General features: G+C 62.7%; 26 protein-coding genes and 2 rRNA genes (1 of these 28 running past the window's edge). 16 read left to right on the top strand and 12 right to left on the bottom strand.

Features of this window, described 5'->3' with window-relative positions; genetic code table 11:
• The 5 genes from pvdM to Q7F16_RS12230 form a co-directional block, all read left to right on the top strand.
• A protein-coding gene (gene pvdM, locus Q7F16_RS12250) for a pyoverdine-tailoring dipeptidase-like protein PvdM (RefSeq protein ID WP_409556186.1) crosses the window boundary here: on the top strand, nt 1–398 show its 3' portion. It extends 973 nt beyond the left edge of the window; the window shows 398 of its 1,371 coding nt (coding positions 974–1,371); its start codon lies beyond the left edge, outside the window; the stop codon is at nt 396–398.
• On the top strand, nt 395–1,675 hold the full coding sequence (pvdN, locus tag Q7F16_RS12245) for a pyoverdine-tailoring periplasmic protein PvdN (protein ID WP_409556185.1): 1,281 nt from the start codon (nt 395–397) through the stop codon (nt 1,673–1,675). The genes pvdM and pvdN overlap by 4 nt, the downstream gene beginning before the upstream one ends.
• Before the next feature lie 24 nt (nt 1,676–1,699).
• On the top strand, nt 1,700–2,575 hold the full coding sequence (gene pvdO, locus Q7F16_RS12240) for a dihydropyoverdine dehydrogenase (RefSeq protein ID WP_409556184.1): 876 nt from the start codon (nt 1,700–1,702) through the stop codon (nt 2,573–2,575).
• A gap of 276 nt (nt 2,576–2,851) precedes the next feature.
• Nucleotides 2,852–4,510, top strand: a complete 1,659-nt coding sequence (locus Q7F16_RS12235; protein ID WP_014337401.1) for a cyclic peptide export ABC transporter — start codon at nt 2,852–2,854, stop codon at nt 4,508–4,510.
• Nucleotides 4,511–4,545: 35 nt separating this feature from the next.
• Nucleotides 4,546–8,676: an amino acid adenylation domain-containing protein gene (locus Q7F16_RS12230; protein ID WP_409556183.1), complete on the top strand. Its 4,131-nt coding sequence runs from the start codon at nt 4,546–4,548 to the stop codon at nt 8,674–8,676.
• A gap of 285 nt (nt 8,677–8,961) precedes the next feature.
• Here the strand turns inward: Q7F16_RS12230 and Q7F16_RS12225 are convergent, their stop codons facing one another.
• The 5 genes from Q7F16_RS12225 to Q7F16_RS12205 all read right to left on the bottom strand — a co-directional run bounded on the left by Q7F16_RS12225 (nt 8,962) and on the right by Q7F16_RS12205 (nt 42,267).
• A complete protein-coding gene (locus Q7F16_RS12225; RefSeq protein WP_046063437.1) occupies nt 8,962–11,439 on the bottom strand; it encodes a TonB-dependent siderophore receptor in 2,478 nt (825 codons plus the stop codon).
• Between the two features lie 331 nt (nt 11,440–11,770).
• Nucleotides 11,771–15,001 (bottom strand): non-ribosomal peptide synthetase, encoded by a 3,231-nt coding sequence (locus Q7F16_RS12220; protein ID WP_409556182.1) that lies wholly within the window; start codon nt 14,999–15,001, stop codon nt 11,771–11,773.
• A complete protein-coding gene (locus Q7F16_RS12215; protein WP_409556181.1) occupies nt 14,998–28,695 on the bottom strand; it encodes a non-ribosomal peptide synthase/polyketide synthase in 13,698 nt (4,565 codons plus the stop codon). The genes Q7F16_RS12220 and Q7F16_RS12215 overlap by 4 nt, the downstream gene beginning before the upstream one ends.
• The gene (locus Q7F16_RS12210; RefSeq protein WP_409556180.1) at nt 28,695–41,246 is read right to left on the bottom strand and encodes a non-ribosomal peptide synthetase; all 12,552 of its coding nucleotides are present in this window, start codon (nt 41,244–41,246) and stop codon (nt 28,695–28,697) included. Before Q7F16_RS12210 ends, Q7F16_RS12215 begins: the two co-directional genes overlap by 1 nt.
• A gap of 286 nt (nt 41,247–41,532) precedes the next feature.
• Nucleotides 41,533–42,267: a thioesterase II family protein gene (locus Q7F16_RS12205; protein ID WP_014337394.1), complete on the bottom strand. Its 735-nt coding sequence runs from the start codon at nt 42,265–42,267 to the stop codon at nt 41,533–41,535.
• Nucleotides 42,268–42,454: 187 nt separating this feature from the next.
• Here Q7F16_RS12205 and tam point away from each other — a divergent pair, with 187 nt between their 5' ends.
• The 4 genes from tam (at nt 42,455) to Q7F16_RS12185 (ending at nt 47,309) form a co-directional block, all read left to right on the top strand.
• Nucleotides 42,455–43,225 carry a trans-aconitate 2-methyltransferase gene (gene tam, locus Q7F16_RS12200; RefSeq protein WP_409556179.1) on the top strand — a complete coding sequence of 257 codons (771 nt, stop codon included), beginning with the start codon at nt 42,455–42,457 and terminating at the stop codon, nt 43,223–43,225.
• 91 nt (nt 43,226–43,316) lie between these two features.
• Nucleotides 43,317–44,450, top strand: coding sequence for a cupin-like domain-containing protein (locus Q7F16_RS12195; RefSeq protein ID WP_409556178.1), 1,134 nt, complete (start codon nt 43,317–43,319; stop codon nt 44,448–44,450).
• A gap of 242 nt (nt 44,451–44,692) precedes the next feature.
• The gene (locus Q7F16_RS12190) at nt 44,693–45,493 is read left to right on the top strand and encodes an SDR family oxidoreductase (protein WP_409556177.1); all 801 of its coding nucleotides are present in this window, start codon (nt 44,693–44,695) and stop codon (nt 45,491–45,493) included.
• Complete coding sequence (locus Q7F16_RS12185) at nt 45,486–47,309, top strand: glycoside hydrolase family 15 protein (protein ID WP_409556176.1); 1,824 nt, start codon at nt 45,486–45,488, stop codon at nt 47,307–47,309. The genes Q7F16_RS12190 and Q7F16_RS12185 overlap by 8 nt, the downstream gene beginning before the upstream one ends.
• Before the next feature lie 146 nt (nt 47,310–47,455).
• On the opposite strand, the gene Q7F16_RS12180 is transcribed toward Q7F16_RS12185, so the two are convergent.
• Entirely contained in the window at nt 47,456–47,821 is a 366-nt protein-coding gene (locus tag Q7F16_RS12180) for a DUF6124 family protein (RefSeq protein ID WP_409556175.1), read from the bottom strand.
• A 550-nt stretch (nt 47,822–48,371) separates the two neighbouring features.
• On the opposite strand from Q7F16_RS12180, the gene Q7F16_RS12175 reads away from it, so the two are divergent.
• Both Q7F16_RS12175 and Q7F16_RS12170 read left to right on the top strand, forming a co-directional pair.
• On the top strand, nt 48,372–48,749 hold the full coding sequence (locus tag Q7F16_RS12175) for a hypothetical protein (protein WP_046065895.1): 378 nt from the start codon (nt 48,372–48,374) through the stop codon (nt 48,747–48,749).
• Nucleotides 48,750–48,777: 28 nt separating this feature from the next.
• Nucleotides 48,778–49,680 (top strand): alpha/beta fold hydrolase, encoded by a 903-nt coding sequence (locus tag Q7F16_RS12170; RefSeq protein ID WP_409556174.1) that lies wholly within the window; start codon nt 48,778–48,780, stop codon nt 49,678–49,680.
• On the opposite strand, the gene Q7F16_RS12165 is transcribed toward Q7F16_RS12170, so the two are convergent.
• Nucleotides 49,649–50,641 carry a GlxA family transcriptional regulator gene (locus tag Q7F16_RS12165; protein WP_186652521.1) on the bottom strand — a complete coding sequence of 331 codons (993 nt, stop codon included), beginning with the start codon at nt 50,639–50,641 and terminating at the stop codon, nt 49,649–49,651. The genes Q7F16_RS12170 and Q7F16_RS12165 overlap by 32 nt on opposite strands.
• 99 nt (nt 50,642–50,740) lie before the next feature.
• Here Q7F16_RS12165 and inhA point away from each other — a divergent pair, with 99 nt between their 5' ends.
• Nucleotides 50,741–51,427 carry an isonitrile hydratase gene (gene inhA, locus Q7F16_RS12160; protein WP_409556173.1) on the top strand — a complete coding sequence of 229 codons (687 nt, stop codon included), beginning with the start codon at nt 50,741–50,743 and terminating at the stop codon, nt 51,425–51,427.
• Nucleotides 51,428–51,576: 149 nt separating this feature from the next.
• Here the strand turns inward: inhA and Q7F16_RS12155 are convergent, their stop codons facing one another.
• Both Q7F16_RS12155 and Q7F16_RS12150 read right to left on the bottom strand, forming a co-directional pair.
• Nucleotides 51,577–51,834 (bottom strand): Atu4866 domain-containing protein, encoded by a 258-nt coding sequence (locus tag Q7F16_RS12155; RefSeq protein WP_014337384.1) that lies wholly within the window; start codon nt 51,832–51,834, stop codon nt 51,577–51,579.
• Nucleotides 51,835–51,863: 29 nt separating this feature from the next.
• Entirely contained in the window at nt 51,864–52,601 is a 738-nt protein-coding gene (locus tag Q7F16_RS12150) for an SDR family oxidoreductase (RefSeq protein ID WP_409556172.1), read from the bottom strand.
• A gap of 201 nt (nt 52,602–52,802) precedes the next feature.
• On the opposite strand from Q7F16_RS12150, the gene Q7F16_RS12145 reads away from it, so the two are divergent.
• Both Q7F16_RS12145 and Q7F16_RS12140 read left to right on the top strand, forming a co-directional pair.
• Entirely contained in the window at nt 52,803–53,750 is a 948-nt protein-coding gene (locus tag Q7F16_RS12145) for an AraC family transcriptional regulator (protein ID WP_046065892.1), read from the top strand.
• Between the two features lie 178 nt (nt 53,751–53,928).
• On the top strand, nt 53,929–54,348 hold the full coding sequence (locus Q7F16_RS12140) for a hypothetical protein (RefSeq protein WP_046065891.1): 420 nt from the start codon (nt 53,929–53,931) through the stop codon (nt 54,346–54,348).
• A gap of 460 nt (nt 54,349–54,808) precedes the next feature.
• Here Q7F16_RS12140 and Q7F16_RS12135 read toward each other — a convergent pair whose 3' ends face one another.
• Nucleotides 54,809–55,267: an SRPBCC family protein gene (locus Q7F16_RS12135; RefSeq protein ID WP_046065890.1), complete on the bottom strand. Its 459-nt coding sequence runs from the start codon at nt 55,265–55,267 to the stop codon at nt 54,809–54,811.
• 173 nt (nt 55,268–55,440) lie between these two features.
• Here Q7F16_RS12135 and Q7F16_RS12130 point away from each other — a divergent pair, with 173 nt between their 5' ends.
• Both Q7F16_RS12130 and Q7F16_RS12125 read left to right on the top strand, forming a co-directional pair.
• On the top strand, nt 55,441–56,691 hold the full coding sequence (locus Q7F16_RS12130) for an IS256 family transposase (protein WP_014335942.1): 1,251 nt from the start codon (nt 55,441–55,443) through the stop codon (nt 56,689–56,691).
• 90 nt (nt 56,692–56,781) lie between these two features.
• Nucleotides 56,782–57,183 carry a lysozyme inhibitor LprI family protein gene (locus Q7F16_RS12125; protein ID WP_046065889.1) on the top strand — a complete coding sequence of 134 codons (402 nt, stop codon included), beginning with the start codon at nt 56,782–56,784 and terminating at the stop codon, nt 57,181–57,183.
• A gap of 118 nt (nt 57,184–57,301) precedes the next feature.
• Here the strand turns inward: Q7F16_RS12125 and rrf are convergent.
• Together rrf and Q7F16_RS12115 are read right to left on the bottom strand one after the other, a co-directional pair.
• Nucleotides 57,302–57,417, bottom strand: a 5S ribosomal RNA gene (gene rrf / locus Q7F16_RS12120).
• A gap of 155 nt (nt 57,418–57,572) precedes the next feature.
• Nucleotides 57,573–57,671, bottom strand: a 23S ribosomal RNA gene (locus Q7F16_RS12115); the annotation flags it as partial.

The following is a 57,671-nucleotide window of genomic DNA, read 5'->3' as shown; positions in this document are numbered from 1 at the left end:
CGCTGCCCAACCTGGCGATGGCGCTGATGCCCGGCGACCCGATCATCGCGGCGTGGCCGGAACAGAAATTCGGTGAATACGCCGGCCAGCTCTACGGCATCCTCGAAGAGGAACCCAAGGCCAGCCTCAAGGACCTGGGGGACGCCATCGAATATACCGTGCGCAAGATTGGCATCGACCACGTCGGCATCAGTTCGGACTTCAACGAAGGCGGCGGTGTGAAAGGCTGGGAGAACGTCGGCGACATCCGCAACGTCACCGCCGAACTGCTGACCCGCGGCTACTCCGAAGCCGACATCGCCAAGCTGTGGGGCGGCAATTTCCTGCGGGTCTGGGACCAGGTCCAGAAAGCCGCCCGCCCCGCCCTCGCCTCGACCCAGAAGACCGTCCAGCCATGAATGAACGTCGCACCTTCCTGAAGCAGGCCGGGATCCTCGCCGCCGGCCTGCCTCTCGCCGCCAGCCTGCCCGCCACGGCCAGCGCCGATCCTCTGCCGCCACTGCCGAAAAATAAATGGGCACAACTGCGCTCGCTGTTCGATCAGGACCCGGACTACCTGCACTTCTCCAATTTCCTGGTCACCACTCACCCGCGCCCGGTGCGCGAGGCCATCGAAAAGCACCGCGCCGCCCTGGATAAAAACCCGGGGCTGTTGATGGACTGGGACCTGGGCGTCACCGAAGAACGCGAGGAAAACGTCCGCACCTGGGCCGGCCGCTACCTGCAAGCGAGCCCGAAGCAGATCGCCCTCACCGGCAGCACCACCGAAGGCCTGTCGATCATCTACGGCGGAGTCCATGTGGCGGCCGATCAGGAAATCCTCACCACCGCCCACGAACACTACGCCACCCACACCATTCTCGAGCTGCGCACCCAAAGGACTGGCACACGGGTGCGCAAGATCAAGCTGTTCGACAACGCCCACGACGCCAGCCATGAACAGATCCTCACGGCCATCGACCGCAACATCCGCCCCGAAACCCGGGTGTTGGGCATGACCTGGGTGCATTCGGGCAGTGGCGTGAAGCTGCCGATCGACAAGATCGGCGCCCTGGTGGACAAGCACAACCGGGGCCGCAGCGATGAACAGCGGATCATTTATGTGGTGGACGGCGTGCACGGTTTCGGCGTCGAGGACCTGAGTTTCCCCGCCATGAATTGCGATTTTTTCATCGCCGGCACCCACAAGTGGATGTTCGGCCCACGCGGCACCGGCCTGGTGTGCAGCCGCAGCGAAGAGCTCAAGTACGTCACGCCAATCATCCCGACCTTCTCCGAAGCCACGGCGTTTTCCACCACCATGACACCAGGCGGTTATCACGCTTTCGAGCATCGCTGGGCGGCGGATGAAGCGTTCAAGTTGCACCTGCAACTGGGCAAGGCCGAAGTGCAGGCGCGCATCCATGCCCTCAACAGTTACTTGAAAAAACAGCTGCTGACACAGCCGCAGATCGAACTGGTCACCCCGCTGAACCCAGACCTGTCCGCCGGTTTCACCTTCTTCCGGGTCAAGGGCCGCGACAGCGACGAGGTCGCCGCCTACCTGATGAAGAACCGCGTGATCGCCGACGCCGTGCATCGCGACGCCGGGCCGGTAATCCGCACCGCGCCGGGGTTGCTCAACACCGAAGCCGAGATCGATCGCTTCATGGGCTTGCTGGCCAAGACACTCTGAACCTGACTTTAACGAGAGAAATGGATGAACAGTTTTTCCTTGAAGCTACTCCCGGCACTGGTCCTCGCTGCCCTGCTGCCCTCCGGCGCCCAGGCGTCTCAAGCGGGCCAGGTCTTTCGCGACTGCAAGGACTGCCCGGAAATGGTCGTGCTGCCCACCGGCACCTTCCAGATGGGCACCCCGGAAGACGAAGTGGGACGCGAGCCCGACGAGGGGCCGATGCACCCGGTGACGTTCGCCAAGCCACTGGCGATCAGTCGATTCCAAGTGCTCAAGGGCGAATGGTTCGCCTACCTGCGCGACACCGGCTACACGATGCCCGACGGCGATGAGCGCCCCGGCCGGGCCTGTAAGACCGGCATCCCCGACTATCAGGGCAGCGACCCGCGCAAGCAATACACCGACCGGCACCCGGCGGTGTGCATGGATTTCGCCGAGGCCAATGCCTACGTGGCGTGGTTGTCGAAAAAAACCGGCAAGCAATACCGACTGGTCAGCGAGTCCCTGCGCGAGTACGCGGCACGGGGCGGCAGCACCGGCCCGTTCCCTTTCCCGTTCGACGAGGGCAAGGAATACAGCATCGCCCAGCACGCCAACACCTACGGCGCGGCCGACGGCTACAACTTCACCGCCCCGGCCGGCAGCTTCGCGCCCAACGCCTTCGGCGTGTACGACATGCACGGCAACGTCTACGAGTGGACCGCCGATTGCTACAACGAAAACTATGTGGGCGCCCCAAACGACGGTAGCGCCTGGCTGACCGGCAAGTGCGAATTCAAACGCATCCGTGGCAATGATTGGGGCGAGGCACCGGTGTTCTCCCGCTCCGGCAACCGCAACGCACTGGTGCCAAGCGACCGCGGCGACTGGATCGGCTTTCGGGTGGCGCGGGATATGTAAACCAACCTGCCGGACACAGACAAGCTTTTGTGGCGAGGGAGCTTGCTCCCGCTGGGCTGCGCAGCGGCCCCAATATTTTGCGGTCGCTGCGCAACCGAGCGGGAGCAAGCTCCCTCGCCACAATAATGTGTGTCAGGCGGCTCCTCGCTAAATCCACTTCCCCTCCAATCGTTCTACAGGTGGGCGCGTCCCAACCCGGCGTGCCTGCGTCCTCCAGCCCATGCGGTGAACGCCCGCGATGGCCTTCGCCCTTTTTTATCAAGCAGGGAAACCTCCATGAGCCAACCAAAACGCGGGGTGATCACTGAATTGTTCACCCTGCTCAAACCCTTCCGGCTGATTGTCGTGGGCTCCATTCTCTTGGGCATGTTGGGCGGCCTGAGCATCACTGCCCTGCTGGCAACCATCAACGACGCCCTGAACGCTGCCACAACGCCCACGCCCCAGGTGCTGGCGACGTTCGCGGGGCTTTGTGCGGCGGCGCTGCTGACCTCGATTCTTTCAGACATCGGCACCAACCATGTCGGCCAGAACATCATCGCCGAGCTGCGTAAATCCCTGGGCAAGAAAGTCCTGCTGGCTCCCATCGAACAGATTGAACGCTACCGCAGCCATCGGCTCATTCCGGTATTGACCCACGACGTCAACACCGTCAGCGATTTCGCGTTTTCTTTCGCGCCACTGGCCATCGCCTTCACGGTAACCCTCGGCTGCCTGGGTTACCTGGCCTACCTGTCGGTGCCGATGTTTTTGCTGCTGCTGGTGGCTCTAGTGATCGGCACGGTCGTGCAATACCTGGCTCGCGCCCGCGGCATCAGGGGTTTCGAAGACGCCCGGGAGGCCGAAGACGCGCTGCAGAAACACTACGGCGCTATCGCCGCCGGGGCCAAGGAACTGCGCATTCATCGCCCACGCCGCCAGCGCATGTTCAGCCAGCGCATCGAAGCGACCGCCGACTACATCTGCGACACCAATATCCGTTCGGTCAACACCTTCGTGGTGGCCAAGACTTTTGGCTCGATGCTGTTTTTTGTGGTCATTGGCCTGGTCCTGGCCCTGCAATCGCTGTGGCTGGGCACGGACAGGGTGGTGCTCAGCGGTTTCGTGCTGGTGCTGTTGTACATGAAGGGCCCGCTGGAATACCTGGTGATGACGTTGCCAGTGATCAGCCGGGCGAACGTTGCATTCAAGCGCATCGCCGAACTGGCCGAGCAGTTTTCCTCGCCGGAGCCGCATCTGCTGCTCAACGACAAGAAACGCCACAAACCCACGATCCAGCACCTTGAGTTGCGCGATGTGCACTACGCCTTCCCGGTGGTCGAAGGCAGCCAACCCTTCGCCCTGGGACCGGTCAACCTGTCTATCGCCCAGGGTGACATCGTGTTCATCGTCGGTGAAAACGGAGGCGGCAAGACCACGCTGATCAAACTCCTGCTGGGGCTCTACTTCCCCCAGGGCGGCGAAATCCTCCTAGATGGTGCGCCGGTAGGGGCCGCTCAACGGGACGATTATCGCCAGTTGTTCACCACGATTTTTGCCGACTACTACCTGTTCGATGAGCTGGTCCAGGGCGATCAACAAGTGCCCAAAGACGCCAATCGCTACCTGGAGCGCCTGGAAATCGCTCATAAGGTCAGTATTCAGGACGGCGCCTTCAGCACCACCGACCTCTCCACCGGCCAACGCAAACGCCTGGCCTTGCTCAACGCCTGGCTTGAGGAGCGTCCAGTACTGGTGTTCGACGAATGGGCCGCCGACCAGGATCCGGTGTTCCGGCGCGTGTTCTATACCGAACTGCTGCCGGAACTGAAAGCACTGGGCAAAACCATCATCGTCATCTCCCACGACGACCGCTATTTCGACATCGCCGATCAACTGGTCCGCATGCAGGCCGGTCAAGTGGTCAGTGAAAAATCTGCGGCGGCCTTTGCCTGACCCCGTCCGACGCAATGCTGTTTATCGAGAACACCATGAACGAACTGCTAGATGATGATCTGCTGATGCTGCTGCTCGAGGATGTCGCTGGCGACATGCACGCCAGCGACAGCCGCCGACTGGACCGCGCGCCGTTGTCTTTCGCCCAGCAACGCTTGTGGCTGGAGCACCAGCGAGACCCGGCCCGTTCGGCCTACAACCTGCCACGGGCCCTGCGCCTGACCGGTGAACTCGATGCCGATGCCCTGGAACAGGCGTTGAATCGGGTCATCGACCGACACGACATCCTGCGCACCGCGTTCAATGACCTCGACGGTGCGGCGGTCCAGGTGGTCGAGCGCAACGCCCGTCTCACCCTGCACCGGGAGGACCTCCGCGCCCTCGACCACCCGGCGCGTGCCATGGCGCTCTCACAGCGCATCGAGTCGCACGCCCGGCAACCGTTCGATCTCAGCCACGCGCCGCTGATGCGGGCAACGCTGCTCAGGCTGGACAGTGACGAACATGTGCTGCTGCTCAACATGCATCACATCGTCTCCGATGCCTGGTCCAACACGATCCTCATGCAGGACATGACCCAGGCCTACGCTCAGGCCTTGCTCGGTGATCCGTCACCGCTGCCGCCGCTGTCCCTGCAATACGCCGACTACGCCACCCACCAGCGAGGCGAGTATTTGCAGGGCATAGCCTGCCAGCGCAGCGGTGAATACTGGAGCCACTACCTGGGCCGCGACCTGCCCACGCTGGAACTGCCCCTGGATTTCCCCCGCACCGTCGGCCAGCAGCATAGGGCCGGACGTGTGCACGTAACACTTGCCCCCGCAGTGACCCGGGCCCTGGACGCGTTCTGCCAACACCAGGGCCTTTCGCCTTTCGTGGTGGCACTGGCTGCCTGGCAGCTGTTGCTGGGCCGCTACAGCAACCAGGACGACTTCACCGTCGGCGTGCCCAACGCCAACCGCAACAGCCATGAAAGCCAGGACCTGGTGGGGTTCTTTGTCAGCAGCCAGGTGTATCGGGCGCGGATCGACTCGAGCCACGGAGCGTTGGATTTCCTGCGCAGCTTGCGCGCCCAGTCCCTCGCCGCGCTGGAACATGCCGACTACCCACTGGAGCTGATCCTCGATCAACTGCAACCCGGCGCACAGGGCTTGTTCCAGGTCTTGTTCAACTGGCGCACCGGCTCACCGCCCCTGACGATCTCGCCCAAAGGCGAACTGGCCCTGGAGTTTCTTGACACAGGCGACAGCCAGGCCAAGTTCGACTTGTCGCTGGATGTCGATTATTCACAGCAGCAGATTCTGGCGACGTTCGAATACAGCCGTGATCTCTACCGCACTGAAACCATCGAGCGCATGGCCGGCCACTGGCAGAACCTGTTGCAGGGCCTGATCGAAACACCTGAACGCGCCCTCGGCGAATTGCAATTGCTGAGCGCTGAGGAAGGGCAGCACACCCTGCACGACTGGAACCGCCAGCCAACCCGGCTGCCCCGCGAACACTGCCTGCACTCGTTGATCGAAGCCCATGCCGCCGCCACGGGTGACGCCACGGCACTGACCTTTGAAGGGCAGCACATGAGCTATGCCGAGCTCAATCGACAGGCCAATCAACTGGCCCATCGGCTGATCGAGCAAGGCGTCGGGCCCGACGTGCTGGTCGGCATCGCCGCCGAGCGTACGCCGCAAATGATCATTGGCCTGCTGGCGATTCTCAAGGCCGGTGGCGCCTACGTGCCGCTGGACCCGGCCTACCCGGCCGATCGCCTGGCCTACATGATCCAGGACAGTGGCGTGACGCAGATCCTGACCCAGGCTCATCTGCGTGAATCGTTGGCGTTGCCAGCCGACATGAACTGTTTGTCGCTCGACCCCGTCGAGGTCGAGGGCGACTATCCCGAACACAATCCGAAGGTGCCGATGCACCCGGATAACCTGGCGTATGTGATTTACACCTCAGGCTCGACCGGCCAGCCCAAAGGCGCATTGCTGACGCACCACAACGTCAGCCGATTGTTCCGGGCCACTGACCGCTGGTTCAGCTTCGATCACCAGGATGTGTGGTGCCTGTTTCATTCCTATGCCTTCGACTTTTCCGTGTGGGAGATTTTTGGCGCGCTGCTGCACGGCGGCCGACTGGTCATCGTGCCCCACGCGGTGAGCCGTTCGCCGCAAGAGTTCTACGCCCTGGTTTGCCAGGAACACATTACCGTGCTCAACCAGACGCCCTCAGCGTTCAGGTCGTTGCTGCAAGTCGCCTGCGAGCCTCATCAGCCGCTTGGCCACCGGCTGCGCCAGGTCATTTTTGGCGGCGAAGCCATTGATGTGCAGAGCTTGCGCCCCTGGTTCGAACGTTTCGGCGACCAGTCGCCGCAATTGATCAACATGTATGGCATCACGGAAACGACCGTCCATGTCACCTGGCGACCGCTGTCGATCGACGACTTGAACAGCGAGACCGCGAGCCCAATCGGCCAGCCCATCGTCGACCTGTCCTGGTATGTGCTCGACGCGCATCTGAACCCGGTCCCCAAGGGGTGCGTCGGTGAGCTGCATGTCGGTCGGGCCGGGCTGGCCCGTGGTTATCACCAGCGCGCCGACCTGACCGCCAGCCGCTTTATCCCCGACCCGTTCGATCCGCTGCCGGGTGGCCGCCTGTATCGCACCGGCGACCTGGCACGTTATGGCAGCGACGGCAGCATCGAATACATCGGGCGCCTGGATCACCAGGTCAAGATCCGCGGATTCCGCATTGAATTGGGCGAAATCCAGGCACGTTTGCAAGCGCTGCCGGCGGTCCGGGATTGTGTCGTGTTGACCCATAAAGGCCCGGCCGGCCTGCAACTGGTCGCTTACGTGATTGCCACGCACCCCATGGACGGGTTACGCGAAAGTCTGTTGGCCGCTCTCAAAGCGCAGTTGCCGGACTACATGGTGCCCAGTCACCTGGTGTTCATCGATCACTTGCCGCTCAATGCCAATGGCAAGCTCGACCGCAAGGCCTTGCCGGAACCGGACGCGCGTCTTCGGCAGACCGATTACGTGGCGCCGCGTACTCAATTGGAACAGGCGCTGGCGCAGCTCTGGCAAGAATCCCTCAGGGTTGAGCGCGTGGGGATCAACGACAGTTTCTTTGAACTGGGCGGGCATTCGATCCTGGCGATTGAGCTGATCGCCAACCTCAAGGCACGCCTGAACATCACCGTGCGCCTGCAGGCGTTGCTGGCCAACCCGAGCATCGCGGAGCTGGCGCTGTTCATTTCGCAGGAGCATCGGCAGCAGACTCAGTGCCTTGTTCCCTTGAACACCGCTCCCACCAATGCGCCGCAGTTGTTTTGCCTGCATCCCAGCGGTGGCATCGTGTTCTGTTACCAGCCACTGGCGCGCAAACTCCAACATCGGGCGCGCACTTTTGGCGTCATGCACCGCGGCTTCAGCGAACCCCACGCAGGGCCTGAAACCTGGCACGAGATGATTGCCGATTACAGCCGGGAAATCGTCGCCGCCCAGCCCCAAGGCCCGTATTACCTGATGGGCTGGTCGTTGGGCGGGACCATTGCGCTGGACATCGCGGCGACGCTGGAAAGCCAGGGCCACACCGTCAGCTTCCTAGGCCTGGTGGACACCACGATTCCTGAACATTTGTACCCGGCAACATTGTCGCGTCATCGACATTTGCCAGGCGCTGAGCAAGCCGACCCGGCCTCCCAGGATCTGCTCGAGGCCATCGAATACTTCGATCTGCTGTTTCCAACCCTCACCGAACGCACGGCGGCTTACCGGCAAGCGCACCCCGACAGTACGGTCCAGGCATTCCATGAATGGGCCACCCGCCAGATCGAACCGGCGCGAGGCGACTTGCTGTCAATCGTGCAGAGCGTCAAGGATGAAGTCATGAACGCCCAGGCGTTTTCGGTGCATGACCGGTTGCTCGAAGCCTTTGACGGATTCACCTTCAAACCGGTACGGGTACGTCCCAGTTGCTGGTGGACCCAGGCGGAAAAAACGCCGGACGAATTGGCGTTCTGCGAGGGCTTGATCAAGGGGTACAGCCTGACCGGGGAGCTGCGATGCTCGGTGCGCTCGCCGTTGCGTCACCGCGGTATGATCTTTGATGATGGGTTGCTTGATTCGCTGGTTGAGGCTTTTCTGGGCAGCACGGCATAGGAGCAATAGCACCGACAGCCGGTTTTGTGTTCCCCGAACGTTGGTGTGTATATCCGTTTCTTCGGTAACGGCCACTGGCGGTTCCGCTCTTACAGCGGGTCACTTTTGGAAGAGCGCGAAAGTGAGCCGCCGTAAGGGCGGAACCATAAGCAGCCGTTACCGCAGCAACGGATATGCACCCAATCCAACCCAAAAGAAAACGGCGCTTTCCCATCCGGAAAAAGCGCCGTCTCCTTAAGCAAACAACCTCACGCACAAGGCGGGTCTATCTCACTCCCCCAAGAATCAGAACTCCGGAGTGTACTTCACGCTGAACATCAGGTTACGCGGATCCCCGAAGTTGTTGTTGCCATCAAGCTGGTTGTAAGCGGGGGTTATGTACGTCTTGTCGAACAGGTTGTTGGCGTTGACCGCCAAAGCGATTTCCGGCGTCAGCTGGTAACCGATACGGGCATTCCACACGGTATAACCCGGGACGTCCATCTTCTGTTCATAAACCAGTGTGTGACTTTGGGTGGTAAAGCCCAGACCGGTGCTGACACGGCTCCAATCACCGGTCAGTTGATAATTGCCCCACACCCGTAGCATGTGTTTCGGCGTCCAGCTACTGAAGACAACACCGTCTTTCCCCGGCTCCTCCAGGTACTTGGTGGTGTTGTAGGTGTAGCCCGCGAACAGCTGCAGGTTGTCCATAACTTCACCACTGATTTCGGCATCGATACCCTGGCTGCGCACTTTCCCCGAGGCTGCCGAGCAGTACCCGCCCTGACATACCATCCCTCCAGCGGTGTCTTCGATGGCACGGTTCTCGTGATCGTAACGGAAGACAGCCAGGGAGGTATTGACCCGACCGTCCATCAGCTCACCCTTGAGACCAACTTCGTAGTTGGTGCCGACGATGGGCTTGAGCACCGAACCGCTGGTATCGACCTCGGTCTGGGGCTGGAACACATCGGTGTAGCTGGCGTATACCGCCCATTCGCGGCTCAGGTCATAGATGATACCGCCGTAGGGCGTGACCACTCCGGTTTCAGTTCCGGTGCTTGCCGTGTATGGGGTAATACCGGCGGAGTCTTCGGTTCTCGACTTGTAGCTGAAGTCATACCAACTGACCCGGGAACCCAGCACCAGCGTCAGATCATCGACAGGCTTCACGCGCCAGGTGCCATACACACCCTTCTGGCGAATATCGTACTTACTGAGGACGCCCCGTCCGCCCGGGCTGTTGATCAGACTCTCATAGCTGATGTCCGGCCGGTCATTGTTCAAGTCAAAGATGCTATCGCTGGTATTGTTGAATGTACGGGCGTATTTATCATCCGTCTCCAACTGCGAGAAGTTGCCGCCGAGCATGACTTCCTGCTCCATCGACAAGGCTTCGAACTTGCCGGTCAGGTTCATGTCCAGACCAGACTTCGTGGACTGGAAATCAGTCACGAAGTCGGCATATTGCACGCCACTGCCATCAGGGTTTAGACCGCCAAGCCTTTGCACTCGCTGGTTTTTCGCCTGGTTGTCTTCGGTCATGTACACGGCACCCACCTTGAACGCCCAGTCCTCGTTGAAGCGATGCTCCAGGTCGGTGTAGTAGGTGGTGACATCGATTTCAGAACGGTTCCAACGCGCCCCCGTGTAGGTCGAACGCGACACGTCCGGCATCGAACCGTTGGCGTAGCGTGGCAGGCCACGGATGTTGCCGCGCGATTCGCCATTGGATTGGCTGACCGCGAAACCCAGGGTGGTGTCTTCGCTCAGGTCGACGTCCAACGCACCGTACAACGAGTGGGTCTTGCTCCACGCATAGTCGACGAACGAGTTGCTCTGGTCTTCATCGATGACGACGCGGCCGCGGATGTTGCCGGCCTGGTTCAGCGGGCCGCCAGCGTCCAATTGCAGACCGTAGTGATCCCAGGACCCGGCCTTGCCGGTCAAGGTCACGGTCGGTGCACTCTGGCCACGCTTGCGCACCAGGTTGACAGCACCACCGGGGCTGCCAGTGCCTTGCAGCAGGCCGGCCGCGCCGCGCATGATTTCCAGGCGGTCGAAGAAGATCAGGTCCTGGGTCGCCCAGTTGCCCAGCGAATAGTTGTTACGCAGGATCGGCACACCATCGTATTGCCAATCGTCGATCTGGAAACCGCGTGACGACAGGATCATGCCTTGGCCAACGCCCTGCAGGCCGACGATGCCGGTGGTCTGGTTGACGGCGTCCTTGAGGCTGACCAGGTTCTGGTCATCCATCTGCTTGCGCGTCATCACGGTGATCGACTGGGGAATTTCCTTGAGGGTGTGGGTGCCCTTGCCAAGGGTCACGGCCTTGCTGGTGTAGGAATTACTGCCTTCGGTTGTCGCGTCCAACGCTTGTGCACTGATGGTGGTCGCACCCAGCTCAAGGCCTCCCGTGGCAGGGCTGCGCATCAGCATCAGGGTATTGCCCTCGAGGCTGTAGCGCACGCCAGTGCCCTTGAGCAATTCGGCGATGGCCGCCTGCGGGCTCATTGTGCCGCTGACGCGGGTGCTTTTCAGCCCGGCCATGTCGCCAGCGTTGTAGATCACTTGCTGGTTGGTCTGCTGACCGAACGCTTGCAGTGCCTGCGGCAGCGGTTGCGCAGGGATGTCGATGCTGACGTCTTGCGCCATCACCTGAGCACTGAGCGGCAGTACACAGACCAACCCCAGACCGGCCAACACCCGCCGCGAACGCAGGCCGCGGGACATGACGAGTGCCTTGAACAGAGGTTTCAACTCATGAATGGATGACATCGTGCTCTCTATTATTGGTAGAAGTAAAAGTCCATGGGGCCGAAGGGCCCGCCGCTCGCCAGCACCTGTGAACCCGCACGATCGATTGCCTCAGGGCAATGCCTCAGTGCGTGGCCGACCGGCCCCTCCCCGGGCGCGGTCATCAGGCTGGACGACGGCGAAATCTTGCTGAACAAACCCGGTGCCTGGACGTCCTGCCCGACCCGATTTGCCCACATACCTAAGTAAGACGCAGCACCTGCCAAAAACCGGAATGAGTTTATTTATCATTCGCGAAAAAGATAAAAAAAAGGCCGTCGCTGTCGGGCGACGGCCTTTCGTTCATGCCCTGTCAGCTGCCTTGCGCAGCCCTGGCGGCTTGCAGCTGCCGCGCCTGTTCGGTCAGGAGGGCCTTTTCCTCGGGGCTCATTGCCTCCATGCGCAGGCGTACCTGGGCCATTTTCTCCAGTTGCCCCGGGCTGCTCTCCAGTGCCCGCAAGGCCACTGCCAACGACGCCACGGTGGGATGATCGAAGACCAGCCCCGGATGAATTTCGCACTGCAACAACTTGCGAATACCGGCCACCAACTTGATCACCAGCAGCGAATGACCTCCGGCGGCGAAGAAGTCGCGGTCGATGCCCAATCGCTCCAGCCCAAGCAATTGCGCCATGCGCGCGGCGAGCAATTGCTCCAGCGCGTCACGTGGTGCAGCGTCTTCGTCATCCACCGCCCTACCCGCCAACTGCTGCAGCGCCTTGCGATCGATCTTGCCGTTGGCCAGTCGCGGGAACTGTTCGATCAGGTGCAGGCGCTGTGGAACCATCACGCTGGGTAGGCGGTCACTGAGCTCAGCGCGCGCGGTGTCGAGCAAGCCCGTCGACCTTCCCTGCTGCGCCACGACAAAGGCCAACAGCCCCTGCTCGGCCGATGCCGCCGGCAGCACCAGGGCTTCGGCCACCTGCGGCATGCGCAGAAGCTCGGCCTCGATCTCCGCCAGTTCAATACGGAATCCGCGCACCTTGACCTGCTGATCGCGCCGACCATGCAACTGGATCGCCCCGTCCGGGCGATAACGCGCCAGGTCGCCGGTGCGATATAAACGCTGCGCCGGATCAAACGGACTCTGGATGAACGTCTGCTCATCGGCCTCGGCATTCAGGTAACCCCGGCACAACTGCGCACCGCCCAGGTACACCTCGCCCAGCACGCCCACCGGCGCCAACTGCAGATCGGCATCCAGCACGTAGACCTGGTTGTTGCCCAGCACCTGGGTCAGCGCCGAACAATCGTCGGCAGCGCCGTCCAGCGACACCGGATGAATCATCACTCCGACCGTGGCTTCGGTCGGCCCGTAGTGGTTGAACACCCGGCAATCGCTGCGCAACCGCGAGATGCGCTCGACCAGCGTCGGCGCAATCGGCTCGCCACCCAGAATCAGCGTATGCGGCAGGGTCGCCTGCTCACTGTCGAGCAGCGCCGCAAGGTGCGACGGCACGATTTTCAGGCAGTCGATCCGTTGCTGTTGCAGGTACTGGGCAAACAACGCGCCGTCCTGCATTTGCTCGTCGCTGGCCACATGCAGGGTGGCGCCATTGAACAACGCGCCAAACAACGCCGTGTTGCCCAGGTCCGCCGCCACGGTGGAACTGAACCCGACGTTTTTGCACTGCGCCAGCCCCAGGGCCTGACTGGCCTGGGCGGTGTAGTTGAGCAATTGCCGATGCTCGATCACCACACCTTTTGGCACCCCGGTGGAACCGGACGTAAACAATACATAGGCGATGTCATTGCCTTGGGTGGCGAGCGTTGGCAATGGCGCTGCCGACTGACTGAGTTCAACCAATATCAGCGCCTTGTACGGCTGTCCCTGCCAGGCTGGCAGATGCGCCGCATCGGTCAGCAACAGTGCCGCGCCGGCCTGTTCCAGCATCAACGCCTGGCGCGCCTGGGGCCACTGCACGTCAAGTGGCAGATACGCCGCCCCGATGCGCCAGCTCGCCAGCATTGCAATCACCAGATCCGCCGAGCGCGGCAACGCCAGCGCGACAATCGAACCGCGGCCCACGCCTTGCTGCTTGAGCCCCAGCGCCACGCTGTCGACCTGGGCTTGCAACTGGCCATAGCTCAGTTGCGAAAGGGCGTCGGTCAGGGCGATGGCGTCCGGTGTAAGAATCGCCAGGTCGGCGATGCGCTGCGGCAGATAACGATTATCCGCCAAGGCCTGCATCGGCGGGTTGATCGCCAGCAAGCGCTGCGCTTGGGCGTGACCGAGCAGGCCAAGCTGCGCCAGCGCAGCGTGGGGAGCGGCAAGGATCGAGTCCAACAGCACGCCGTACTGTTCCAGCACGGCGTTGGCCGAGGCCGCTGAATAATGCGAGCAGGCGTAATACAGATCGACGGCGGCAAGCCGCTGGGCACCGTTCAATTGAACCTGCAACAGCAACTCGAACGGTTCTGCCGGCACGCGCGCGGGCGCTGAGGCAACCCAGTTCAGACCGCCACTGTTCCCGGCAGGGCTCGCCTGCCCTACCGTGAAGCCGTAGGCCGGGTACGCCGCATCCGGTGACAGTTCCGGCGCCCAGTACTCCTGCCAGGTGCGATGCGCTTCGAGACGCGCCGCCAGCTCACCCAACCACTCGCTGAACGACACGGTGGCAGGCAACGAAACGCAAAGCGGCAGGGTTTTCTCGAACACGCCCACGGCATTGGCGAAGTATTCATAGTCGTCGCGGCTGTCATGGCGCACGCCGACCAAGGCCTGTTCAAGCCCGCTCAAACGTCCCAGCAACGCCCACCACGCGCCTTGCAGCAGCGTGGCCAGCGGCTGGCCAAGCTGCTCGGCGAGGCTTTGCAAAGCCTCACTTTGCGCCGGCGCCAGGGGCAGCGAGACGCGGGTGTCGGCGGCACCGGCCTCACCGCTGGCACTGCGCGCCGCCAACCATGGCGTGGTGATATCCACCTGCGCGCCTTGCAGGTGTTGCTGCCAGTAGGTTCGTGCGCTGGCGGCGTCTTCATCCAGCACCACTTCGCTGCGCCATTCCAGGTACTGGGCAAACTCGCCCGGCGCCTCGTCTTGCGCCACCTGGCCCCCGGCGTACGCTTGCTGTACGTGTTCAAGCAGCAGATTCAGGGATTGCGCATCGGCACTGGAACGGACGATGCCCAGCACCAGTCGCCATTGCCGTGGCGCCAAGCGATAAAGCACAGCCTGGACGCTTTCGGATTCGCCGACCACAAAAGCGCGGCTCATCGATTCGCTGATCTGCGCCTGGACTTCCTCGGCCTGCTGCTCCCCCGCCCGTATCGTCAGCGGGAAACGCCCGGCACTGGCGGCGGCCTGACGCAAACCATGGAAACCGGCGACCTTGGCCAGTTGCGTCAGCAGCATCGGCTGCTGCGCCAGTAGCGTATCGAAGGCGGCCTGCAATCGCTGCGGATCGAGATCGCCGTCAATGAGCACGTCCAGCCAGCGCAACGCCTGGCCGCTGGTCGCCGTACTGGACAGTTGCTCAAGTACCCGTTGTTGCTCGGGCGTCAGGGCGAAACCCGGGTTGTACGCATCCATCGTGTTCTCGTTCATGCTCCAGCTTCCTCGGTATTGAGTGCGCCCTGGGCGGTTTGCCCGGCGGCCGACGAACGCTCAAGACTGCTGCGCTCGTACATGTCGCCCATGGCGACCACGATCTTGCGTGGTCCCTCGAATGGATCGCGGGCGTGGGCCACCAGCATGTTGTCCAGCAGGATCACATCGCCTTTCTGCCAGTCGAAACGCACCGCACAGGCTTCGTACAACTCACCGATACGCGCCATCACCTCGTCTTCAATCGGTGTGCCGTCGCCGTAATACACGTGCCGGGGCATGCGCTCCAGGCCGAACATCGACAACAAGTCCTGCCGTACGTCCGGGTCCAGCCAATAGATGTGATGCAATTGCACCTGATTGAAGAACGACTTCTCCCCGGTGATCGGGTGGGTGATGATCGCGGGCCCCGGTGTGCGGGTCTGCAATTCGTCGTTATCGAGCCAGCGCCATTGGATACCACCCGCCCGGCAACGGGCTTCCACTTCAAGGCGGTCTTCGGTCTTGAAGAAGTGCTGCCACGACACGTCGAGTTTGTCGGTGAAGGTGCGTACGTAGAGCAGGCCTTTGTCTTCGAACTTCTCGCGAAGATCGGCCGGCAACTTTTCAAACATCAAGCGGCAATCCACCACCGGGGTTGCCCCCCCTACGGGCGCGGCCTGCTCGCAATAGAACATCTGCTTGCGCGGCCAGCGGTCCTGGTGGGAGCTTTCGTTGTGGAACAGGATCATCTTGCGCTCGGGGTACGGCGTGGAACGGTAGGTGTTCTTGCCCCCTTCTTTCTTCGGCAGATCACCGTACTGACCATAGAGGCCTGGCTGTATCGCTTCGGCGAACGCTTCAAAACCCTGGATACCGTCCAGCTCGAAACCGCGGAACAGAATGCCCGCATGCTCGGCCAGCTTTTGCTCGATCAACGGCCGGTTCTGGTGGATCCACTCAATGACGTCCAGATGGGGCTCACCCGGCTCCAGCATCAAGGGGAATCGCTGGGGCGCAGCCACCAGTGATTCACGCACCCGCGCCGCACGAGGCGTGGCAAGCGGTGTCACGGAGCGCTTGAGAAACTTGCCCAGTTTGTCGGCCTTGGGCCCTGGGACGGTGGCAGGCGTGACGGCTGCCGCCACGTTGTCGACTGGCATGCTGATAGCTCCCAATTGAATGTCCTGATCAGCGACGATCTGTTCCAACAGGGCTGTCCAGGCCTGAATCAGGTGCTGAATGCGCTCATGTCCGAACAAGGTTGTGGCGAATTGCCAATTACCGCGCAATTGCCCTTCTTCTTCGTCAACGAACAACGCCATGTCGAATTTAGAATGGGTCTCCAGCGCCGGCAGGAACTCCAAGCTCAATCCCGCCATGGAGCGGGTGCGCACCGGCACGTTGTTCATCACGAACAACACCTGGAGCAATGGGTTCATGGCCTTGTGGCGCGGTACGCCCGAGGCGTCGACGATCTGGTCGAACGGCAAGTCCTGATGCTCCAGCGCGCCGAGCAGGTTGTCCTGGGTGTGCGCCAGGAAGCTGGCGAACGTGGCATCGGCGTCCAAGCGCGAACGCAGAGGCAGCACGTTGACGAAGAAACCGATCAGCCGCTCAAGCTCCGGCTGTTCACGACCCGCCACGTCGGCGCCGACCACCAGGTCTTGCGCCCCGCTAACCCGATGCAATAGCACCTGGAAGGACGCCAGCAGCGTGCTGTACAGCGTGACCCCGACTTCGCTGGACAACCGGCGCAATGCCCCGCTCAACCCGCTGGAAAGCTGGAACTGCAGCGCATCGCCGTCATAGGACGCTGTCTGGCCCCGAGGGCTGTCCAGCGGCAGGTCCAGGCGTCCCTCGTAGCCGCTGAGGCGGTGTTTCCAGTACTCGGCCTGACGCGCCAGGACGCCCTGCTCTTCCAGCGCCTGCTGCCACAGCGCAAAGTCTTGGTACTGAACCTCCAGGGGTGCCAGCGGCATCGGTTTACCGGTGAGGGACGCTTCATAGACCTGCACCAGTTCGTCGATCAACAGCCCCATCGACCAGCCATCGAAGATGATGTGATGCATGGCGTACAACAACACATGTTCGGTCGGCCCCAAGCGCAGGATCCGACCGCGCAACAGCGGTGCCTGCTCCAGGTCGATGGGGGTGCGTGCATTCTCCAGCGTCGCCTGAACCACCTGTTCCTGCTGGGCAGCGGGCGAGAGCTCGGACAAATCGATCACCGGGAAGTGCAGGTGCACCTCGTCGGCAATCAACGCCAGCGGATCGCCCTCTTCGTCCTGGACATACGCGGTGCGCAACACGTCATGACGGCGGACCACTTCGGCAAAGCTGCTCATCAGGTGCGGTACCGACAATCCACCGCACAGGCGCAGCGCCATGGGCATGCCATAAGCCGACGTGCCGCCGGACAATTGTTCGGCGATCCACAAACGCCGCTGTACCAGCGACAGCGGTGCCGAACGCAGCGGCCCATGGGCCTTGAGCCGAACCTCACGGGAATCACCGGCCCGGACCTGCCCAGCCACGTCCCCGGCAATCAGGGCCGCCAGCGCCTTGAGCTGCGGATAATTGAACAGATCACGCAGGCTCAGGGGATAGTCCGTCAGCTTGCGCAAGCGTGAGACAGCCTGGGTCGCCAGCAGCGAGTGACCGCCGCGTTCGAAGAAATGGTCGTTGCGACCGACCTGTTCCACTTCCAGCACCTCTTGCCAGATGCAGGCAATCTGTTGCTCCAGTTCGCTGACGGGAGCTTCGTAACCGCTGTGCGACAACCCGGTCTCCACGGCTGGCAGAGCCTTGCGGTCGAGCTTGCCGTTGGGCGTCAGCGGCAGTTGATCGAGGAACAACAGGTGCGCCGGGATCATGTAGTCCGGCAGGTGTTCCTTGAGGCCTGCCTTGAGCTGAGCGCGCAGATTGCTTTCGTCCAGTTGCAACGCCGCAGCCACCACGTAAGCCACCAGTTGCTGGCCGCCCGGGGCGTCCTGGGCCAGGACCGCCACGTCACGCACCTGGGGTTGTTGCAGCAGCCGCGCTTCGATTTCCCCCAGCTCGATACGGAAGCCGCGGATCTTCACCTGATGGTCGATGCGCCCCTGATATTCGAGCACGCCATCGACGCGGTAACGGCTCAGGTCGCCCGTGCGGTACAGGCGTTCGCCGGTGGTGGAAAACGGGTTGGGCACGTACTTCTCGGCGGTCATCGCGGCGCGGCCGAGGTAGCCACGGGTGATGCCCGCGCCGCTCAGGTACAGCTCTGCCGAAACGCCTTGGGGCACCGGCTGCAGGTCGGCGTCGAGCAGGTAGCTGGCGGTGTGCTTGAGTGGGCGGCCGATGTTCGCCGTGCCGCCGGGGGTGCGGCGGGTCCAGGTGGAATAGGTGGTGTCCTCGGATGGGCCGTAAAGATCGTAGACATGCTCGACGCCACCGCCCACCTGTGGGAGCGAGCCTGTGGGAGCAAAGCTTGCTCGCGATGGCGGTGGGTCAGTCTCACATGGGCCAGCCGATAGGACGCTATCGCGAGCAAGCTTTGCTCCCACAGGCACTGACTCCACAGGCACTGACTCCACAGGCTCTGCTGCCACAGCCTCTGCTGCCACAAGCTCGCTCCCACAGGGGGCATTCTGATAGAGCGCATCCACCAGGCTTTGCTTCAGCGGCTCACCGGCCAGGTTGATGATGCGCACACTGGCCGGGATCTCATCGCTGCGCTGCAACGCGGCGATGGCCGAGGGCACGGTGTTGATCAGGCGTACCTGATCGCGGGCCGGCAGTTGCGGCAATTCCAGGGCGTTGCGGGCGATGATCAGCGAGCCGCCGTTGGCCAGGGTCACGAACAGCTCCCACACCGACAGATCGAAGCACACGGAAGTTGAAGCGAGCACACCCTGGATGTCGTCGCGGCTGTAGACCGATTTGGACCAGTCGATCAGCGCCAGCACGTTGCGATGGGCAATCGCCACGCCCTTGGGCTTGCCGGTGGAGCCGGAGGTGTAGATCACGTAGGCGAGGTTGTCCGGCGTGACTTGGGTCTGCGGTGCGCTCAGTGGGTATTGCGTCAAATCGAGCTGATCGAGCTTCAACACAGCGGTCTCGACCGAAACGCTCAGCGTCGCCGCCACCGCGTCCTCAGTCAGCAACACCCGCGCACGGCTGTCGTCGAGCATGTAGGCCACGCGCTCGGCCGGGTAATCCGGGTCCAGCGGCACGTAGGCGCCACCGGTCTTGAGCACCGCCAGCAAGGCGATCAGCAGGTGCTCGGAACGCGGCATTGCCACGCCTACTCGCACTTCCGGGCCCACACCCAGTTCGATGAGTTTATGGGCCAGGCGATTGGCGCGGCCGTCCAGTTCGCTGTAGCTCAGTTGGGTGTTGGCAAAGGTCACCGCCAGGGCATCTGGCGTGGCCTCAACCTGACGGGCGATCATCTGGTGAATGCACAGCGCTTGCTCGAACGGTGCGTCCACCGGGTTCCAGTCATGGGTCAGGCGCTGATGCTCATCGAACGCCAGCATCGACAGTTCACCCAGGCAACGCTCGCTGCCCTCGGTCATCTGTCCCAGCAACTGCGCCAGATGGGCCGCCAGCCGTTGCACCGTGTCCGTCGAGAAACTCGCCTTCTCGTAGTTCATGTGCACCGACAGTTGCCGGTCCAATCCCACCAACAGCGTCAACGGGTAGCTGGTCTGTTCCTGGGTAAGCGGCGGACCAAAGCGCAGGCCGTCCGGCGCGCCCTGTTCCAAAGCCTGGGCAATCGGATAGTTTTCGAACACCAACAGGCTGTCGAACAACGCGTCCCCGCCCTGCCCGGCCCAGCGCTGGATGTCCAGCAACGCGGTGTGCTCGAACTCGCGCAGCGCCAGGTTTTGCGTCTGCACCGCTTGCAACCAACTGTCCAGGGATTGCTCGGCCCGTGGGCTGGCGATCACCGGCAAGGTGTTGATGAACAGGCCGATCTGCTGCTCGATACCCGGCAGATCCGCCGGGCGACCGGCCACCGTCGCGCCGAAGGCCACGGTGTCTTTGCCGGTGTAACGCTGCAACAGCAGCAGCCACGCGGCCTGCACCAGCGTGTTGACGGTAACTTTCGAGGTGCGGGCGAAGGCTTCCAGGCGTCGGGTCAGCGCCTCATCCAGGACCTGCACATGGTCGCCATGACCATCGCCGGCCTGGGCCGGTGATGCAACGGCATCGGCCAGCCGTGTCGGCGCCTCCAGGCTTTGCAGCACAGGCGTCCAGAACGCTTCGCTGGCCGCCGCATCCTGGCGTTGCAGCCAGTCGATGTAGTCGCGGTAGCGCCCGGATGTCCGGGCCGGTGCCTGGCCGCTGTAGCGTTGCAATACCTCACCAAGCAACTGCGAGTTGCTCCAACCGTCCATCAGGATGTGATGGCTGGTGTAGATCAAGTGATAGCGATCCTCTGCCACCCGCACCACCACCAAACGCAGCAACGGCGCCGCATCCAGCTCGAAACCCTGCTGGCGCTGCGTCAACGCCAGGGCGTCCAGGTCCTGAGAAGGATTCGCTCTGGCGTCCCAGTCGTGGAACAGGAACGCAACCTCCAGCTGTTTGTGTACGACCTGCAGCGCCCGCTTGAAATCACCCTCCCAGACAAAACTGCTGCGCAGCACTTCATGGGCGTCCATGGCCGCTTGCCAGGCCTGGCGGAAGCGCTCGACGTCCAGCCTTTGGACGTCAACCCGCAGTTGGTTGATGTAGTGACCGGCCTGTTGCTCATACAGCGAATGGAACAGCATGCCCTGCTGCATCGGCGATAACGGGTAGATATCTTCGATTTGCCGCGGCGCCAGTGGCAATGCGTCCAGCTGGGTCTGGTTCAAGCCGGCCAGCGGGAAGTCCGACGGTGTGAAACCCTGATGCTGCGCCTGGCAACAATGGTCAATCAACGCCTGCAACTCCCGACCATAATCCAAGGCCAGCGCCTGGATTGTCGACTCATCGAACATCTGCGTGCTGAATGTCCAGTCAATGCTCAACTCGCCCGCGTAGACGCTGCCGTTGAGCGTCAGCCAATTGTCCAGCGGCGCCAAAGGGCTCTGTGGCGTGCCCGCCGGTTCGCTGGCCGGAATGAACAGCCCGTCGGCGTCATCGGTAAATCCGCTGTCGAACTGTCCCAGGTAATTGAAGGTGATCTGCGGCATGGGCAGCGCCGCCAGGGTACGACGTGTCACCTCATCCCCCAGGTAACGCAGCACACCGAAGCCGAGCCCTTTATCGGGTATCGCGCGTAATTGCTCCTTGATCGCCTTGATCGAATCCTCAAGGGTCGCCGCCGGTGTCAGCCGCACCGGGAACAGGCTGGTGAACCAGCCAACGCTGCGGCTCAGGTCCAGATCCGGTTCCAGGCCATCGAACAGCGTCTCACGGCCATGACCCTCCAGCTGAATCAAGGTCGAGGCATCGGCGGTCCAACGACCGATCACCCGGGCCAGTGCCGTCAACAGCAAATCGTTGACCTGGGTGCGGTAGGCCGTTGGCGCTTGCTGCAAGAGTCGTCGGGTCTGCTCCTTGTCCAGGCGCGTCTGCACCTGCGCCTCGTGACACCTGCGCAATTCGCCCTGAGGCCGGTCACAGGGCAGATCGTTGCGAGCGCCCTCAAGCTGCCCTTGCCAATAAGCCATCTGGGCCTGGAACGCCGCACTGCCGGCATGGGTTTTCAATCGTTGCGCCCAGGCCTGGGTGGCACTGGTCTTGGCGGGCAGTTTCGGCGCCTGGCCGGCTTGCAGTTGTTCGTAAGCCTGTTGCAGGTCTTCCAGCAGAATGCGCCAGGACACGCCGTCCACCACCAGGTGATGAATCACCAGCAACAGCCGTTGGCTGCCATCGGCGAGGCTTGCCAGTACCCCCCGCAGCAATGCGCCGCTTTCCAGTTCCAGGCTGCGCTGGGCTTGTTCGGCCAAGCGCTCGAGCGCAGGGGTATCTGCCACCTCGGCGGTCCACAACAGCGGTGAGCGACGCCAGACCGACTCTTGCTCGACAAGGGTCTGATGGCGGGCCGTCCAGGCGTCGTTCTCGTGCGCGAAGGCCAGGCGCAAGGCATCGTGGTGGATAACCAGCGCCTGCAACGCCTGCTCCAGATGCCCGGCGTGGACAGGCCGCAACCCCTTGAGCAGCACCGACTGGTTCCAGTGATGAGGCTCGACCAGGTCCTGTTCGAAAAACAATTGCTGGAAGGGCAGCAACACTGCGCTCCCCGTCACCGGGCCCTGGTCAATGCCCGGTCCGCTGTCACCCAGGGTTGCCACGCTGGCGAGCCCCTGGATGGTCTGGTGGACGAACAGGTCCTTGGGGCTGAAATGGATCCCGGCCTGACGGGCCCGGCTGACCACCTGGATGGAAATGATCGAATCGCCCCCCAGCTCGAAGAAGTTGTCACTGACACCCACTTGCTCGCGGCCGAGCACGCTTTGCCAGATACCGGCCAGCGTCTGTTCGATGGCTGTATTCGGCGCGATGTAAGCCTTGGGGCTGGCGCCGATATCCGCTTTGGGCAGCGCCTTGCGCTCCAGTTTGCCGTTGGGGCTGACGGGCATTTTTTCCAGCCACACCCAATGCTGCGGCACCATGTAGTCGGGCAACGACTGACTCAGATGCGCCTTGAGGCGGCCTTGCAGCGCCTGGCGAACAGCGTCTTCGGCGCTCAGCAGTTCAGCGCCGGTGGGCACCAGGTAGGCCACCAGTAAAGTACCGTCCTGGGCGATGACGACGGTTTCGCGCACCTCATCGTGTTCGGCCAGGCGCGCTTCGATTTCCCCCAGCTCAATGCGCAAACCACGGATTTTCACCTGATGGTCCATGCGTCCGGCGTATTCGATCACGCCATCGGTGCGGTAACGCGCCAGGTCGCCGGTTCGGTACAACCGCTGACCGTGACCGAAGGGGCCGGTCACGAACCGCTCGGCCGTCAGCGCTGCACGCCGATGGTAACCACGGGCCAAGCCCTCGCCCGCAAGGTACAACTCGCCAATCACCCCCACCGGCACCGGCGTTAATTCATCATCCAGAATGTAGGTGCCCAGATTGGCAATCGGCTGGCCAATCGGCACGCTGTCGCGCCCCTCCTCGACACAGGTCCAATGGGTGACGTCGATGGCGGCCTCGGTCGGGCCGTAGAGGTTGTACAGGCCGGCGTTCGGCAGTTTGGCGAACACCTGCTGCTGCGCATCCACCGGCAGGGCTTCGCCGCTGCACACGATCCGCTTCAGGCTGGTGCATTCGGCCACGTGCGGGTCCTGCACAAACGCCTGCAACATCGACGGCACAAAGTGCAGCGTAGTGATGCGGTGCGCGGTGATCAGTTCGATCAGTTGCGTCGGGTCGCGATGAGCGCCCGGCGCGGCCACCACCAGCGTCGAGCCGGTCAGCAGCGGCCAGAAGAACTCCCACACCGACACGTCGAAACTGAACGGGGTTTTTTGCAGCACGCTGTCCGTGGCATCGAGCCCATAGGCCTGCTGCATCCAGCACAGCCGGTTGACCAGGGCCGAGTGCCGATTGCCTGCGCCCTTGGGCTTGCCGGTGGAACCGGAGGTGTAGATCACATACGCCAGGTTTTCACCGTCGACCTCGACGTCCGGATTCGTGTCGCGACCGGCGTACACCCCGTCGCCAGGCAGGTCCAGCACCAGGCTGCGCAGCCCGTCCGGGATCGGCAACTGCTCCAACAGATGCTGCTGGGTCAGCAGCAAACCGATGCCGCTGTCTTCGAACATATAGGCCAGGCGATCCCGTGGATATTCAGGGTCCAGCGGCACATAGGCACCGCCGGCCTTGAGAATCGCCAACAACCCCAGGACCATTTCCACAGAACGTTCCACGGCGATGCCCACCAGCACATCCGGGCCCACGCCATGCTCGATCAATGTGTGCGCCAAGCGATTGGCCCGGGCGTTGAGCTCGCCGTAGCTCAGGCGTTGCTCGCCGAACACCAGGGCCGGAGCATCCGGGGTCCTGCGCACCTGCTCTTCGATCAGCCCCTGGACACTGCGATCGAGCGGGTATGAAACCGCCGTCGCATTCCAGTCGACGAGCATCTGCCGACGTTCGTCATCGTCCAGTAACGCCCACTGCGCAACGGGCTGTTGCAGGTCCTGCACCATGCCTTGCAACAGGTTGAGCCAATGCTGGCCCATGCGCTCGAGGGTGGCCGGCTCGAACAGGTCGGTCGCGTAGATCAGCGCGGCGTGCAGGCCTTGCGGGCTATCGGTGGTCTCCAGGCTCAGGTCGAACTGCGCGGTGCGCTGCTCCCAGCCAAGGGGGTCGACCGCCAGGCCCGGCAATGCGTCTTCGAGGGCCGAGGCAGTTTCGTTGCGATGGTTGAACATGGCCTGGAACAGCGGGCTGTGGCTCAGGTTACGCTGCGGCTGCAAGGCATCGACCAATTGCTCGAACGGCAGGTCCTGATGCATCTGCGCAGCCATAGCCGTCTGTTTGAGCTGTTGCAGCAAACCGGCGCCAGTCAGATCGCCGTGAAACTGCGCCCGCAGCACCTGGGTATTGACGAAGAACCCGATCAACCGCTCGGTTTCCAGGCGCTGGCGGTTGGCAATCGGCACCCCGACCCGGATGTCGGCCTGACCACTGTAGCGGTGCAACAACGCTTGGAAAGATCCGAGCAGCAGCACAAACAGCGTGACGTTTTCCCGTCGAGCCAACGCTTTGAGGGCATCGCTCAGCGAGCGATCCAGCACAATCGGCAAACGCGCGCCGCGCATGCTCTGCTGCGCCGGGCGCGGATGGTCGGTGGGCAGCTCCAGCAGCGTCTGCTCACCCCCCAATTGCTCGGTCCAGTAGCCCAGTTGGCGATCCCGTTCACCGGCAGCCATCCATTGGCGCTGCCAGACGGCATAGTCGGCGTATTGCACCGCCAACGCTGGCAACTGCGCGGGCTGCCCCTGGGTGAAGGCCGAATACAGGCTCATCAGGTCGTCGACCATCACCTGCAACGACCAGCCGTCAGACACGATGTGATGCAGAGTCAGCACCAAAATGTGCTCCTGCTCACCCAACGCCAGCAATGCCACACGCAATAGTGCATCGTTCAAGAGATCGAACGGGGCTTGCGTCTGCTGCTCGATGAAGGCCTGGATACTGGCCTCATCATTGCCGGCCAGACGCTGCTCGACGAAATCGACCTGCCCTTGCGCACGGATCACCTGGCAGGTCACCCCATCGTCTTCCACGAACAGGGTGCGCAGGCTTTCGTGACGCGTCACCAGTGCTTCAAAACTGCGGCGCAGGGCTATTTTGTCCAACACCCCGCGCAGCCGCAGCGCTGTGGGAATGTTGTAGGCAGCGCTGTCGGGGTCCATTTTCCACAGGAACCACTGGCGTTCCTGGGCAAACGACAGCGACAGCGGTTTGTCACGGGGCACCGGCACCATCGCCAACGGTTGTTCACCTTGGCCCAGCTCGAAGGCACTGACAAAATCGCGCAACGTGCTGTGCTCGAACAAGCTGCGCAGCGGCACCTCGATACCCAGCGTGCGCCGGACCCGCGAGACCACCTGGGTGACCAACAGCGAATGCCCGCCCAATTCGAAGAAGTTGTCCTCCAGCCCTACTCGCTCGAGCTTGAGCACCTCCTGCCAGATCGCCGCCACCTGCTGCTCACGCTGACTGCGGGGCGCCACGTAAGCCTGTTGCAAATCGCCGGCATCCGGGGCAGGCAACGCCTTGCGATCGACCTTGCCGTTGGGCGTCAACGGCAGTTGCGCCAGGAACACCAGGTGCGCCGGGACCATGTACTCGGGCAATTGCGCCTTGAGCGCGGTCTTGAGGGCGGTGCGTGCCGCAGCCTCGTTTTCCGGGATGGTCCCTTCGTTGCCGGTGAGCACCACGTAGCCCACCAGTTGCGCACCGGTCGGGCCTTCATGGGCCACCACCACGGTTTCACGCACGTTCTCCTGGGCCAACAGTGCGGCTTCGATTTCACCCAGCTCGATGCGCAAGCCGCGGATTTTGACTTGATGGTCGATGCGGCCGATGTACTCGACCACGCCTTCGGCCCGATAGCGGGTCAGATCACCGGTGCGGTACAGCCGTTCGCCGGTGGTGGAGAACGGGTCCGGCACAAAACGTTCGGCGGTCAGGGCCGGGCGCTGGAAGTAACCGCGAGCCAGGCCGTCACCACCGATCAGCAGTTCCCCCGGCGCCCCGGGCGGGTTGAGTGTCAGGTCGCCGCCGACGACGTACAGCGCGGTGTTGTCCAGGGGCTTGCCAAGGAACGGACGACTGCTTTCGAGGCTCAACGGATGCAGCGCCGACCAGATCGTGGTTTCGGTCGGGCCGTAAAGGTTCCAGACCTTCGGCGAAAGTGCCAGCAGCCGTTGCGCCAACTCCAGGGGCAACGCCTCGCCACCACACAGGAATGTGCGGCCCGCCAGCACCGAAGCCTGCTCATGATCGAGCAGCATGCGCCAGCTCGACGGCGTGGCTTGCAGCACGCTGACGTCATGTTGTTCGATCAGCGCCAGCACCGCTTGCGGGTCCTGATGCACGTTCTGGCCGGTCAGCACGATGCTGGCTCCAGCCGACAACGGCCCGTAGATCTCCAGGCCAAAAATGTCGAAGGAAAAGGTTGTCAGCGACAGCATGCGATCGCTGGTCGTAAGGCCCGGTTGGGCGATCATGCTGGTGACGAAATTGCTCAGCGCGCCATGGCGCACCATCACACCTTTGGGTCTGCCGGTGGAACCGGATGTGTAGATCACGTAGGCCAGGTGCTCGGCGGTCAACGGTACCGCCGGGCAGGTGCGCGGGGCGTCCTGCAACGCGGCGTCCGGCTGGTCGAGCACCAGGGTCCGCAGGGTCGCCGGGATCGGCAAGCGCGCCTGCAAACGGGCCTGGGTCAGCAGCAACTCAATGCCGCTGTCCTGGATCATGTAGGCCAGGCGATCCTCGGGGTACGCCGGGTCCAGCGGCACGTAGGCGCCGCCGGACTTGAGGATCGCCAGCAGGCCGACAATCATCTCGACGCTGCGCTCCACGGCGATGCCCACGCGCTGGTCCGGCGTCACGCCCAAGGCCAGCAAACGGTGGGCGAGCTGGTTGGCGCGCGCGTCCAGTTGCCCGTAGGTCAGGGTCTGTCCATCGATGGTCAGCGCCAGTGCGTCCGGGGTCAGCCGGGCCTGCTCGGCGATGCGCTGGTGCACACACGCCGCGGGGTCATGCTCAACCACGCGGCGCCAGTCTTGCTGTGTCAGACGCTGCTGGTCGGTGTCGAGCAACGGCAACTCGCCGATGCGTTGCTGCGGTGCATCGACGATGCCTTGCAGCAGGTTCTGCCAGTGATGGGCCAGACGTTCGATGGTCTGCGCCTCGAACAGGTCGGTGGCGTAGGTCAGTTCCGCGGCGACGCCCTGCTCGGTTTCATAAGTGCCCAGGGTCAAATCGAACTGGGCCGTGCGCCCTTCCCACACCAGGTCCTCGATGCCCAGCTGCGGCAAGTGCATCTGCCGGGCCTGGGCATCACCCGAGGTCTGATGGTTGAACATGACCTGGAAGATCGGGCTGTGGCTCAGGCTGCGCTCCGGTTGCAGGGCTTGGATCAACTGCTCGAACGGCAAGTCCTGATGCGCCTGGGCCGCCATCGCCGATTGCTTGACCTGATCGAGCAAATGCGCGAACGGCAACTGTCCATCGACATGGGCATTGAGCACCTGGGTGTTGACGAAAAAGCCGATCAGGCCCTCGGTCTCGACCCGATTGCGGTTGGCCACCGGCACCCCGACGCGGATCTGCGGCTGGCCGCTGTAGCGGTGCAACAAGGCTTGGAACGAGGCCAGCAACACCATGAACAGGCTGGCCCCTTGACGCTGGGCCAGCTGCTTGAGCGCTGCCCCCAGTTGCGGCGACAGGTTCAGGTCCAACCGCGCACCGCGAAAGCTTTGCACGGGCGGGCGCGGATGGTCGAACGGCAACTCCAGCACCGGCTGTTCGCCGCCCAGGGTCTGGACCCAATAGGCCAACTGGCGCTCGCGCTCACCGGCCTCGAGCCAGTGACGCTGCCAGATCGCATAGTCGGCGTATTGCACGGTCAATTCCGGCAACACCAGCGACTCGCCGGCCGTATCGGCGGCGTAGTGGCGGACCAGCTCATCCACCAGCACCTGCATCGACCAGCCATCGGCAACGATGTGGTGCTGGATCAGCACCAGCACATGATCGTCCTCGGCGATTTTCAACAGCGAAACCCGCAACAACGGCCCTTGACGCAAATCGAACGGGCGGGCGATTTCGCGCTCGACGAAAGCCTTGATGCTGTCGTCCTGGCTGGCCGGTGAACCGGCGGGCAACGCCTGTACCGCAACACACAAGGGCATCTGCGGGTGGATGAACTGCACAGCTTGCTCACCGCGCTCGATGAAGGTGGTGCGCAAGCTTTCGTGGCGCTCGACCAGTGCGTTGAAACTGCGCTCCAGGGCCGGCACGTCCAGTGGCCCTTTGAGGCGCAGGGCATTGGGAATGTGATAAGCCGAGCTGTGAGGGTCCATCTGCCACAGGAACCACTGACGTTCCTGGGCGTAGGACAGCGCAATGTTTTCGAACCCGGAACGGACCTCGGGAATCGGCAGGTTGGCCGGCGAGACGCCCTCTTCGAGCATCTTCTCCAGGTACAGCTTACGTTTGTCCAGCGGCAGAGTGATAAAGCGCTTGGCGATCCTCAAAGCAACACTCTTGTCCATCAGACTTCCTCCATTTCATCAAGCAGGGCTTCCAGCTTGTTCAGTTTCTGTTCATTGATTGGCCCATCCCCGGTGTCGAGTTGCGCGACAAAATCCCCCAGGACGGGGTGCTGGAAAATCAGTTGCGGGGTCAGCGTCAGCCCCAGTTCGAGTGCCATGCGCGAGACGGCATTGACCGCCAGCAGCGAATGGCCGCCCAGCTCGAAGAAGTGATCGTTCAAGCCCACGCGATTCAACGTGAGCACTTCGGCCCAGATCGCCGCGACCTGCTGTTCCAGGTCACTGACCGGCGCGACATAACCAACTTGCAAAAGGCCGGTGTCCACGTCCGGCAGGGCCTTGCGGTCGAGCTTGCCGTTGGGGGTCAGGGGCAGTTGATCAAGGAACAACAGGTGCGCCGGGATCATGTAGTCGGGCAAATGCTCCCTGAGCCCGGCCTTGAGTTGCTCACGCAGTTCACGTTGGGCTTCGCTGGCATCCAGGTTCAGCGCCGGGACGACCACGTAGGCCACCAGTTGCTGGCCGCCCGGGGCGTCCTGGGCCAGGACCGCCACGTCACGCACCTGGGGTTGTTGCAGCAGCCGCGCTTCGATTTCCCCCAGCTCGATACGGAAGCCACGGATCTTCACTTGATGGTCGATGCGCCCCTGATATTCGAGCACGCCATCGACGCGGTAACGGCTCAGGTCGCCCGTGCGGTACAGGCGTTCGCCGGTGGTGGAAAACGGGTTGGGCACGTACTTCTCGGCAGTCATCGCGGCGCGGCCGAGGTAGCCACGGGTGATGCCCGCGCCGCTCAGGTACAGCTCTGCCGAAACACCTTGGGGCACCGGCTGCAGGTCGGCATCGAGCAGGTAGCTGGCGGTGTGCTTGAGTGGGCGGCCGATGTTCGCCGTGCCGCCGGCGGTGCGGCGGGTCCAGGTGGAATAGGTGGTGTCCTCGGATGGGCCGTAAAGATCGTAGACATGCTCGACGCCACCGCCCACCTGTGGGAGCGAGCCTGTGGGAGCAAGCTTTGCTCCCACAGGCACTGACTCCACAGGCTCTGCTGCCACAGCCTCTGCTGCCACAAGCTCGCTCCCACAGGGGGCATTCTGATAGAGCGCATCCACCAGGCTTTGCTTCAGCGGCTCACCGGCCAGGTTGATGATGCGCACACTGGCCGGGATCTCATCGCTGCGCTGCAACGCGGCGATGGCCGAGGGCACGGTGTTGATCAGGCGTACCTGATCGCGGGCCGGCAGTTGCGGCAATTCCAGGGCGTTGCGGGCGATGATCAGCGAGCCGCCGTTGGCCAGGGTCACGAACAGCTCCCACACCGACAGATCGAAACACACCGACGTCGAGGCCAATACCCCCTGGATGTCGTCGCGGCTGTAGACCGACTTGGACCAGTCGATCAGCGCCAGCACGTTGCGATGGGCAATCGCCACGCCCTTGGGCTTGCCGGTGGAACCGGAGGTGTAGATGACGTAGGCGAGGTTGTCCGGCGTGACTTGGGTCTGCGGCGCGCTCAATGGGTACTGCCCCAGTTCGATACGATCCAGCATCAGCACGACGGTTTCAGCCGGCACGCTCAGCGTCGCCGCCACAGCCTCTTCGGTCAGCAACACCCGCGCACGGCTGTCGTCGAGCATGTAGGCCACGCGTTCGGCCGGATAATCCGGGTCCAGCGGCACGTAGGCGCCACCGGCCTTGAGCACCGCCAGCAAGGCGATCAGCAGGTGCTCGGAACGTGGCATTGCCACACCCACTCGCACTTCCGGACCCACCCCCAACTCGATGAGTTTATGGGCCAGGCGATTGGCGCGGCCGTCCAGTTCGCTGTAGCTCAGGCGCGTGTTGGCGAAGGTCACCGCCAGGGCATCTGGCGTGGCCTCAACCTGACGAGCAATCATCTGGTGAATGCACCGCGCTTGCTCGAACGGGGCGTCGACCGGGTTCCAATCATGGGTCAGGCGCTGATGCTCATCGAACTCCAGCATCGACAGTTCACCCAGGCAGCGCTCGCCATGGGCGGTCATCTGGCCCAGCAGTTGCGTCAGATGCGCCGCCAGTCGCGCCACGGTGGCGGGCGCAAAACTGGCCCGTTGGTAGCTCATGTGCACCGACAGCTGCCGATCAAGGCCCACCAACAGCGTCAATGGGTAGTTGGTCTGCTCCTGAGTGGCCACCGCGCCGAAGCGCAGACCATCCGGGGCGCCCTGCTCCAGGGCCTGGGCAATCGGGTAGTTCTCGAACACCAACAGGCTGTCGAACAGTGTTTCACCGCCCTGCCCGGCCCAGCGCTGGATGTCCAGCAACGCGGTGTGCTCGAACTCGCGCAGCGCCAGGTTTTGCGTCTGCACCGCTTGCAACCAGCTGTCCAGGGACTGCTCGGCCCGTGGGCTGGCGATCACCGGCAAGGTGTTGATGAACAGGCCGATCTGCTGCTCGATACCCGGCAGATCCGCCGGGCGACCGGCCACCGTCGCGCCGAAGGCCACGGTGTCTTTACCGGTGTAACGCTGCAACAGCAGCAGCCACGCGGCCTGCACCAGCGTGTTGACGGTAACTTTCGAGGTGCGGGCGAAGGCTTCCAGGCGTCGGGTCAGCGCTTCGTCCACCACCTGTACATGATCGCCATAACCGGACTGGGCCTGCGCTGGCTTGGCCATGACGTCGGCCAGGCGCGTCGGAGTCCCCAGGCGTTGCAGCGCAGGGGTCCAGAACGCTTCGCTGATGGCCGCGTCCTGGCGTTGCAGCCAGGCGATGTAATCGCGATAACGACCCGCCGGACGGGCCACGCTGTCGCCGCGGTAATGCTGCAACACTTCGCCGAGCAACTGCGCGCTGCTCCAGCCATCCATCAGAATGTGATGGTTGGTGTAGATCAGGTGATGCCGATCAGTCGCCGTGCGCACCAGCACCAGGCGCATCAGCGGGGCCTGGGTCAGGTCCACGCCTTGGTCCTGTTCTTCATCGGCGAGGGTTTGCAGGGCGCCATCAATATCAGAGCGCCCGTTCCAGTCGAGCACCCGGAACGGCACCTCGACCTGACGCTGGACGATCTGTACCGGCTGCTCCAGGTCGCCCTGCCAGAAGAAGCCGCTGCGCAGGATGTCATGGGCATCGACCACCGCTTGCCAGGCCGCGCGGAAACGCTGCGGATCGACGCCTTCGACGTCGAGGCGCATCTGGTTGATGTAGTCGCCGCTGCCCTGCCCGAGCAAGGTATGAAACAGCATGCCCTGCTGCATCGGCGACAACGGGTAGATGTCGTCGATGGCCTGAGGTGCCTGGACCAGGGTGTCCAGTTGCACCTGGGTCAGCCGCGCCAGGGGGAAGTCCGACGGCGTCACGCCACCGCTGTGACTGTCGCAGCAATGGGCGATGAGCGCAGTGAGCTCTTGCACGTAGTCATCGGCCAGGCGCTGGATGGTCGCGGTATTGAACAGGTCACCGCTGAAGGTCCAGCTCAGGTCCAGCTCGCCGCCGAACACTTGGCCGTCAAGGGCCAGCGGGCTGCCCAGCGGACCTTGCAGGTTCACTTCCTCGCCACCGCGCTCTGTGGTCGGCACGAACAAGGCATCGGCGGCCGCATCGAAACTGCCGTCGAACTGACCAAGGTAATTGAAGGTCAGTTGCGGTTTCGCCAAGGCCTGCAGGGTTTCACGCGCATGCTCATCGCCCAGGTGCGCCAAGGCCCCGAAGCCAATGCCCTTGTTGGGGATGGCGCGCAGTTGTTCCTTGATCTGCTTCAGCGAAGCACCGAGGTCGGCAGCGGGCGTCAATCGGGCCGGGAACAGGCTGGTGAACCAGCCGACGGTACGGCTCAGGTCGACATGGGCGAACAGATCCTCACGACCGTGGCCTTCGAGTTGCACCCACACACTGTCGGTGCCGGTCCAGCGCACCATCACCCGCGCCAGCGCCGTCAGCAGCAGGTCGTTGACCTGGGTGCGATAGGCCGCCGGGGCTTGCTGCAGCAATTGCCGGGTGAGGTTTTTGTCCAGTGCCGTGCGAATCGTCACGGCTTGGCCCTGTTGCTGCCCGCCCTGGGGGTTGTCCCACGGCAAGCCCGCCGGGGCGCCGTGCAACTGCTGCTGCCAAAAGCCCAGTTCGGCCTGCAAGGGTGCGCTGGCAGCATAGTCCTGCAACGCGTCGGTCCAGGCGTTGACCGCGCTGGTCTTGGCCGGCAGTTGCAGCGCCGCGCCGGCGAGGGCCTGGCGATAAGCGCTTTGCAGGTCTTCGAACAGAATCCGCCAGGACACACCGTCCACCACCAGGTGGTGGACAATCAGCAGCAGCCGCTGCGTGCCATCGGCGAGGTTCGCCAGCAGCGCGCGGATCAGCGGCCCGCCCTCCAGTTGCAGGCTGCGCTGGGCCTGGTTGCCCAGCACTTGCAGTGCGCCGAGATCGGCGACGTCGGCTTGCCAGAGCAGCGTGTCGGCGGCCTGCGCGTCGACGTCACGGTAACGCGCGGTCCAGCGTTCGCCCTGCTCGATGAAGTCCAGGCGCAAGCTGTCGTGGTGCACGACCAGTGCGTCCAAGGCCTGTTCCAGCGCCTGCGCATCCAGCGCCTGGGTCGGCTTGAGCATCACTGACTGGTTCCAGTGATGGCGGTCGGGGATCGGCTGGGTGAAGAACCACTGATGAATCGGCAGCAGTGCGGTTTCGCCGGTCGCGGGTTGCTGGTCGATCATTTGCAGTGGCGCGCCTGTCTGTACCACGGCGGCCAGGGCCTCGATGGTCTGGTGCTGGAACAGGTCCTTCGGCGTGAAGTGCATACCGACCAACCGAGCACGACTGACCACCTGGATCGAGACGATGGAGTCGCCGCCCAGTTCGAAGAAGTTGTCCCGCAGGCCCACTTGCTCGAGCTTGAGCACGTCCTGCCAGATCGACACCAGTTGCTGTTCCAGCGCACTGCGTGGTGCCACGTAGGTCTGCTGCAATTGACTGACGTCGGGCTTGGGCAGGTTCTTGCGGTCGAGCTTGCCGTTGGGGGTCAACGGCAGGCGATCGAGCAGCAGCAGATAAGCCGGGACCATGTGTGCCGGCAGGGTCGCCTTGAGCTGGTCACGCAAGTGCTCGGCGAAATCCTTTTGCACGGCTTCATTGGCCACCACGTAGGCCACCAGGCGCTTGCCGCTGCCAGCAGCACCTTCCTGGGCTACGACAACTGCTTCGCGCACGCCTTCAAGGGCTTGCAGGCTGGCTTCGACTTCGCCCAGTTCGATGCGGAAGCCACGGATCTTCACTTGATTGTCGATGCGGTCCAGGTAATCGAAAGTGCCATCGGCGCGTTGGCGCACCAGGTCGCCGGAGCGGTAGAGCAAGCCGCCGCTGCTGAACGGGTCGGCAACAAACCGCTCGGCCGTCAGGCCTGGACGGTTCAGGTACCCCCGCGCCAGGCCGCTGCCGCCCAGGTACAGTTCACCGGCCATGCCTTGGGGCAGCAGGTTCAAGTCGGCGTCGAGCACGTAGGCACTGCGGTCGCCGATGCGGCTGCCGATGGGCGCATAGGCGGCGCCGCACGCCACGTCGCGGCCAGCCTTCCAGATCAACGGGGTGACCACGGTTTCGGTCGGGCCGTAGCCGTTGATGACGTAGTCCGGGTCGAGGGCACGCTTGACCCGTTCGAAGCTGGCATTGGGCACCGCATCGCCGCCGAAGCAGTAGATGCGTACCTTCGGCGGGTTGCCCTCGCGCTCGGCGTGTTCGGCCAGTTGTTGCAGGTACACCGGCGGGAACGCCACCACTGTCACGCCGTGTTCGCGCATCGCGTTGTAGGTCTGTTCCGGGGTCCACAGGCTGTCATCGCGAATCAGCAGCGAGGCGCCGTGGGTCAGGCTGGTGAGCCAGCGTTCATGGGCACCGTCGAAGGCGAACGACATGAAATGGAATTCGCAGTCGCTGTCGCGCATTTCATAGCGCTCACCGATGGCCTGGCAGTGCATCGCCAGCGGACCGTGGGCCACGCTCACGCCTTTCGGGTTACCAGTGGAACCGGAGGTGTAGATCACGTAGGCCAGGTTCTGCGGATCGATACGCACGGCTGGGGCGTTGCTCGGTTGCGAGCTCAGGTCCAGGCGATCGAGTTCCAGCACCTGGTCGACACCCTCCAGCGGCAGCTGCGCCGACACCCGGGAGTCGGTGAGCAACAGCGCCAGCCCGGAATCCTCGATCAGGTACGCCAGGCGCTCCCGTGGGTAACTGGTGTCCAGCGGCACATAGGCGGCGCCGGCCTTGAGCACCGCCAGCAGTGCGACGATCACCCCTTCGCTGCGCGGCAGGGCTACGCCAATGCGGGTTTCCGGGCCCACGCCACGGGCAATCAGGGCGTGCGCCAACTGGTTGGCCCGCCGGTCGATCTCGCCATAGCTGAAGCGCTGGCCGTCGAAGATCACCGCCGTGCTCTGCGGTTTCAGCGCCGCCAGATGGGCGATGCGCTGATGCACGGCAATGTCGGTCGGGTATGGCTGCGGGTGGTTGGCAGCCTGTTGCGCCCTGTGCTCCTCTTCACTGGCCAGGGCGATCTCGCCGAGGCGACGCTCGGCGGATTCGGCAAACCGCTCCAGCAGGAGCAGCAGTTGCCCACTCAAGCGCTCAATGGTTGCAGTGCTGAAATGCGCCTGGTCGAAACTCATGTGCAACGCCAGCGTCTCGCCCAAGGTCACGCCCAGGGTCAGCGGGTAGTGGGTCTGATCCTGGTTGGCGACTTCGCCGAACACCACGCCTTGGGCGGTGCCGTGTTGCAACGCTGCGGAAATCGGGAAGTTCTCGAACACCAGCAGGCTGTCGAACAGCGCTCCCCCGCCCTGCCCGGCCCAGCGCTGGATGCTCGCCAGCGGCGTGTGCTCGAACTCGCGCAGGCTCAGGTTCTGCGCCTGTACGGCGGCCAGCCAGGCAGCGACGGTCTGGTCCGGACGCGAGCCGGCGATCACCGGCAAGGTGTTGATGAACAGGCCGACCTGTTGTTCGATGCCAACCAGCTCTGCCGGCCGCCCGGCCACGGTGGTGCCAAACGCCACGCAGTCGCTACCGGTGTAGCGCTGCAACAGCAGCAGCCACGCCGCTTGCACCAGGGTGTTGACGGTGACTTTCTGCTGGCGGGCGAACGCGTTGAGACGATCAGTGCCCGACGCATCCAGACGGAAATGCCTGAGCGCATGACCGCTTTCGCTGCGCATCTCGCCACTCGCCGCAGCGGCGTTCGCCAGTACAGTCGGCTCCTGGAGATCGGCCAGTTGCCCCCGCCAGAACGCTTCGCTGAGCGCGGCGTCCTGGCGCTGCAACCACTGGATGTAATCGGCATAGCGGCTGACCGGGCGCGGCGGCTGTTGACCGGCATAGCGTTGCAGGACTTCGCCGAGCATCTGCGCGCTGCTCCAGCCATCCATCAGGATATGGTGGTTGGTGAAGATCAGGTGATGACGCTCATCGCTCAGTTGAATCAGCGTGACCCGCAGCAGCCCGGCCTGGGTCAGGTCGAACCCCATGGCCAGGTCAGCGGCAATGAAATCCTTGAGGGCCTGGGCGACGTCATCGCGTTCGCGCCAATCGAGCACGGTGTAGGGCAGCGCCAGACGGCGGTGGATGACCTGCAACTGTTGCTGCAACTCGCCCTGCCAGATGAAACCGCTGCGCAGGATCTCATGGGCGTCCAGGGTCGCCTGCCACGCCGCGCGGAAACGCTCGGGGTCCAGGCCATCGACATCCACGCACAATTGGTTGATGTAGGCACCGGTGCCCTGCTCGTACAGGGTATGAAACAACATGCCTTGTTGCATCGGCGACAGTGGATAAATGTCTTCGATGGCGGCAGCGGGCACTGGGATCGCGTCCAACTGCGCCTGGGTGATGCGCGCCAGCGGGAAGTCCGACGGCGTGGTGCCCATGGAGGCGGCCGAGCAGCAATGGCCGATCAGTGCTTCCAGTTCGCGGGCATAGTCATCGGCCAGACGGGCGATGGTCGCCTCGTTGAATTGCTCAAGGCTGAACGTCCAACGCAAGTCGAGCTCGCCGTCGTAGACCTGGCCTTCGACACTGAGCCAGTTATCCAATGGCGCATCAAGGCTCTGCTCGGAGCCGGCACTTTCCCCCGCCGGGCTGAACAGCGCCCCCTCCCGGGCATCGAAACTGCCGTCGAACTGGCCGAGGTAATTGAAGGTGATGCACGGCAATGGCAAGGCCTTGAGACAGGCTTGCGCCGCATCGTCGCCGAGGTAGCGCAGCACACCGAAACCGATGCCCTTGTTCGGGATCGCCCGCAGTTGCTCCTTGATCTGCTTGATCGCGGCGCCCACGCCATCGGCCGGGGTCAGCCGCACGGGGAACAGGCTGGTGAACCAGCCGACCGTACGGGTCAGGTCGACGCCTTTGAACAACTCTTCGCGGCCATGGCCTTCGAGCTGGATCAAGGTGTCGACATGCCCGGTCCAGCGACAGATCACCCGCGCCAGGGCGGTCAGCAGCAGGTCGTTGACCTGGGTGCGATACGCCGCGGGAGCCTGTTGCAGCAGCTGTTGAGTGAGGATTTTGTCGAGACGGCTGTGCAGCACTTTGGCGTAACGGCTTTGCCGGCTGCCTTGGGGGTTATCCCACGGCAGATCCACTCCCGCGCCTTGTAGCTGTTGCTGCCAGAACGTCAGTTCGGCCTGAACGTTTTCAGTGCTGGCGTAGGCCTGCAGATGTTCGCCCCAGGCCTTGTAGGCGCTGGTCTTGGCCGGCAGCTTGATGGCGGCGCCGACGCTGGCCTGTTGATAAGCCCGTTGCAGATCTTCCAGCAGGATGCGCCACGACACACCGTCCACGGCCAGGTGGTGCACGGCCAATAACAGACGCTGGCTGCCATCGGCCATGCTCGCCAGCACCGCACGCAGCAGCGGGCCATTGTGCAGGTCGAGGCTGCACTGGGCCTTGGCGCACAAGTCTTGCAGCTCAGCGGCGCTCAGGTTGTCCGCTGTCCACAACAACTCAGGGTCGACCGCGATCGGCGCCACCTCGGCCCGCCAGCCCGCCGGAGTTTCGACGAAGCGCGAACGCAAGGCATCGTGATGCGCCAACACTGCGTTGAGGGCCTGCAACAGCGCCGGTGCCTGCAACGGTAGATGGCTGCGCAACAAAACGGCCTGGTTCCAGTGGTGACGCTGGGCAATGGCTTCCTCGAAAAACACCTGCTGGATGGGCAGCAACGGCTGTTCGCCGCTGACCGGCCCCTGATCGATCTGCAGCCCGCTGCCGCCCTGTTGCGCGACGCTCGCCAGGCCTTGCACGGTTTGATGCTGGAACAGGTCACGGGGGGTGAAATGGATCCCGGCCTGCCGCGAGCGGCTGACCACCTGGATCGAGATGATCGAGTCGCCACCCAGCTCGAAAAAATTGTCGGTCAAGCCAACCTGTTCAAGCTTGAGCACGTCCTGCCAGATGGCCGCGATGCCTCGCTCCAGTTCGCTGCGGGGGGCGATATAGGCCTGCTGCAACTGGCTGGCATCCGCTGACGGCAAGGCCTTGCGGTCGAGCTTACCGTTGGGGCTCAGCGGCAATTGCGCAAGGAACACCAGTTGGGTCGGCACCATGTAATCCGGCAGAAGCTCCTTGAGTTGCGCCTTGAGGGTTTCCCGCGCAGCGCCCTGCTCATCAGCCGAGGCCGACACCAGCGAAGTGTCGTTGGGCACCACATAACCCACCAGTTGCAAGCTGCTGCCACCCTGCACCGCCAGTACGACGGCTTCACTGACCGCCGCAAGTTCCAACAGGCGTGCTTCGACCTCGCCCAGCTCGATGCGCAAGCCGCGGATCTTCACTTGATGGTCAACGCGGCCCACGTATTCGATTTCGCCCAAGGCATTGAAGCGCGCCAAGTCGCCGGTGCGATACAGGCGCGCACCGCTGGTGGAAAACGGATCGGGGATGAAACGTTCGGCGGTCAAGGCCGGGCGCTGAAAGTAACCACGCGCCAGCAGCTCGCCGCCAATCAGCAGCTCGCCGGTCACTCCCACAGGCGTGGGCGCCAGGTGTGCATCGAGCAGATAGGTATGCCGGCCTGGAAGCGGTTGACCAATGGGCAAGGTCAGCGGCAGCGGCCGGCGATTGAAGACGTAATCGCTGCAATCAAGGGTGGTGGCCGTGACCGTGGCTTCGGTCGGGCCGTAGGTGTTGAGCAGCTTGACCTGCTCCAGCCCGGCCCGGCGCCAGGCCTGCACGCCTTCGGGCGGCATGGCTTCACCGCCGCTGTGCACCTGGCGCAGCGCCGCATAGTCACGCGGCCCGACAGCGGCGAACTCCTTGGCAATCATGTTCCAGTAGGCAGTGGTCAAGTCCATGACCGTGATGCCCTGCTCGACGATCTGGCGGTACAGGGTTTCGCTGTCCCATACCTCGTTGCCGCGCAGCACCACCGAGGCGCCGCAGGTCAACGGGCCGAACAACTGCTCGCCAAAGGCATCGAAGTTGAACGTCGCGAATTGCAGCACGCAGTCGGCGCTGTTCAAGCCGTAATAGTGCTGCGAGGCAAACGCATGCTTGCTCAGCGCGCCGTGGCTGATACCGACGCCTTTCGGGCGCCCGGTCGAGCCGGAGGTGAACATGACGTAGGCCAGGCTGTCGGCCCACACCTTGCGTTGCAGGTTGCCTGGCTCGGCGCTTTCCCAGGACTCGGCCTGATCCAGGCACAGGCAACGCACGCCGTCAGGCACAGGCAGTCGTTCAAGCAAATGGCTTTGGCTCAGGAGCAAACGGCTGGCGCTGTCTTCGATCATGAATCGAAGGCGATCCACCGGGTACTGGGGGTCCAGCGGCACGTAGGCACCGCTGGCCTTGAGCACGGCAAGAATGGCCACCACCAGGTCCACGCTCCGGTCGACAGCGATGCCCACCAGCACGTCAGGACCGACCCCCGCCGCCACCAATGTGCGCGCCAGGCGGTTGGATCGGGCATTGAGCTGGCCATAGCTCAATCGTTGTCCATCGCAGATCAAGGCGATGGCATCCGGGCTACGTTCAGCTTGGGCCTCGAACAGTTCATGCACCGGGCGCTCACTCGGCCAGCTCGTGTCGTGGCGCGCCCACTCTGTCACCACCTGCCGATAGTCGGCCGGCGCCAACAACGCCAGCTCGCCGACGCGCTGCTGCGGGTCGTTGACGATGTTGCGCAATAGCAGCGTCCAGTGCCGAGCCATGCGCTCGATGGTGTCGGGGTTGAACAAGTCACTGGCGTAGGTGAACGCCGCATGCAAGTGCCCGCCCTTTTCGTAGGTATCCAGGCTCAAGTCGAACTGGGTGCTGCGGGTTTCCCACTCGATGACGCCCAGCTCCAGACCGCTGCCGACTTTCAGCGTGGTGACGTCGGCCACTTCCGGCTGGTGGTTATACATCACCTGGAACAATGGGTTGTAGCTCAGGCTGCGCTCAAGCTTCAGCGCCTCGACCAACCGTTCGAAGGGCAGATCCTGGTGGGCCTGGGCGCCGAGGGCGGTTTCCTTGATGTCACGCAACAGGTCGCCGAGGCGAGTCTGGCCGTCCAGTTGCACCCGCAATACCTGGGTGTTGACGAAGAAACCGATCAGCCCTTCGATTTCCCGGCGGTTGCGGTTGGCGATCGGGACGCCGACCCGCAAGTCGTCTTGCCCGGTATAGCGGTGCAGCAGGATATTGAAAGTCCCCAGCAGCAGCATGAACAACGTGACCCCATGCTGGCGGGCAACGCCGCGCAGTTGCTCGACCAGCGCGGCGTCCACCACGTGTTCCAGGCGACGACCGCGATAGCTCGGCAACACCGGGCGCGGATAGTCGATGGGCAGCTCCAGCACCGGATGCTCATCGCCCAGCTGCGCTTGCCAGTAATCGAGTTGACGCTGCAGCTCCCCCGCTTCCAGCCAGCGCCGCTGCCACAGGGCGTAGTCGCTGTACTGGATCGGCAAGTCGGCCAACTGAGGTTCCGCGCCCGCTTCATGGGCGTCATAGCAGCGGATGAATTCATCGATCAGCACGTTCATCGACCAACCGTCGGAGACGATGTGGTGCAAGGTCAGCAGCAGCACGTGCTCCTGATCATCGAGCTTGAGCAGTTCGACCCGCAGCAAGGGGCCGCTGGACAGGTCGAAGGGCCGCAGTGATTGTTCCTCGGCGGCCCGACGCACTGCCTGCTCGCGCTCGGCTGCTGGCATGGCGCTGAAATCCATGTGCTCGATCACCAGCGGCGCGTCGGTCGGCACTTGCAGGAGGCTATCGTCGGCCTGACGCTGGAATACCGTGCGCAGGGTTTCGTGACGGGCCACCAGGCTGGCGAAGGCTTGCTCCAGCGCCGGCAGGCTCAATGCGCCCTTGAGCCGCACTGCTCCCGGCAGGTTGTAGGCACCGCTGTCGGGCTCCAATTGCCAGAGAAACCACATGCGCTGCTGGGCATAGGACAACGCCTGGCGATCCTCGGCCTCGACGCCCCGGGGGATGGGAAAACCGCTGAACTCCACGCCCTCCTTGTCCAACGCGGCCAGGAACATCCGGCGCTTGTCCAGGGGCAACCCGATAAACCGGCGAGCAAGTTTCAAGGCGTCTTCAGCATTCATTTCTGGGGTATCCGGAATCAGTGGGCACAAGGCACAAAGGCAAGTCGTCCCTATGAAACGAATGCAAACCGGAAAAATTAGCGTTTGAGAACAAGTGTCAGAAAGGAAGAAACCCGTGGCGAGGGAGCTTGCTCCCGCTCGGCTGCGCAGCAGTCGTAAACCGGCTGATGCGGTTTACCTGGACTACTGGGCCATTTCTTTTGAGGTGTCTATGCCGTCTCTTTGGGGCGGCTTCGCCGCCCAGCGGGAGCAAGCTCCCTCGCCACAAAAACGGGTCTTGAGCAAATTATGCGCTGATGGCCAACCCATGCCGCCGATGATGCACGCTCAACTGATCCTTGATCAGCCGCAGCACCTTGGCTTCGTGCTCGTGAATGAAGAAGTGCCCACCGGCCAGCATGTCCACCGAAAAGCTGCCCGTGGTTTCCTGGCGCCAGCCCATCAGTTGCTCCGTGGTGGCCTTGTCGGCCGTGCCGCCGAACACGTGCACCGGACAGTTGAGCAGCGGCCGCTGCCGCGGTTGGAAGCGTCCACACAGCAGAAAGTCTGCCCGCAGGACCGGCAAGGTCAAGGCCATCAGCTCTTCATTGGCCAGGATCTCCTCGCTCGTACCGTTGAGGGTGCGCAGTTGCTCGATCAGTTCAGCATCGGTTTTCGGCTCGGCGAAACCGCGATCATAGTCGGCGCGCATCGTCGGTGCCGCGGTGCCGGACGCAAACAGCGCCACCGGTTCCGGGCAGCCGAGCTCACGCAGGGCATGGCCGATCTCGCAGGCCAGCAGCGCGCCCAGGCTATGACCGAACAAGGCGTACGGGGCCTGGAGCGTCGCGGACAACTCCCGTGCCAACTGCATCGCCAATAGCCCCATGTCAGTGTGCAGCGGCTCGTCGAAGCGCGCTCCGCGTCCGGGCAGCTCCACCGGCTGCACGTGCAGCCACTGCGGCAACGTGCGCCGCCAGCGGCTGTACACCATCGCGCTGGCGCCGGAATAAGGCAGGCACAGCAGGGTCAGTTGGGTCACTGCGGTTTTCTCCGATCGGTCGTGTAGGGAAGATAACGAAATCGTAACCCATGGAATTAGTCAAAACCGTGACGTTCGCTACGTTGTGGGAGCAAGGCTTGCCCGCGATGAACGATAACGCGGTTCATCTTCCCACCCGACCTTATACTGGCGATACCTCGATCACTGCACCACACAGGAGAACGCCATGGGCTGGTCCGCCAAGCAATACGTCACCTTCGAACAGGAACGCACCCGTCCGTCCCGGGACCTGCTCGCCGCCATCCCCCCCACACAGGCCCGCTCGGTGATCGACCTGGGGTGCGGCCCGGGCAATTCCACCGAGCTGTTGGTGGAACATTTCAGCGGTGCCACGGTGCGCGGCCTGGACAGCTCCAGCGACATGGTCGAGGCCGCACGCAAACGCTTGCCCGCCGTGCCGTTCGACACTGCCGACATCGGCCAATGGGATGAGCCCGGGCCGTTCGACGTGATTTTCGCCAACGCCGTGCTGCAATGGCTACCTGACCACGCCACCCTGCTGCCCTCGCTGGTGGACAAACTCGCTCCCGGTGGCAGCCTGGCAATCCAGATGCCCGACAACCTGCACCAGCCCTCCCACCGCTTGATGCGGGAAATCGCCGCCAACGGGCCTTGGGCCAGCCAACTGGCCGCGGCGGCTGATTCGCGTACCGAGATGGCGGATGCCAGCACCTATTACTCGATCCTCAAGCCACACTGCAGCCGCGTCGATGTGTGGCGCACCACTTACCATCACCCCTTGGTCGGCGGTGCCGCAGGCGTGGTGGAATGGTTCAAGGGCAGCGCCTTGCGGCCGTTTCTCGAGCCGCTGGACGAGGCGCAACGCGAACAGTACCTGGCTCGCTACCTCAAGGCGATCGAACAGGCTTATCCAGCCCAGGACGATGGGACGGTGCTGCTGCCGTTTCCCCGGGTATTCATGGTCGCGACGCGCTAGGGCGACGGTCGATGACGCAGCGATGGGGCCTAAATTTCTGATCCAGGCCCTCGTTACCTGCTAAGACCAAAAACCCGCAAGAGTGACCGCCGTGGACCTGCAAACCATCCTGGGCAAGCTGTTCGCCAATGCCGGCGCCGTTGGTATCGAAGGCGTCTTCCAATTCGTGTTCGGCCCGCACCAGGCGTACTGGTCCGAGGTCAAGGCCAGCAGCCGCACCGAGGCGGGCCGCCACACCAGCCCCGACGTCACCATCGAGGTAGCGGAGAAGGATTTCCTCGGGATCATGGCCGGCATGGCCAATGTCGAGGAACTGTTCGCCAGCGGGCGCCTGAAGATCGGCGGCAACATGGGCCTGGCGACGTTGCTGCCGCAGATCATCGACCATGCCCGGCATGGCGGTGGCGTGGTGGAAAAGGTCGACATGAACAAGCGCTACCCCACCCCGTCGCGCTTCAGCGAAAAACTCACCGCCAGCCTGCCGATCCAACGCAGCGTGGAGCGTCGCCCCCGCAGCGGGCTGTCGGTGCAGGAGTTTCAAGCGCGCTATCTGCCCCACGGCATTCCGCTGGTCATCAGCGATGCCTTGCAGGACTGGCCGTTATTCAAGCTCAGCCGCGAAGAATCCCTGGTGCATTTTGCCGAGCTGCAAGGCATCACCCGCCACGGCGACTACGTGAAGAAGACCTTCTCCACCGAGCGGGATTTCCGCTCCACGTCCATGGCCGACTTCATCGCCTCCCTCGACAGCCCGGCGACCAAGGGCGCCGACGGCGAACCACCGGCCTACATGGGCAACAACATCCTGCCGGCCCAACTGATGGAGCAGATCAAGTACCCGCCCTACTTCGACCCCTCGCTGTTCATCCCGCCGCGCATCTGGATCGGCCCCAAGGGCACCCTGACGCCGCTGCACCGCGACGACACCGACAACCTGTTCGCCCAGGTCTGGGGCCAGAAAACCTTCACCCTCGCCGCGCCTCACCACCGCGAAGCCCTGGGCACCTGGTCCACCGCGCCCCAAGGCGGGCTGGACGGCTGTGATTTCAACCCGGACGCGCCGGACTACCAACGCTTCCCCCACGCCCGCGACGTGACCTTCATGCGCGTGACATTGGAGGCAGGAGATTTGCTGTTTTTGCCGGAAGGCTGGTTCCATCAGGTGGAGTCGGTGTCGACGTCGTTGTCGGTGAATTTCTGGGTGAATTCGGGGCGGGGTTGGTAACAACCGACCTGAAGCAACATTCTTTGTGGCTGGAGGATTGTGGGAGCAAGGCTTGCCCGCGATGAAGGCAATGCGGTCTTTCAGAAATCGAGTCGCCTGTTTCGCGAGCAAGCTATGCTCCCACAGTCCCCTTGCCACAGGTTTGTGTTTGGACCTGGAATATGAAGACCGCTTCACCCAAATGAACTCTGCACGCCTCACGCCAGTCAGCAGGTAAGGCCCTCCCTTCAAGGTGCTAGACCATGCAGATATCCCTCGCCCGACAGGTTGCCCTGGTCACCGGCGCCAGCTCCGGCATTGGCGCAGGCGCGGCCAGGGCGTTGGCAGACGCGGGGGCCGCGGTGGTGCTCAACTACCACTCCAGCGCCGTCCCGGCCGAAGCGCTGGCCCGTGAAATCAACGCCACCGGCGGCCGCGCCATCGCCGTCGGGGCCGATGTGTCGAAGGAGCCGGACGTCGAGCGGCTGTTCGCCCAGACCCTCGAAGCGTTTGGCGCGCTGGACATCCTGGTCGCCAACTCCGGCCTGCAAAAAGACGCCGCCACCGTCGACATGCGCCTGGAAGACTGGAACACCGTGATCGGCACCAACCTCACCGGCCAGTTCCTCTGCGCTCGCGCCGCCCTGCGGATTTTCACCCGCCAGGGCATTCGCCACGGCGTGTCCCGGGCCGCGGGCAAGATCATCCACATGAGTTCGGTGCACCAGCGCATTCCCTGGGCGGGCCACGCCAATTACGCCGCATCCAAGGGCGGGGTCGACCTGCTGATGCAGAGCCTGGCCCAGGAAACCAGCCACCAACGCATCCGCATCAACAGCATCGCCCCCGGCGCCATCCGCACGGCCATCAACCAGGACGCCACCGAAGGCGAGCAGGAACAGAAACTGCTGGAGCTGATTCCTTACGGTCGCGTCGGCGCTGTGGAGGACGTCGCCAACGCGGTGGTCTGGCTGGCCTCGGACTTGTCCGATTATGTGGTGGGCACCACGCTGTTCATCGATGGCGGGATGAGCCTTTATCCGGGGTTTCGCGGCAATGGCTGATCATGACGAACCGCAAAGCCCCATCGAGAACCACGGCATCATCGGCGACATGCGCAGTGCCGCGCTGGTCAATGACCGAGGCAGTGTCGACTTTTTCTGCTGGCCGGAATTCGACAGCCCGTCGATCTTCTGTTCGCTGCTGGACACTCCGGAAGCGGGGATTTTCCAACTCGCACCAGACCTGCCGAACGCCCGCCGCCAACAAATCTACCTGCCCGACACCAACGTGCTGCAAACCCGCTGGCTGAGCGACGGCGCCGTGGTGGAAGTCACCGACCTGCTGCCCATCGGCGACAGCGAGGATGATTTACCGGTGCTGATGCGCAAAGTGCACATGACCGTCGGCAGCGCGACGTTTCGCATGCGCTGCGCGGTGCGGCATGACTACGCCCGGGCCACCACCACTGCGCGCCAGGACGCTGCCCACATCTGTTTCGAGGCGCCGGGGCAACCGAGCCTGCGCTTATGCTCCGACCAGCCCATGACGCTGGACGGCAATGCGGCGATGGCCGAATTCACCCTGGCGCAGGGCCAGAGCGCCGAATTCCTGCTGGGTGGCATCGACGACCCGCGGCTACAGGACGATGTCAGCGCGATTTGCCTGGAACGCACCCTGGCGTTCTGGCGCGGCTGGATCGCCCAGTCCACCTACCGGGGACGCTGGCGGGAAACGGTCAACCGCTCGGCCCTGGCGCTGAAGCTGCTGACCTCGCGCAAACACGGCGCCATCCTCGCCGCCGCCACCTTCGGCCTGCCGGAAACCCGCGGCGGCGAGCGCAACTGGGATTACCGCTACACCTGGATCCGCGACGCCTCGTTCACCGTCTACGCGTTCATGCGCCTGGGCTTCGTCGAAGAAGCCAATGCCTACATGCGCTGGCTGCGCGGGCGAGTCAGCGACTGCTGCGATCAGCCGACCAAACTCAACATCCTCTACGGCCTGGACGGCAGACTGGAGCTGCCGGAAACCGAGTTGCCACACCTGAGCGGCTTCGGCAATGCGCGACCGGTACGCATCGGCAATCTGGCCTACCAACAGGTGCAGTTGGACATTTTCGGCGAGCTGATGGACGCGGTCTACCTGGTCAACAAATACGGCGAAGCCATCTCCCATCAAGGCTGGAAACACACTGTCGATGTGGTCGACCAAGTGTGCAAGGTCTGGCAGGACAAGGATGTGGGTATCTGGGAAATGCGCGGCGACAAACAGCATTTTCTGCATTCGCGGCTGATGTGCTGGGTCGCCGTCGATCGCGCCATCCGCCTGGCCGAAAAACGCTCCCTACCCGCCCCGTTCGCCCGCTGGGACGAGACGCGCCAGGCCATCTACCAGGACATCTGGACAAACTTCTGGAACGACGAACACCAGCACTTCATCCAGCGCCTGGGCAGCACCGCCCTGGACGGCTCGATGCTGTTGATGCCGCTGGTGCGCTTCGTCAGCGCCCGCGACCCGCGCTGGCTCTCGACACTCGATGCCATCGAAAAAAACCTGGTGCGCGACGGCATGGTCTATCGCTACCGCAACGACGACAGCCCCATCGACGGCCTCAGCGGCATCGAAGGCTCATTCGCGGCCTGCTCGTTCTGGTACGTCGAATGCCTGGCCCGCGCCGGCCGCGTGGAAAAAGCCCAGCTGGAGTTCGAACAACTGCTGCGCTACGCCAACCCACTGGGGCTCTACGCCGAAGAATTCGACAGCCACGGCTACCACCTGGGCAACACTCCCCAAGCCCTGACCCACCTGGCGCTGATCAGCGCGGCGAGCTTCCTGGATCGCAAGTTGAGCGGGGAGAAAACTCATTGGCAGCCGTGAGCTGAGTTGCCCTTCAGCCTGAACGCGGCCCCCTGTGGCGAGGGAGCTTGCTCCCGCTCGACTGCGCAGCAGGCGCAAAAATCTTGGGGTCGCTTCGCAACCCAGCGGGAGCAAGCTCCCTCACCACAGGGAAAGTGGTGTACTGGCTATTGTGTCGACTCAGCCAGTTCGAGGTCATCCAACGCACGGTTGGCCAACAATTTGGCCAGCTCGATCAACTGCTGAATCCCCAACGCAACATGCCGCCGGGAACCTTCCAGATCGAACGTCAGGTCACTGACCAGCGCATCAGCCGAGGCCAGGGTTTCGCTGAGAGTGGTCAGCACAGATTCGGTGTTGAGGCCGGAGACCACGGTGAAAACCTGGCCGTCCTGGGTGTCGGGTTTGGGCGGGGTGGGCGACAAATGGATATTCAACGCCCGATCGGCGGCTTCGCGGAGTTTTTTTGAATCGAGGGTGGTGTAGGCAGAGAGGTCTTCGGCGCGTGGAGGGTTGGGGGTGATCTTGACCATGATGTGAATCTCCATTCGAAAGTGGAGTTCGCCATTTCCGCGACCAAGCAGAGGGGTGGCGAACTGTACGCAGGTTGGTCGACCAGGGAATGGAAACCCGGCAGGGCCCGAAGCCCTCCCACGCACAGTCAGCCATAAAGCAGACAGCCGCTCGCGCGGCATCGTGCGCCATTCTAAACCCGGGCGACCAAACCCAGTCGCTGATTTTGCAGCGACGAGCAAAGCCTATCCCCGCTATTTCCTAACCGGCAACCGCCGCGACTCGTCAGAAAATTCCGGTTCGCCTATTTTTTTGTAGGAACACAACCGCGTGGCGAGGGAGCTTGCTCCCGCTCGACTGCGCAGCAGGCGCAAAATTTCCCTGACACAAGGGGGTCGCTTCGCAACCCAGCGGGAGCAAGCTCCCTCGCCACAAGAGCATTGCAGTACCCGCTTCCCATTTATCGTGACGTCCCGTTTCGAGTTGCCAGCCCCCCAAACCCCTCCTAAGATCGATGCTCTCACGGGTGCAGCGGAGCTGCCCGATAAAAACCCGACTCAAGGACCTGACATGACCCATATCAAACGCCCCATCACCACCCCACCCCGAACAGGCCTGACCCGCGAAGACCTCTGGGAGGGCCAGGACCGGGGCCTGATCAAATGCTGGGAAATCGGCCGCGACCGCGCGGTGAAGTTTCCCGAACTGGCGCAACGTTGCCTGGCCGGTGAGTTGCCGGTACTGGGCTGGAAAGGTGGCGTCAGCCGCAGCCTGAAGAAAAACGAAAAATTCGGCTGTCTCAAGTACCTCGCCCAATGGCAGGGGCTGCGCGGTGAAGACCTGGACATCGACTTGACCCAGGAGCGCACCCTCACCTGCTCCAGCACGAACATGATCGTGACGTTCACGCCGGATCGGGCCAAATACGTGAACCAGGAACCCGCCTGACCGCAATCGGGCAATGCCGGAGGCCAACATGAACCTCGATCCCAAGGTCAACTTCGCCGTGACGCCGCTGTTGCGCATCGCCTACGAAGAACACGGTCCCGCCAGCGGCGAACCCATCATCCTGCTGCACGGTTTTCCTTACGACCCCAGGGCTTTCGATGATGTTGCACCCGCCTTGGCCGAGCGCGGCTACTGGGTCATCGTGCCCTACCTGCGCGGCTACGGCCCGACCCGGTTCAACAACCCGACCATCCTGCGCTCCGGCCAGCAAGCGGCGCTGGCCCAGGACCTGCTAGACCTGATGCACGCACTCTCCATCCCTCGGGCGGCGCTGTGCGGCTACGACTGGGGTGGTCGGGCGGCGTGTATCGTCGCAGCGCTGTGGCCCGAGCGCGTTCGCTGCCTGGTGACCGGCGACGGCTACAACCTGCAGGATATTCCCCGTTCCACGCAGCCGCTGGACCCGGAAACCGAACATCGGCTGTGGTACCAGTACTATTTCCACACGGCCCGGGGCGTCGAGGGCCTGACCCGGAACCGACGTGAACTGTGTGAGTTGCTCTGGCGCCTGTGGTCTCCGACCTGGAAACGTGGCGCCGAACTGTACCCTCTCAGCGCCATGTCCTTCGACAACCCGGACTTCGTCGACGTGGTGATCCACTCCTACCGTCATCGCTTCATGTACGCACCGGGTGACCCGACGCTGGAGTGGATGGAGGAACGGCTGGTGGCACAACCGGCCATCAGCGTGCCGAGCATTTCCCTGTGCGGTGCCGACGACGGCGTGGGACCCGCGCCGGAACACGATGAAGACGTCGAACGTTTCACGGGTTTTTACGAGCGCCGCGTGCTGGCCGGTGTCGGCCACAACATCCCACAGGAAGCCCCCGAGGCGACGCTCAAGGCATTGCTGGATCTGCTTGAGGGCTGACGGCGAACCGCTCGCGATAGGCCTGTGGCGTCACCCCCATGGCCCGCAAAAAGCTGCGGCGCAGAGTTTCCTCACTGCCGAAGCCACATTGCACCGCCACCCGCTTGATCGACACAGCGGTGTCGGACAACAGGCGGCGAGCGGTTTCCACGCGAATCAACTCCACCGCCCGCGCCGGAGTCTGGCCGGTGTCGGCGCGGTAGTGCCGCACAAAGCTGCGTTCGCTCATGCCCATCTCGGCGGCCAGGCTCGACAGGCCCAGGTCACGGGTGAGATTTTCGGCGATCCAGGCATGCAGGTCATCAAACCGACTGCCCTGCTTTTGCAGCGACAACGTCACGCTGAACTGCGATTGCCCGCCGGGACGCTTGAGAAACACCACCAGGTGCCGGGCGACCTCCAGCGCCACCGCGCGGCCCAGGTCTTCCTCCACCAGCGCCAGGGCCAGGTCGATGCCGGCCGTGACCCCGGCCGAGGTCCAGACCGGACCGTCGTTGATGAAAATCGGGTTGGGTTCGACCCGCAACTGCGGATGCTGCTCGGCCAGTTGTTCGCAGCGGGTCCAGTGTGTCACCACGCGCCGCCCGTCCAGCCAACCGCTGGCGGCCAGCAGGAACGCCCCGGTGCACACCGACGCCACCCTTCGTGAACGCAGGCCGTGCTCCTTGACCCAGGCCACCAGCGCCGGATCCTTCGCCGCTTCGTACACGCCCCAGCCACCGGCGATCAACAGCGTGTCGCTGCCTTCGCTCGGCAGCGGCTCGGCTAACAGCGCCAACCCCGCTGAGGACATCACCGCCCCGCCACCCACAGCGATGACCTTGGGCGTGTAGGGCAACGGCAGGCCTTGCTGGCGGGCCAGGTCGTTGGCCGAGGCAAACACCTGCAAAGGCCCGGTGACATCCAGCACTTGCACGTTGGCGAAGGCCAGCACATGAACGGTTTTCGGTGGGTTGGGCATATTGGCGTGATTCGTGGGTTTATTGGCGTATACGCCAGAGCCTACGGATCTAAAGTAAAACCGTCCACCCCTCGGGCATCATCCAAAGGAGCACGCGACATGACGCTGCAGATCGGTTTGCTGTTATTCCCCCAAGTCCAGCAGTTGGACCTGACCGGCCCTTATGACGTACTGGCCTCGTTGCCAGACGTGAAGGTCCACCTGATCTGGAAGGACTTGGCGCCGGTCACTGCCAGCACCGGGCTGGTGTTGCTGCCCACCACCACGTTCGAGGACTGTCCGAAGCTCGACGTGATCTGCGTTCCCGGAGGGACCGGCGTCGGGCCCCTGATGGAAGACGAGCAGACGCTGACCTTCATCAAGCGGCAGGCCGCCGAGGCGAAATACATCACGTCCGTGTGCACCGGTTCGCTGGTGCTGGGTGCGGCGGGCCTGTTGCAAGGCAAGCGCGCCACCACCCATTGGGCCTATCACAGCCTGCTGCAAACCCTGGGCGCGACACCGGTCAAGGATCGCGTGGTCCGCGATGGCAACCTGCTCACCGGTGGCGGCATCACGGCCGGGATCGATTTTGCCTTGACCCTGGCGGCCGAACTGTTCGACCAGGACACCGCCGAACTGGTCCAACTGCAGCTCGAATACGCCCCTGCCCCGCCGTTCAACGCCGGCAGCCCGGACACCGCACCGACGCGCGTCCTGGAAGAAGCCCACCGGCGTACCGCAGAATCGTTCCGGGTGCGCTCGCAGATCGCCCAACGTGCTGCGGCGCGGTTGGAACTGGCGTAACGCTAAGTCCCAGCCAGGCTGTGCTGTGCTGTGCTGTGCTGTGCTGTGGGAGCAAAGCTTGCTCGCGAAACAGGCGCCTCGATTTCTGAAAGACCGCATCGCCTCTATCGCGGGCAAGCCTTGCTCCCACACAGCCAACCGTGGGTTCATCACCCTTCCTGGCGATACAACACCATCCCCGCGTGATACAGCACACCCTCACGAAAATCCCCATCGGCGGTGAAACCGGTGTCGTCGTGGTATTCGATATGGTCGTCCTGTAACCAGTAGTCGCCCTGGTAAGCGCTTTCACGCAAACCTCGCGCTTCGTCATAGCGTCCGCCCGGCAGCAGCCGATGGCGAATCACGCCATCAGCCGTCACCCACAGACCGACAAATTTGTCCTGGTCTCCAAAGGCCTTTCTCATAGGGCATCTCCTGTCTGGTAAACCGCGGTTCAGAACGGGCTGGCGGTGGGCCGCACGATCAGTTCGCTGACGTCCACATCCGCCGGTTGTTCGATGGCATAGGCGATTGCCCGGGCGATGGCTTCGGCGGGAATGGCGATCCTGCGGAACTCGCGCATTTCGGCACGGCCACCTTCATCGGAAATGCTCTCGGCCAGTTCCGATTCGGTCACGCCAGGGGAAATCACCGTCACGCGCACATCACCCCCAACTTCCTGGCGCAAACCCTCGGAAATCGCCCGCACGGCGTACTTGGTGGCGCAATACACGGCGGCCGTCGGGCTGACGGCGTAGGCACCAATCGAGGCGATGTTGATGAACTGGCCGCTGCGCTGGCGCTGCATCAGCGGCAGGCCGGCGGCGATGCCGTGGAGCACGCCACGGATGTTGACGTCGATCATGCGGTCCCACTCCTCGACTTTCAGCGCCTCGAGCTTGGAGAGCGGCATGACCCCGGCATTGTTGATGATCACGTCGACCCGACCGAATCGCTCGACAGCAAAGTCGATCAGTTGCTGGACATCCTCACGGCGGGTCACGTCCACGGCTTTGCAGACCGCCTGCTGGCCGATGATTTCGAGTTCCTGCACCAGTGTTTGCAAACGATCGATGCGCCGGGCGCCAAGCACGACACAGGCACCGCGAGCCGCGAGCAACCGCGCCGCTGCTTCACCAATCCCGCTGCTGGCGCCGGTGATGACCACTACTTTGTTTTGAATATCGGACATGATGGTTCCCTCGTCTGGATGTGTTGCCCCGGTGGGAGCGTTTTGACAGGTCCAGATTAGGGAACCGACCTTTGTCTGGGTTAGCCGGATCCTCCTGCGCACTTGCACGATCCTGTGGCGATAAAACCGACTCTGGCCGACAGCCGCGCAATCGGCTTTACTAGCGCGGTCCACTCAATTTGGCCTGGGAGATTGATCGGCATGTCGGTATCCACGTCCATCCACATTGCGCCAGACGACGGCGTCAGCCAGCGCCGCGCCGAACTGGCGAGCCTGATGAAGCGCTTTGCGCCGGAATACGGCGTCCACCCTACGGCCATCGAGGCCTTGCACCTGATCCGTAGCGACCAGCCGACCGAAGCCCTGCACACCGTGCACAAGCCTGGTTTATGCGTGATTATCGAGGGACGCAAGGAAGTGCGCCTGGCGGACGAATGCTACGTGTATGACCCGCTCAATTATCTGGTCGTCTCGGTGACCCTGCCGCTGGCCGGCCAGGTGATTGAAGCCAGCCCGGAGCGCCCCTACCTGTGCATCCGCCTCGATATCGACCCGGCTCAGATCTGCCGCCTGATTGCCGACGCCAGCCCTATCGGCGTGCCGGCCGAAAGAACCGGACGCGGGTTGTTCCTGGACCGTATCGATACGCCATTACTCGACGCGCTATTGCGCTTGTTGCGGCTGTTGGACAGCCCGGACGATATCGCCACCCTCGCGCCGTTGGCCCAGCAGGAGATTTTCTACCGGCTGCTGCGTGGCACCCAAGGCCAGCGCTTGCACGAAATCGCCATTCCCGACACCCAGACCCATCGCATCAGCCGTGCCATCGAGTGGCTCAATACCCACTACGCCGAACCGCTGAGCATCGACAGCCTGGCACAAATGATCAATCTCAGCCCTTCGGCGCTGCATCACCGCTTCAAAGCCGTGACCGCCATGAGCCCGCTGCAATACCAGAAACAACTGCGCTTGCAGGAAGCCCGACGGTTGCTGTTGGCAGAGAACAGCGACGTTTCGTCAATCGGTTACAAGATGGGGTATGAAAGCCCTTCGCAGTTCAGCCGTGAATACAGCCGTCTATTTGGCGCCTCCCCGAGCAAGGATATCGCTCGTTTGCGTGCCCAGGCGCTGCAAGCCAGTAGCGCCTGATCCTGCACACAAACAGGATCAGGCAAAACCAGAACAGTATCCGTCTAACGCCCGCCCCCGCCTCGCCCCTAATCTGAACCCATGCAGCAAGACAACCGTCGCCGCTGCAACGGGTTCAGCAGATCACGACATCTGAACGACCCGGCACTCAACCCTTGATATGACCGGAGTCTTTACCATGAAAACGTTCAACACCTTGATTGCCGTTACCACCTTCGCCCTGAGCGTCAGTGCGTTTGCCCTGCCGAGCCAGCAACAAGACCGTTTCTTTACCCAGGCTGGCGATTACCAACAGCCTGTGGCCGCTGATGGCGCGGATCGGACGCCTGGAGGGCAGACTCTCGCTGCCGATGGTGCGGATCGGACGCCTGGGGGCCAGACCCTGGCTGCTGATGGCGCGGACCGGACGCCTGGGGGCCAGACCCTGGCTGCCGATGGCGCGGACCGGACGCCTGGGGGTCAGACTCTCGCTGCCGATGGCGCGGACCGGACGCCTGGGGGTCAGACTCTCGCTGCCGATGGCGCGGACCGGACGCCGGGAGGCCAGACCTTGGCTGCCGATGGCTCCGACCGCACCATTACCCGGCACTTGGCATGATCAGGCCACTTTTTCACAGACGAAAAAAAACCCGCCTAGGCGGGTTTTTTGAGGACCAATTTGACTCCCTGTCCGGCATTCCATGCCTGGTCCAATCATCCATGACCCCGAGCACTCCCTGTACCCAGTGGATGAACATAGATTAGGCCCATCGGTATCGTGGAAAAAGACGAGAAAGCAGCAACGGTGTGTAAGCGTTTCGCTATATGACCTTCCCGGATTTTTTACGGGCGAAAAAAAACCCGCCGAAGCGGGTTTTTCCAAGACCATTACGACTCCCTGTCGATAGCTTTCCTTGCAAGGTCGATCGTCCCTGATCCTGAGCACTTCCTGTGCTTCAGTGGATGAGTCCAGATTACGCCTCGGATCCAAAACGAAATAGACGACATAGCTACCATCTCGTGTAAGACATTCGCTATACCACCCCCTCCGAAAACCCTTAGCCCCTCAGCAGCCAAGCTCAAGACTTGCTCAGGAACGCTTCAATGTTGGCCATCTGCTCGTCCCAGCCACGACTGTCCATGCGAAAAGCCTTGAGCCGGCGAGCTTCAGGAATTTTGTTGAAACCTGACTCCACGACTTTGAGTAAGGTGCCGCCGTCCATGTCTTCGAGTTCGAATTGCACCCGGGTTTCGGACTCTTGGGAATAATCCATCTGCGGCTCGACAGCGTACGGGTGCCAGCGAAACGAGAAGACCCGCTCGGGCTCCACCCGCTCCACCGCTACGTCCCAGATGAGGTGTTCGTAACCTGGGTAAGTGATTTGCCCTTGGGTACGCTCCCCTGCCACAAACCGTTTCCCCTCAAGGGCGACACCGAACCATTGGCCGAAAGCTTCGGCATTGGCCAGGGCTCGCCAGACATGAGAGCGCGAAGCCTTGAGCAGGATCTTTCTTTCAATGCGGTCGGATGAATGCATGGGTCACCTCCTGTGTTTCAACAGTAGGCTTGTAAGACCACAAGGCCAACCAGAAAGTTGTATCAGGATCGCCTTCTTTAAAACTGCATGGAGCGATGTAAACTCACCCGGCGTTTTCAACGGGGGTGTCAGAAATTTTGTGTTCGGGCATAACATGAGTAAGAGGTGCATGTATGCCGACCAAAAAGAAACCCGCGCTACGAGAACTACCGAAAATCCCGAAAGAGTTGCTCGAACAGTTCTCCGGCGGAATGATGACCGCTGAAGCCATCGAGGACGCTTCAGCGGCGTTCAAGAAGGCGTTGATTGAGCGAGCCCTGAGTGCCGAACTGGGCCATCACCTGGGCTATCCGCCGGGCGCGCAGCGCCCAGAGGATGAAACCAACCAGCGTAATGGCAAAAGCGGCAAGACGGTTCTGACCGGTGATGGCCCCATCCGGCTAGATATCCCTCGCGACCGGGACGGCAGTTTTTCGCCCATTCTGATTCCCAAACACGAGCGTCGTTACACCGGTTTCGACGACAAGATCATCTCCATGTATGCCCGTGGAATGACTGTCAGAGAGATCCGTGCATTTCTCTCCGAGCAATACGGTACAGACGTTTCGCCTGATTTCATCAGTTCCGTAACTGACGAGGTCATGGCAGAGATCGGCGCCTGGCAACAGCGGCCCTTGGAGCCGATGTATCCGGTTATTTTCTTCGATGCCCTGCGGGTCAAAATCCGCGAAGAGGGTCTGGTTCGCAACAAAGCGATCTACTTGGCCTTGGGTGTTTTGCCTGACGGGACGCGCGATATCCTCGGCATCTGGATCGAAAACACCGAGGGCGCCAAATTCTGGATGAAGGTTTTCAACGACCTCAAGACGCGCGGTGTCGAGGACGTACTGATTGCCGTGACCGATGGTCTCAAAGGTATGCCAGAAGCCCTCACCGCCGTGTTTCCAGACACGACACTGCAAACATGCATCGTTCATCTGATCCGCAACAGCCTTGATTACGCGGCCTGGGATAAGCGTCGCGAACTGGCCAAGGCGCTCAAACCGATCTACCAAGCAATCACCGCCGAAGCGGCTGAACAGGCGCTGGATGCGTTTGAAAGCGGGCCATGGGGTAAGCAATACCCAACGGTAGTGGCGGCCTGGCGGCGCGCTTGGGATCGAGTGATTCCATTTTTCGTTTTCCCGCCGGCGATCCGAAAAGTGATCTATACGACCAACGCAATCGAGAGCATCAACGCTCAGCTACGAAAGATCATCAAGACCCGCGGCCACTTCCCGACCGATGATGCGGCAACGAAACTGATCTGGCTTGGGTTGCGCAATATCACGGCAAACTGGGGCTCAGCGGCCCACGACTGGAAGAGTGCGATGAATCAATTCGCGATTCTGTATGGAGATCGATTTATCAGGCCGACCTGGTAAAAGCACGTCCTGCCTGGTGGCAGGCCGTTACCGGCCCGCACACAAAAAATCTGACAGTCCCTTTTCAACCCCCTCAAGGAGAGACCAAACATGTCCTCGCGCTTGCTTCTGGCCCTGATGCCGCTGCTTTTCGTCACTGTTGCCCAGGCCGACGACTGCGCCGACGCCACCACTCAAGGCGAAATGAACCAATGCGCAGCCAAAGAAAACAAGGCCGCCGACAACGAGCTGAACAGCTTGTACAAGCAGATCACCGCACGCCTGAAGGACAACCCGGAGGCCAAGCAGATGCTGGTCAAGGCGCAGCGTGCCTGGATAGGTTTCCGTGATGCCGAATGCAATTTCTCCGCCTCCGGAGTCGAGGGCGGCAGCGTCTATCCGCTGATCTACAGCAATTGCATCACCGCCCAGACGAAAGCCCGGGTCGAGGCATTCAAGACCTATCTCAAGTGCAAGGAAGGGGATCTGAGCTGCCCAGTACCCGAGGTCTAAGGGCCCGGATGTAAAAAGGATGACCTCTACAGGTCATCCTTTTTTTGGCCAAAGCTTTTTATTGCAGGAAAAAACAAAACCCCTACCTGCGTCAGCAGATAGGGGTTTCGGAATTTAATCTTGACGATGACCTACTCTCACATGGGGAAACCCCACACTACCATCGGCGATGCATCGTTTCACTGCTGAGTTCGGGATGGGATCAGGTGGTTCCAATGCTCTATGGTCGTCAAGAAATTCGGGTACTGAGTCGCGGCCCGTGGGCCTCGCTTCAGCAAATTGGGTATGTGATAGCTTCGGTGTTTTGTGAGATTCGAACTTTCGGTTCGTTTCGTCTTCACACACCGCAATCTGGTCTCTCTCGAGTTCACAAATTGCTTGGGTGTTATATGGTCAAGCCTCACGGGCAATTAGTACAGGTTAGCTCAACGCCTCACAGCGCTTACACACCCTGCCTATCAACGTCGTAGTCTTCGACGGCCCTTCAG

The organism is Pseudomonas sp. Lb2C2 (genome assembly GCF_052112205.1).
In the GTDB taxonomy this organism is placed as follows: domain Bacteria; phylum Pseudomonadota; class Gammaproteobacteria; order Pseudomonadales; family Pseudomonadaceae; genus Aquipseudomonas; species Aquipseudomonas kilonensis.
The sequence above is the reverse complement of the archived record's forward strand: the minus strand, read 5'-3'. Positions and strand labels throughout refer to the sequence as shown.

Coding starts and splice junctions, on each gene's coding strand:
- Q7F16_RS12185 (WP_409556176.1), top strand. CDS start 45,486: ATGGCTGATCATGACGAACCGCAAAGCCCCATCGAGAACCACGGCATC.
- Q7F16_RS12155 (WP_014337384.1), bottom strand. CDS start 51,834: ATGAGAAAGGCCTTTGGAGACCAGGACAAATTTGTCGGTCTGTGGGTG.
- inhA (WP_409556173.1), top strand. CDS start 50,741: ATGACGCTGCAGATCGGTTTGCTGTTATTCCCCCAAGTCCAGCAGTTG.
- Q7F16_RS12215 (WP_409556181.1), bottom strand. CDS start 28,695: ATGGACAAGAGTGTTGCTTTGAGGATCGCCAAGCGCTTTATCACTCTG.
- Q7F16_RS12220 (WP_409556182.1), bottom strand. CDS start 15,001: ATGAACGAGAACACGATGGATGCGTACAACCCGGGTTTCGCCCTGACG.
- Q7F16_RS12175 (WP_046065895.1), top strand. CDS start 48,372: ATGACCCATATCAAACGCCCCATCACCACCCCACCCCGAACAGGCCTG.
- tam (WP_409556179.1), top strand. CDS start 42,455: ATGGGCTGGTCCGCCAAGCAATACGTCACCTTCGAACAGGAACGCACC.
- Q7F16_RS12130 (WP_014335942.1), top strand. CDS start 55,441: ATGCCGACCAAAAAGAAACCCGCGCTACGAGAACTACCGAAAATCCCG.
- Q7F16_RS12170 (WP_409556174.1), top strand. CDS start 48,778: ATGAACCTCGATCCCAAGGTCAACTTCGCCGTGACGCCGCTGTTGCGC.
- Q7F16_RS12145 (WP_046065892.1), top strand. CDS start 52,803: ATGTCGGTATCCACGTCCATCCACATTGCGCCAGACGACGGCGTCAGC.
- Q7F16_RS12225 (WP_046063437.1), bottom strand. CDS start 11,439: ATGTCATCCATTCATGAGTTGAAACCTCTGTTCAAGGCACTCGTCATG.
- pvdO (WP_409556184.1), top strand. CDS start 1,700: ATGAACAGTTTTTCCTTGAAGCTACTCCCGGCACTGGTCCTCGCTGCC.
- Q7F16_RS12210 (WP_409556180.1), bottom strand. CDS start 41,246: ATGAATGCTGAAGACGCCTTGAAACTTGCTCGCCGGTTTATCGGGTTG.
- Q7F16_RS12235 (WP_014337401.1), top strand. CDS start 2,852: ATGAGCCAACCAAAACGCGGGGTGATCACTGAATTGTTCACCCTGCTC.
- Q7F16_RS12135 (WP_046065890.1), bottom strand. CDS start 55,267: ATGCATTCATCCGACCGCATTGAAAGAAAGATCCTGCTCAAGGCTTCG.
- Q7F16_RS12165 (WP_186652521.1), bottom strand. CDS start 50,641: ATGCCCAACCCACCGAAAACCGTTCATGTGCTGGCCTTCGCCAACGTG.
- Q7F16_RS12180 (WP_409556175.1), bottom strand. CDS start 47,821: ATGGTCAAGATCACCCCCAACCCTCCACGCGCCGAAGACCTCTCTGCC.
- Q7F16_RS12230 (WP_409556183.1), top strand. CDS start 4,546: ATGAACGAACTGCTAGATGATGATCTGCTGATGCTGCTGCTCGAGGAT.
- Q7F16_RS12150 (WP_409556172.1), bottom strand. CDS start 52,601: ATGTCCGATATTCAAAACAAAGTAGTGGTCATCACCGGCGCCAGCAGC.
- Q7F16_RS12190 (WP_409556177.1), top strand. CDS start 44,693: ATGCAGATATCCCTCGCCCGACAGGTTGCCCTGGTCACCGGCGCCAGC.
- pvdN (WP_409556185.1), top strand. CDS start 395: ATGAATGAACGTCGCACCTTCCTGAAGCAGGCCGGGATCCTCGCCGCC.
- Q7F16_RS12125 (WP_046065889.1), top strand. CDS start 56,782: ATGTCCTCGCGCTTGCTTCTGGCCCTGATGCCGCTGCTTTTCGTCACT.
- Q7F16_RS12140 (WP_046065891.1), top strand. CDS start 53,929: ATGAAAACGTTCAACACCTTGATTGCCGTTACCACCTTCGCCCTGAGC.